Origin of the sequence: Mycobacterium sp. 852002-50816_SCH5313054-b (assembly GCF_001667185.1) — a bacterium.
In the GTDB taxonomy this organism is placed as follows: Bacteria; Actinomycetota; Actinomycetes; order Mycobacteriales; family Mycobacteriaceae; genus Mycobacterium.
Genome location: NZ_LZIC01000119.1, coordinates 1 through 44,282, shown reverse-complemented (window position 1 = coordinate 44,282; position 44,282 = coordinate 1). Strand labels below are relative to the sequence as shown.

Genomic DNA, 44,282 nt, shown 5'->3' with positions numbered 1-44,282 from the left:
GTGATCGAGCGCGGCGCCACAGCTGAGGATCTCCTCCCGGCCGGAAGGGTCGGTGCCCGGGACCGTCCGGTCGCGGTCGACGAACAGTTGCAGAGCCCCGTCCCCGGCCACCCACCGCCACGGCTGGCTGTTGTGCACCGAAGGGGCCCGGCAGGCCAGCTGCACCGCCCTTTGCAGGGTCCGGGTGTCCGGCGTCGCGTTCATACCATCGACGGTAAGCGCCATCGGGGTCGGCGACCAGGGCCGTTCGTCCCGGCCGGCGGAGGCCATTCGGATGCCGAAGGGCCCACGGCGTTCTTTGCTCACTTTCCTCAAAGGTCGGCATGCCGGCGCACCTCGCTGACGGCGTTCAGGAACAACGCGCGCCCTGGACGTCCGGATGGTCGGCCCGGGCCCAATGACCTGCCGCAGGGGACCAAGGACCCTGGCGCGCGGTGCTCACATGCCCGAGGGTCGACGTGGGAAAGGAAGTGAGTGAGCGAATGACCCACACGATGGTGGACATCGGCGTGATCACCGGCGCGGTGGAACTGGCGTGCCGCGCTCCCTCCCTGCACAACATCCAGCCGTGGCGCTGGGTTGCGAGCGACACCAGCGTCGACCTGTTCCTCGACCCGGATCGAACCCTCACCGCGACCGATCGGTCGGGCCGCGAGGCGATGATCAGCTGTGGCGCCGCGCTCGATCACGCTCGGGTCGCCATGCTCGCCGCGGGTTGGGCCGCGGAGACCAAACGATTCCCCGACCCCAACGACCCGAACCAGCTCGCGACAATCGGATTCCATCCGGTCGAGCACGTCACGCGCGCGCAGCGCGACCGGGCCAACGCGATCCTGCACCGCCGGACCGACCGGCTTCCGATGGGAGAGCCGACCTATTGGAGCCTCTTCGAGCCCGTCCTGCGCAGCACGTTCGACGAGAGCGAGGTGACGCTTGACGTGCTCGCCGAGGACGCGCGACCCACGCTGGTGCAGGCCTCCCAGCTCACCGAGGCGCTGCGCCGCGACGACGCGTTCTATCACGCCGAACTTGAATGGTGGACTTCGCCGTTCGCGTCGCACGCGGGCGTGCCGCCCCGCGCGCTGTTGTCCGCTCAGGAAAGCGGCCGGGTGGACGTGGCGCGCGAATTCCCGGTCAGGGGCCGCGCGGATCGGCGTCCCGAGGTCGCGGTGGACTGGTCGAAGATCATGGTGCTCTCCACCCCGGGGGACACCCGGGCCGACGTGTTGCGCTGCGGTGAGGTGTTGTCGAACGTGTTGCTGGAGTGCACGATGGCATTCCTCGCGACCTGCACACTGACCCACCTGATCGAGCTGGACGAAAGCCGCGACATCGTGCGCGGCATGCTCGCTGGCGGCGGCCAGCCGCAGGTGCTGATCCGCGTCGGGATAGCGCCGCCGATGGAAGCCGTCCCCCCGCCCACCCCGCGGCGGGCGGCGGGCAACGTCCTGCAGATCCACTAGCTACACTTGCACGAACCGCCAAGTGGTTGAAGAACTTTGACCCATCGAAGAAGGGTGGCCGATGTCCGGGACCGATGATGTGGTGACCATCCTGCCGGTGCACGAATGCTGGGACCTGATGGGCGGTGTCACGCTGGGACGATTGGTCACCAGCGTGGACGGCCAGCCCGAGATCTTCCCCGTCAACTACGCCGTCCAGAACCGCACCGTGCTGTTTCGCACCGCGGAGGGCACCAAGCTGGTCAGCACCGCGATCAACAACCGCGTGCTGTTCGAGGTCGACGACCACAACGTCGCCGAGGGCTGGAGCGTCATCGTCAAGGGCAGGGCGCGCTCGCTGCGCACCAACGAGCAGATCGAAGAAGCCGAACGCGCGCAGCTGCTGCCGTGGACGTCGACCGAGAAGACCCACTACGTACGGGTGGTTCCCGAGGTGGTCACGGGCCGCCGGTTCCGGTTCGGCCCGCCGCTGCTGGGTAGCCGCGATCGCGCCTGAATCATCGCACCAGCTGTTGGGCGCATGCGTGCCCCGAGCCGAGCATGAGGCGATTGCCGTTTGCGGTATCACCGGCGCCACCACCAATGAAGCTCGCCTATCGGTCCGGCAGGATCTCGGCCAACGCCATGTTGACGACCTCGGCAACCGCGCGCGCGACGGGTGGAGTCAAGCCGGCGCCATGACCAGTGTCGGCGACCTCGACGGTGAGCAGCACCAGCTCACCGGGCACCCGACCGAGCGCGTCGCCCAGCGCGTGGGTGCGCACGAGATCGATGCCATGCGAACTCAAGCGGTCCCCCGCCGTGACGTCGCTCAGGGCGCAGCGCCGCACCCGGCCCGGCGCCGGCGGCCTGCCGACCGCCCCGTCGATCACCACCGCGAGGCCGGCACCCGACCACGCCTCGAGCAGGCTCATCGGTTCCATGATGTCGGTGACGACCCGAACCCCGTTGAGCCCCAGGCGGTCCAGCTGGTCCGCCACCACGATGCCGACACCGTCGTCTCGCCGGTAGCGATTGCCGAGGCCGATGACAACTGCGTCGACGATGCTATCCGTCATTCCCGCTGCACCGTCAGCTTCAGGAAGTGCGCCGAACACGAGATGCACGGGTCGTAGCTGCGAATCAACTGCTCGCACAACGCCGTCAGTGCGGCGTCATCGAGGGAGAGGTTGCCGGAAACCAGGCAGGCCAGGTCGGCCTCGATCGCCGCCTGGTTCTGGGAGGTCGGCGGGATGATCGTCGCCGCGGAAACCAGCCCGTCCTCGCCGATCCGGTACCCGTGATACAGCAGGCCGCGGGGCGCCTCGCTGACGCCGTGGCCGACGCCGGCCCGCGCCGGGACCTCGACGAACGGGCGCGACGGGCGCTGGTATTCGTCGATGATGCGCAGCGCCTCCTCCACCGCGTAGACCACCTCGACGGCGCGGACGACGATGCTGCGGAACGGGTTTCGGCATTCGCCCGACAGCCCGGCCTGGCCGGCGGCCTGCGCCGCGACGGGCGATAACGTCGACGAGTTCAGCGAGAACCGCGCCAGCGGCCCGGTCAGGTAGCGGCCTCCGTCGAGGGTCGCGTGCAGGGCCGTGGAGTAGGGCACCTGCGATTCGACGACGTGCTCGGTGAACTCGGCCACCGGAAACGGCGGGCCCGCGCTGCGCGCGATGGCACCGTCCTCGATCGGGTACCGGCCGGCCGCGGTGAGCGCCAGGAACTCGTGGTCGAGCTCGAGGTCGGGAAACTCGAACCCGGACACCCACTCGACGGTCGCGAGCGCGTTGTCCAGCGCGCGATGCAACTGCGCGGCGATAGGTTTGAAGTCCGAACGCGTTGGCACCGAATAGAATCCGCCCAGGCGCACGTTGACCGGGTGTATCGCGCGCCCGCCGACGAGTTCCATCAGCTGGTTGCCCGCCTTCTTCAGCGCCAGCCCGCGCTCGACGGCCTGCGCGTGGTCGCGCGCCATGCCGATGATGTCCGGGTAGCCGAGAAAGTCCGGCGCGTGCAGCAGGTAGATGTGCAGGACGTGGCTGTGGATCCATTCGCCGCAGTACAGCAGGCGCCGCAACGCGACGAGCTCGTCGTCCACCCGGACGCCGCAGGCGTCCTCGATCGCGTTGCAGGCGCTGACCTGATACGCGACCGGGCAGATGCCGCAGACCCGTGCGGTCAGGTCGGGCGGCTCGGTGTGGGCGCGCCCGCGCAGGAAGGCCTCGAAGAACCGCGGCGGCTCATAGATGTTGAGTTGCACGCTTTCCAGCGCACCGTCTTTCAGCGTGACGTGCAGCGCGCCTTCGCCTTCGACGCGCGTCAGCGTGCCGACGCTCAGGGTGCGGGTGGACTGGTTCACGCGTTGCCCCGCTCCGCGGCGAAGGTCGCGACGTTGAACGTCGAGAACACCCGGTCGACGTCGCCGTCGGACATCCCGTCGCGGCGCAGCAGCGGGATCAGCGTCGCGGTTTGCGGCACCGCCGACGGGCCGAAACAGCCGAAGCAGCCGCGATGGTGCCGGGGGCACAGCGCCCCGCAGCCCGCATGCGTCACCGGTCCGAGGCACGGGATGCCTTCGGAGACAACCACACACGTCACCCCGCGCAGCTTGCACTCGGTGCACACCGTCTTGGCCGGAATGCGGGGTTTGCGCCCGATCAGCAGCGCCGCGAGGGTATCGAGCAGCTGACCGCGGTCGATCGGGCAGCCCGGCAGCTGGTAGTCGACTTTGACATGGTCCGAGGCCGGCGTGGAGGTGGCCAGCGCGTCGACGTACTCGGGTTTGGCGTAGACGACGGACGCGAACTCGGCTACGTCGGCGAAGTTGCGCAGCGCCTGCACTCCGCCGGCCGTGGCGCACGCGCCGATGGTGACCAGAACCTTTGACTGCTCGCGGATTTCGCGGATGCGGTGCTCGTCGTGGCGGGTGGTGATCGAACCCTCGACCAGCGACACGTCGTAGGGTCCGCCGACCATCGCGCTGGAGGCCTCGGCGAACGTGGCGATCTGCACCTGGCCGGCCAGGGTGAGCAGCTCGTCCTCGCAGTCCAGCAGCGTCAGCTGACAGCCGTCGCAGGAGGCGAACTTCCACACGGCCAACGTGGTTGGGCCCATCTAAAGCTCCTTCACTCCCAGCAGCGGGCCGGCGACGTCGTAACCGACGACCGGGCCGTCGCGGCACAGCAGCAGCGGGCCCAGCTGGCAGTGACCGCACCAGCCCACCCCGCACTGCATGTTGCGTTCCAGCGATACCCGGATATCCCGGGCGGCAACGCCTTTCGCCAGCAGGGCCTCGGCGCCGAACCGCAGCATCGGCTCCGGCCCGCACAGGAACGCGGTGGTGCGGCCGGGGCTCAGCGCGAGCCGGCGCAGGGGCTCGGTGACCAGGCCGACCTCGCCGCTCCAGCCCTGGACCGGGACGTCGACCGTGACGTGCAGCGCGATTTGCGGGTCCTGGGCCCACTTTTCGAGCTGGTCGACGAACACGAAATCCGCCCGCGAGCGGGCGCCCACGACGAGGGTCACCTTGCCGTAGCGGGCCCGCCCCGCCAGCGCGCCCAGCACCGCCGGACGCAACGGGCACAGGCCCACGCCGCCGGCGACCAGGACCAGGTCCCGGCCCGCGGCTTCGTCCAGCCCCCAGGTGGTGCCGAACGGGCCGCGGACCCCGACGACGCTGCCCGGTTCGGCGTTGTGCAGCGCGCGGCTCACCGCCCCGACCGCCCGGATGGTGTGCGTGATCGAGCCGTCGGTCACCGACGGGTCGCCGCTGATCGAGATCGCGGCCTCGCCCACGCCGAACGCGTAGAGCATCATGAACTCCCCGGGTTGCGGGCTTCGCAGTGCAGCGCCGACGGGCTCGAGGCACAGGGTCGCCGAATCGGGGCTCTCCACCACGCGACTGCGCACCCGGTACGGGACGGGCGCCATGGCCGACACCGGCTCACTCATCGCCGGCCATCTTGTTCATCTCCGCGGTGATGTCGATGCCGGTGGGGCACCACGCGATGCACCGGCCGCAGCCCACGCAGCCCGACATGCCGAACTGGTCGTGCCAGGTACCCAGCTTGTGGGTCAGCCAATGCCGGTACCGCGAGGCGCCGGACTGGCGCACGCTGCCGCCGCCGTGCACGTAGGTGAAGTCGAATTCGAAGCACGACGACCATTCGCGCCAGCGCTCGGCGTGCTCACCGGTGAGGTCGCTGACGTCCTCGGTGCTGGTGCAAAAGCAGGTCGGGCACACCATCGTGCAGTTGCCGCACGTCAGGCAGCGGCTGGCGACCTCGTCCCACTGCGGCGATTCGCGGTTTCGGATCAACAGGTCCCGCAGATCGGTGTTCGGCATCTGGCGGCCCATCTTATGGGCAGCGGCCTCCACATCGTCACGCGCAGAAGCGATTTCATCGCCGCTGGCGTCCCGATGCGAAACCGCTGCCAGCACGTCGGCGCCCTCGGCGCTGCCGACGTCGACGAGGTATTCCGGCGCGTCACCCGCGAGGCGCTCCGTCAGCGCCAGGTCGTAACCCGGCCCGGCCGCGGGGCCGGTGCCCATCGACGCGCAGAAGCAGAGCCCGCCCGGCTCGGTGCAGTTCACCGCGACGACGAAGGCCCGCCGGCGGCGGCCGACGTAGGAGCCGTCCGGGTAGTCGGTGCGGCCGAGCACGCCGTCGAGCGTGGCGATGGCGGCCAGGTCGCACCCGCGCACACCCAGGAACGCGTAGCGCGGGGCTTCCGTTTCGGGGTCGTCGGTTTCGGGCTCGCCTGTCCCGTCCCGGGTGCCGGCCCACATCCGCTGTCGCGGCGGGTGCAGGAACCGTTTCCACGACTGCGGGCCGGCCGAGTGCCCGAACGCGGCGCCGTCGTCGCGGCGGCGCACGCGGTACTGTCCGGGCGCGACGTCGACACCCCAGCCGCGCGGCAGGTCGTCGGCCGATTCGAGTTCTGCGAGCACGATCGCGTTGTCCCGCAACGTCGGACCCACCACGCGGTAGCCCCGCTCGATCAGCACCTCGACGAGACGGTGCAGGCCAACCGTGTCGAACAACGAGACCTGATGGCCTACGGCGTCTCCGCTCACCGCCACATCATCCGCCTAACTCGCTCGCCTCGCTGCCGTCGTTACTCGGTGACCCATTCGACGAAGTCGGAAAGTTCGCGCCGCGGCGTCGCCGGCAACGGGTCGGCGTTGATCGGCGCCCAGCCCACCCGAAGCAGCATCTGCGGGTAATCGCCGCCGCCGAAGATGTCGGACCGAACCGACTCGCGCGTTTCGGGGATCTCCAGCGGTTCGGTGACGGGGCAACTGACCAGTCCCATCGACGTGGCGGTCAGGAGGACGACGCTGGTGGCCTCGCCGGCACGCAGCTGCGCCAGCCGGTCGTCGGTCCGCGTTCCCAGCGCGAGGACGACGGCACTGTCGTCGGAGGGCGCCGCGTCCGGCGCCATGGGCAGCGTGGGGCCGGCGAAGTATCGGCCCGGTATTTTCGCCGCGGGGTCGGGCGCCGGCGTGCTGTGGGCCGGAACCCCCGCGACCGAGGCGTAGCGCCCGCTCCATGCGGTGAGCTCCGCGAGGTAATCGCGATTCAGGTGCTCCGCGACGGATTCGGCGACGATCTTGTGCAGCTTGTCGAGGTCCTCGACTTGGCACAGCGTCACGCCGTTTCGGGCCGCCCGCGCGGCCATCAGCGCGATGTCGGCGATCGGCACCGGCCAGGAGCTGTAGTGGCGCCGGTCGGTGCGCCGCCGCGGTATCGCGGCGGCAAGCGCGATGTCGACGGCGTCGGCGGGGTACGGGGACAATTCGATCGACGCCAGGTGATTGGGGTCATCCGGGTTCGGCAACCGGGTCACCTTGGCGAGCCACCCAACGGCCGCCAACGCGGCGACGCAGTGATGCAGCGCGGTGCCGCAGCTCAGGATCAGGTCCCGGCCGTCCGGGTCGGTGTTGGGCAATTGCCGTTCGGCGTCGGCGTACAGATGCAGGCTCGCGGCGTCGACGCGCCACCGCCACGGTTGCGTGTTGTGCACCGAGGGTGCCCGAGACGCCAGAGTCAGGACGGTCCGGACTGTGCCGGCGTCCGGAAAGCGTGCGTTCATGGCGGTAGTTCCCTTCGGGTAAAGCAGCGTCACGCCATCCACCATCGCGCAGATACGACCGGTGAGACGAGAGCACGACGGCACTAGGCAAAAGGACTTTGTGCCAATCCCTAGGCCCCGGGTGGGGTGGGCTGCTGCGCCGTTACGCCCGCCTGGCGCCGCGCCGCCAGCGCCCCCGCGATGGATGTGCCGGCGATCGTGAGCAGGGCGCCGAACATCAGCGCCGACGCTTCGCCTTTCACCAGCAGGTGTCCTTGGGTCCCGATGGTGGCCGCGGCCACCGGCACCCCGAGTTGGGCGGCCGACAGCACCGCGAGCGTCAGCGGCTGGCCGAGCAGCCTTCCCGCGCAGTGCGCCAGCACGGCGCCCAGCCCCAGCCCGATGCCCAGCAGGATCAGCACCGGATGCGAACCCAACTCGCGCACTTGCAGCGAGGCGCCCAGCCAGACGAAGAACAGCGGGCTGAAAAACCCCTCGGTGATGCCGAACAACTGACGGGCCAGCCGATGCGGTTCGCCGACCAACGCGATCACCAAACCCAACGCGAACCCCGCCAGCATGATCGACACGTGGGTGTCGGCGGCCAGCGCCGCCAGGGTGAACAGCACGAGCAGGTTCGTCCGCAGTTCCAGCGCGAAGCGGCGGTCCTCGGAGTACTTGTGCAGGCGCCGACGCAGGCCCCTGCGGTCGGCCACGCGCAGCAGCAGGAACAGCCCCACCGCGCAGGCCGCGATCGCTAGCCCACCCAGCGCGGCGATCGGCGCGTGCTTCAGGTCAATCACCAACGGCAGCAACACAATACACGCGGCGTCGGCGATGGCGATCTGCACGGTCACCGACAGCACATCCGGTCCCTGCAGCCGCAGCGAATCGATCACCGGCAGAACCAGCGCCGCCGACGAGGAGGCCATCAGGACCGCGTACAGCGCCGCGTGGCCGGTGTCGAACGCGGCCGCGAGCCCGACGCCCAGGGCCGCCGCGACGGCACCGATCACGACCGCCCGCAGCAGCGCCCGCGGCGCCGCCGAGCGCAGCTTGGGATCGCGAACCGGAACGTGGGTGCCCACCACGAACATCACCAGCGCGAAGCCGATGTTCGCCAACAACTGGAAGGTCGGATTGGCGTCGTCGACGACGCCGAAACCGGTCTTGCCGACGATGAGGCCCACGGCCAGCTCGCCGATGATGACCGGGATTTGCAGGCGCGGAAGCGACGCCAGCAGCGGACCGGCGAAACCCACCGCGGTCAGCAGCGCCAGCGTGTGAAAGCCGAACCCGTGCACGTCAGCGGCCCTTCCGCGCGGTCAGCACCAAGACATTCTGCAGGCAGGTTCGCTATTGGCGTGGATATGGCCCGGAGAGTCTTAGGGACCATTTCCCCTGTTGACGGGCGCCAGAGTCTGCTTAACATGCCCCGGACGGCACCCGTCGTCGGTTGCAGTCAGGTTGATCACCGGACGAAGGAGCCCGCTATGTTCCTCCCACTCTCCTTCCCAAGCCGACTAATTGTCGGCGCTATCGGAGCGGGCGCGGTTGCCGGTGCACTGTCCTGCGCTACCGCGTCGTCGACCGCCGCGGCCGATACGCCGCCGCGGCCGGCCAATTGCACGGCTGGCGACGTGGCCGGTGTCGCGGCGGGCGTCGCGGCGTCGCTGTCGACCTACCTGTTCACGCACCCGGACGTGAACGGGTTCTACACCGGACTGCAGGATCGGCCCAAAGATCAGATCCGCGATGACGTGCAGAACTACTTCAACGCGAACCCGCAGGAGCAAGCCGATCTGGAGAACATCCGTCAGCCGCTGGTCGACGTCAAACAGCGCTGCCAGTGGACCCCGTTGGCCGGGGAGGCCGGCGCCACTCCCTAGGGGCGGTGCCGAGGAAAGGAGATGGCCATGAATCTTTGGGTGCGATCTTGGACTGCCGCGGGGATCACGGTGTTGGCCTTCACCGTGGTTCCCGAAATGTATGCCGTCGTGCGGCCCCCCGGTGTGGCCAACGCCGACGTCTGCGCGAGCGTCGGCCGGCGTGTTTCGGTGAGCGGATGCACCAACGTGGCCGACACAGTCGGCACCTACGCGCCACCGCCGGCCGACTATGCGCCACTGCCGCAGGACTTTCCGCCGCCGCCACCGCCGAACGTGAACGTCTGCGTCAATGCGGGCCGGCGAATCCAGGTGAGCGGCTGCACCTAGAAGCGCCGGCAGTACTAGCCCTCTGATTTGTCAGAGTCTTCAGACTCGTCGGAGTCCTCAGACTCGTCGGAGTCCTCAGACTCGTCGGACTTATCGGAGTCGTCGGAGTCGTCTGACTCGTCGGATTTGTCGGAGTCCTCAGACTCGTCGGACTTACCGGAGTCACCGGACTCGTCGACTTTGTCGGCGAACTTCCTCAAGAGCTCAGCTAGTGCGCGGGCCTCGTCGGGGGATAACGAGTCTTCGAACAACTGCTTGTCGCTGTCAGCAATGCGCTCAAGGCAAACCGCATTGCTCTTGATGCTGACGTCCCACCGGCCCTCCTCGTGACGAACCATGCGATCCCACCTTCCGATCAATGACCTGTTCCACACCTGACGCGCCGGGCTACTTCGTTACTTACCCATTTCTGCTGGAAGCGCAACGGCCAGTCGAATTGGGTTGGCAGTGATTGGCAGCGTGATGCGTCGAATTGGCACGCAGGGATGGCCATCGTTAAAGAGTGGACACGCGCTCCTGCCCTGAAGAGTTCGTCACCAAGTTCGCCGACTTCTGGCGCCACCCGTCACCTCGACGGTTACCCGAACTCCTGCACCACAATGTTGTCCTGGTACAGCCGCTCGCTGCTCCCATGATTGGGATCGCAGCCGCGCAAGCACAGTTCCACCGCATCTGGTCCTGCCTCCCCGACCTACGCGCCGACGTCGACCGATGGTGCGGCGACGGGAACCTGGTGTTCATTGAGTTCCGACTTCACGCTCGTGTCGGAGGCAAGGTCATCGAATGGCCCACCGTGAACCGACTCGTCCTGCAGGACGGCAAGGCGATCGAACGCGTCACCTACTTCGATCCACTAGCGATCCTGCCGACGCTCCTTCGACACCCGGCAATATGGTGGCGATGGTGGTGCGCCCGGTGACGAACGCGGCTAGTGACGTGGCGGCGTTGGTGCTGCGATCATCAGCGACTCGTGCAGCAGCCCATCGGGATCGACCGACCAGTCAGCGTCCGCGCCTCGTTCGCCATCAGTTGGCGCCGGCGTGGCGACCGCGCGGCGCGGCGGAGCGGGGGGGCCGAGAACGCATGTGGTCGCGGGCGCGGCTCATCACCTCACCAAGGGTGCGTACGTCCCGATCGGAGAGCGAGTCGAACAGGAGCTCGCGCACCACCTCGATGTGGCCGGGCAAGACCTTGGCGACGCGGGCGCGGCCCTGCTTGGTGATGCTGACGACCGTGGCGCGCTGGTCGTCGGGCGAGGCAGCGCGCGTGATGAGGCCTTCCTTTTCCAACAGCCCGGCCTGGTGAGTCAGGCCGGAGCGGCTGTACACCACGCCGTCGGCCAGGTCGGTCATGGTGAGCGGGTGCTTCGCGTCGGCAAGTTTGGCCAGAATCTCGAATTGCACGTAACTCAGATTTCCGTCGGCCTGCAGCTGCTGCCGCACCTCGTACTGCAGCAGGCTGACCGCCTCCATCAAGGCGAAGTAGGTCCGCAGCTGGACGGGGTTGAGCGCCTTGGCCATTCCTTGACCCTAGTGCTTCGACATCGAAGTGTTCAGCGGTACCGCGTGGCGGGTTCGGGGCTTTGCGCGCCAAAGGCGGCGAGGTCGGCTTGGAACACGGCGTCCAACAGGCTCGCGTCCTCGACGCCGGGGGCGCAGACCGTCTCGCCCAACTGCAGGCCCCGCAGGCTGGCGGTGACGACGTCGTCGGCGCTCATCCGAGGCACCGCACCGAGGTCCATGTTCTGACGTTCGTGGAACTCGGTCGCCACCACCCCGGGGCACACCACCTGCACGACGACTCCGGTCCCTTCCAGCTCCGCACCGAGGGTCTGCGACATCGCGACGAGGTAGGCCAGGGTCCCCCCGTAGACGGCGCGGCGGGGCGGCTGGGAGTGCGGGGCGGGACCGCTGAAGGCGATCATGCCTGCCATGTTGATGATCGCGCCCGCGCCGCGCTCGAGCATCCCGGGGACCGCGGCGCGGGTAAGCATTGTGGGGGCAAGGACTTTCACGTTCACCAGTTCGACGGCCTTGCCCGCGGGCAGCTCGGCCAACGGCATGTAGTGCGCGACCCCGGCGTTGTTCACCAGCATCGTCAGCGGCTCGGCGGCGCAGATCTCGGCGACCCGGGCGACGTCGTCGCTGTTCGAAAGATCGGCGGCCGCGGTGCGTACGTTCACGTCCGGGTGGGCGCCGGCGAACTCGGCCAACCGCTCGGCTCGCCTGCCCACAATGATCAGGTCGTGGCCGTCGGCGGCGAGCCGTTCGGCGTATGCCCGGCCGATTCCGGAGGTGGCCCCCGTGACGAGTGCGAGTTTGCCCATGATGGGAGTTTCCTTTCGAGTGGGGCCGTCGCGGGCAACGGCCCCACCTCAATCAATGAATGTTGTTGTGGCAGCGCGTTACTGGTCGGCAGGGACGAGGACGGTCTTGCCGTGTAGGCGTCCTTCGTCGGAGGCGGCGTGCACGGCCGCGGCCTGCCCGAGCGGCCGGCGCTCGGCGACCTCGATGCGCAGTTGCCCGTCGTCGACGCGACGGACCAGCCCGGCGAGCTGGGCGGCGTCACTGCGGACGAAGACCCGCTGCGTGCGGACTCCCCGGGGTGGGTTGTCCGGCCCGAAAACCATGGTGCCGACGTGGAAACCGGCGTCGGCGACCACGCCGATGAGGGCCTCGGTCTGCTCGTCGGTGGTGCTGACGAGGTTGAGCACCACGTCGAACGGCGCACCGTCGACGTCGACCGGCGAGCGGGTGTAGTCGATGTAGCCGACGATGCGCTGCGCACCCAAGCCGCGCAGCCGCTCGGCGTCGCGCGCCTTGGCGGTCGCGGTGACGACGGCGCCGGCCTGCTTGGCCAACTGAATGGCGTAACCGCCGACCGCGCCGGAGGCACCGTTGATCAAAAGCGACTGACCGGCGGCCAGCCCGGCGATCTCGAACAGCGCCTGCCACGCCGTCAACGCGGCCTCCGGCAGCGCTGCCGCGTCGGCCAGCGGCACCGAGGTCGGGGCGGCGGCCAGCAATTCGGCCGGCACCAGCGCGTACTGGGCGGCGGCGCCGTCGGCGTCGAGCGCCAGAAACGCCACGACCGCGTCGCCGACGTTCCAGCCCGTCACGCCCTCGCCGAGTTCGGTGATGGTGCCCGCCACGTCGACGCCGGGAATGTGCGGGAAGCTGATCTTGTACACCTCGGCCAGGTAGCCGCCGCGGATGCCCGCATCCACCGGATTGAACGAGGTGGCGGCCACCTTCACCAGCGCCTGCCCGGGGCCCGGCACCGGTCGCGGGGCCTCCTCGTATCGCAGAACGTCGCTACCGCCGTATTCGTGGTACCGCACAGCCTTCATGTGTCCCTCCTCAGTCAATTGCTTCGATTTCGAAGCAGCTACGCGCCGTACAACTCGCTTCGATGTCGAAGCAATTCCTGCGGTGTTATGTGATCGTCGTCATACCGGCGATCTCCCGCTTAGGACACCAGCAGCAACGCGGTCGTGACCAGCATGACGGCGGCGGTCCCGCCGTGGACGCCCCAGGCGACCGACTTGGAGCCGCCGTTGCGCAGCACGATGGCGGCGTCGGCGATCGGGATGATCGTGGCGGCCAACATGACCCAGCCGACCAAGTGGGTCGCGCCGGCGATCATCAGGATGATGACGAACAGCCCCGTGGCGATGTCGCGTATGCCCTTGACGCTCAGGTAGGCACCCGCACCCGGTTGGTCCAGATCGGGCAGCACGCCGTAGCCGGCGGCGGCGACGCGCGGCGCGACCAGGAAGCGTGCGCCGATGAAGATGATGGCCGCGGCGAGGAGTCCGGCGAGAACGTAGCCGATGGCGGTGGTGATGGTCATGTCGAGCCCTCCTGGGTTTCGTTAGTGGATCGGTGAAAACGGCGTCGGGTCGAGCAGTGCGGTCTGAACGTCGACGATGTCGTCGACGTCGAAACCGGCCATGTCGGCGGCGAATTCAGGGCTGGCCATGATGTGCGGCGTGAGCTGGTCGGGGTCGGCGCCGGGCGGGTAGCCGATCAGCGCGACGAGTCGATTCGCGTCGCCGCTGCGCTCGGTCCACACGCCGTGCGTGGTGACCCCGAACGCCGCGAAGGTGGCCAGGTGCCGCGCCCAGTGCACTGTCGCGTACTGCTTTAAGGCTTCCGGCGACCGCAGCGTGTAGGTCCTGAGCTGGAGCATCGAAATCGGTCTCCTTGCAGTGAAATTCGACTGACGGGTAGGTGGGACGTGTCAGATCATTTGCACCGCGCAGAGGGCGGCCACCGCCAGGCCCTGCAGTGTCGCGCGAGCGTCGATGATCGAATCCCACTTCGCTTGCAGCGCACGCCCGTTCGGGAGTGGTTGTCCGGCTTGGGCGGCCGCGGTCAGTTGCCGATTGATGGGCGCGCTGACCCGGGTGTAGAGCACCAGCCAGATCAGCAGCAGGACCAGGGCGGTGCCCGCCGCGATGGCCGGGGCCCAGTGTGCGCCGACCGCGGCCAGCACCGTCGTGACCGCGGCGGAGACGATCCCGAGCACGCCCGGCACCGGCATGCGCCGGTCACCGTATCGGTGCACGTGTCCGGTCACCGCGACCAAGGCATCGTCGTTCACCAACGCCAACGCCGGTCGCAGCACCATCGCGCAGAAGACGTCCGTGCCGTAGACCACCGCAGTGCCCAGTACCGCGATCAGCGCGGTGGCACGGGTGATGTCGTCCAAAGTCATGTCCCAACTCCCCTCACTCGTAAGTGCTAGCAACGCTAACCCCTCGCCACCCCCGCGTCAATAGCGTTGCTAGTTTTTCTAGCTGTGATATCGTCAGGTATGGCCATTGAGGATCGGCGTGAGCGCGAACGCGCCGCCCGCCGGCAGCTGATCGTCGGAACCGCGCGCAAGCTGGCCGAGACCGAGGGCTGGGAGGCCGTCACCACCCGTCGGCTGTCCACCGAGATCGAGTACAGCCAGCCGGTGTTGTACAAGCACTTCGCCGGCATGGAACAAATCGCCGACGCCGTCGCCCTCGATGGGTTCGCCGAACTCGCCGACGTGATCCGGGCCGCCCGGTCCGACACCGACGCGGCGAGTGACACCCTGACCCGGGTGGCCCACGCCTATCTCGATTTCGCCCGCGACAACCCGGCGGTTTACGACGCCATGTTCACCCGCACGACCACCTTGCGCTTCGCGGCCGAGGACACACCGCCCCAGCTCGTCGCGGCCTTCGCCGCGTTGCATCAAGCGGTGGGCATGGCCGCCGACGAGCAGGACACCGACACGCTCACCGAGGTGTTCTGGGCCGCCCTGCACGGTCTGGTCACCCTCGCCCGTACCGGACGCCTGCGCCCCACCCACGACGCGGACCGTCTCCAACTGCTCGTCAACGAGTTCACCGGGAAACGGGGGTAGGCGCAAAAACGGCTCCCGGAGTTTCCTCCGGGAGCCATTTCACCTGGTAGCGGGGACAGGATTCGAACCTGCGACCTCTGAGTTATGAGCTAACCGTTCGCGGTCTTCCACACTACGCTGGGTGTCATAGCCGCAGGCCAGCGACGTTCAGCCGTCCAAGTTGTCTCGCCCCGTACCGCTTGTTCGCATCGGTTGCACCGTGTTCCGTGGCCAAATCCGTGGCCATAACACCGAGCGGCAAGTGTGGGCCCCTCGGCGTCCCCCGCGACACGCCGGCAGTTCGTGGTGCTGCCGACGCGCTTGAATAGCGGCTGGGGAGCTCATATTGCGCAGGGCGCAAGCACAATGTCGAAAAGCACCCGCGTCCATGGGCTCTCACCCAGGTCGCGGCCATCGGGGCCTGGGGTGCCGGGAGCCTGCGCGTGGAACTCCTTGACGAGAGAATCCTTGACACCGAACACGCTGTCGCGGGTCAGCAGGTCGTCGCCGGCCACAAAGATCTGGGTGACCAGGGTCCGCAGGTCCTTGGCGCTGACCATGAAGTGTAAGTGCGCCGCTCGCATCGGTAAGCGCGCCGCAGCCGCGAGCAACACCCCGACCGGGCCGTCGTGTGGAACCGGGTACGGGATGGGAGTGAGCCCCCAGAACCGATAGGATCCGTCGGCGTCGGTGAATAAATGGGCTCGGTCCGCGACTCGCCCGTCGGGGTATTGCACGTCATAGAGTCCGTTCGCGTCGCACTCCCACACTTCGATCCGGGCCTCGGGGACCAAATTGCCAGCACTGTCGGTGACCGTGCCCTCCACCCAACAAGGCTCGCCGACGGCGCCGCCGGCGATGTCGCCGCCGAGCGGGACGTACGGGGAGCCGTCGACAAAGAACGGACCGAACACCGTGGCCTGTGTGGCATTGGCATAGAAGGCGTTATTGACGGCAATGGTCTGCATGGAAACACCGAGAACGTCTGAAAGCATCTCGAATTCCTGGCGATACTCGTCGGTGATGTGCCCGCACGCGGTGAGGAATTCGATGGCGGCTTTCCACTCTTGCTCGCTAAGCCGCACGTCGCGAATAAAGTCGTGCAGATACCGGGTCAGCGACTGCATTACCTGTCGGACTCGCGGGTTAGGGGTGTTGTCGAATGACGCGACGACGCGGGCCTCGAGGTCATCCTCGATCGCCTGCTGGTCAGGCGTGATCAGGGCTGAAGTATCGCCACGCGTGTTCATTCTTAGCTCCCATTCGGTTGTGATCGTGGGATCCACACTCTGGTATGCCGCACGCAGCCGCGGTCGTCGGCCGCGGGGAGCAGCAGCTGCGCACGGCAAACCCGCCATTGGCGCAGCGCGCTTTTTGATTGTCGTTGCAGGTCGCGGTCAGCGGCCGCGGATGCACCTCCGACGCTGTCGCCCAAGATCCCAAGGCCACCACCGCCGCTCGCGTACCGCACGAACTCACCGTAGCCGCGGGAGTCGTGGAAACGTTCATGTCGACTCCGTTGGATATCAGTTGGCACAGATGGTGCCGTTGACGTGTCGACCGTCACCGGTGAGGCACCCGTTGGGGGGGTCACTCGGAAAGCCATTGGGCACGCAGGAATTGGTGTTGCTGTTCCAGTACCAGCCGTCACCGCAGCTGGCCAGGCTCGCCGCCGGCGAAACGGTTGCAAGCGAGGCCAAGCCGATGCTCGCCGCAGCCAACCCGGCGGCTAGGGCAACAGTGAGTTTTTTCATTTCTTTGTTTCTCCTTTTAACGAGCGACGAGCGAGTTGTTCATCGCAGTTCCCTCTACTACTCGTGCGGAGCAGGTATCTCGAACAGGTTGAGCGTTGTGCACACTGCGTGGTAGATGCCGATGAGGATGGCGATGTCGGTCAATCCTTTTTTGCCAAAGCGGTTTTCGGCCTGCCGGTAGAGCGTTTCGTCGACACGGTGACGGGTTGAAAGCTGCCGCGTCAGTTCTGCAGCGATCTTTTCGTCCTCGCTGAGGTCGTCGGGTATTCCACCGGTGGCGAGCACCCGGATGGCGTCATCAGAGATGCCGACTTTGCGGGCCGCGGCCGAATGGGCGTACAGCTCGTAGTCGGACCGCCAGACGGCGCCCACCGCGAGGATCACCACTTCACGGACCCGTGTGCTTAACGACGTGTGTTCCCTCTCGCCCAACAGGAGCGGGGAAGACACTGACGTCATGGCCGGATTGAGCAGCATGGGGTTGAAAGGCCCGATGAGTCGTCCGTCGTCGGTGGTGCTTTGGAAGCCGGTGTCGTCGGCCCACGGGACCACGGCGCTGGTCATGGTGTCGAAGAGTTCTCGTTGCGCCCCAAGGAGAGCGGCGGGATCGGCCAAAGGCAGGCGTCCGCCCAAGGCGGCGGTGTGATCGGACATGAGAAATTGCTCCTGTTCTCGTTAGGATCGGTGGTCGTTTGGTCAGCGGTGCGCTCAACCGTTGCGAAACGGAGGCACTACCCGGCAAAGCGCCTCTGCACTGCGGCCGGCCTGCATCACGGTGCTGTCGGGCCGGATGATCGCCGCGGTGGCACCGCCTTGCCGTAGCCAGCGGTCGAGTTGGCTTCCCGGCACGGTGGTGATGACGGCGGCTCCGCGGCGGTCCAGCTCCGTTCGCTGCTCAGCGTTTAGCCGTGAGGTGGTGATCAGCGCGAATCGGTTGCCGATCACGTCGTCGAGTCGAAGACCGCCACCCACAGCAGGATTGGGGCACTGGTTGCCGGCCAGCTGCCGCGGGCTTGGTGACTTGATCACCAGGGCAGATCTCCGCAGTGCCGGGGTGACGCCGTCGACGACTCTGGTCCCGATGAAGGGCAGGTGCCGTATTTGGGGAAACACTGCCCGGCGGAAGATGTTGCCGACCTCCCCGCCGGCGGTCATCGCCAACCCCATCGAGATCGCGACGCCAATCATGGAGCGGACGTGGGGTTTTCGCTCCAGCTGATAGGTGTCCAGCACCGTGTCGGAGAGGTCGCCGTTGAGCACGCCGGCCAGCTTCCAGGTCAGGTTCAACGCGTCGCGCAGCCCGGCAGCCATGCCTTGGCCGACGAACGGTGGGGTGGTGTGGGCGGCGTCGCCGACGATGAATACATTGCGGTCACGCCACCGGTTGGCCAGCTGGGCCTTGAAAGTGTACTCGGTCACCCGCACCAACCTCAGCTGCTCGGCGGGGGTTTCGCCCAGCCAGGGTGAGAGCAGCGGAACGATCTCGGTGATGCTTTGGTAGTTCGCGGCGGTCTCCCCGTCGAGTAACCGGAATTCCCAGCGGTAGCGGGTGTCGCCGACGCGCATGTAGGTGGCGGCGCGAACGGGGTTGCAGACCTGGTACACCCCGTCCCATTGGTGCAGCTGGGCGCCGGTGTCGATATCGATGACCAGCCAGCGCTGCTCGAAATGCAGATTCTCCATGGCGGCGCCGATCGCGGTGCGGACCGCGCTGTTGGCGCCGTCGCAGCCCAAGACGTAGGCGGCCTCGACACTGTGCTGGTTGCCGCTGACGCGGTCGGTGAAGCTGACCCGCACTCGTCCCGGTTCAGTCTGGGAGATGGCGGTGACTTCGGCGTTGCCCCGCAGCACCACACCGGGGTGCTTTTTGAGGTTGGCGCGCAGCAGTGCTTCCAACTCGGGCTGATCGAACATGTTCATCTGGGGGAAGCCGTGCAGGCTGTCTTGTCGGTCACGGCGAAACTCCTCCAGCACCCGCATCTTCGGGTCCAGCAGCCGAAGACCTCTCCCCGGGCGCGAGGCGGCGGCGAATTCGTCGCCGAGGCCGACTCGGGCCAGGATGCGGTAGATCTCGTCGTCGGCGTGCACCGCCCGCGGTTGGGGATAGACGTCGTTATGCCGCTCCAACACCAGGCATTGGACACCGTATTGGGCCAGCAGCGTGGCCGCGGTGATGCCGGTGGGGCCGGCGCCGATGACGACGACCGGAACCGTTGTGCAAACCGGGGTTTCGGTGTGTTGGTCGGTGTTCATGCGTACCTCACTACGGTGCGTTGGGTGCCGAGCTCGATGGCGCCATCGTCGGTGCCGATGGTCGCTTCCACTACGTCGCCGTCGTGCAGGTAGTTGGTGTTTTTGGCCTGGCTCGAGAAGAACATCTTCCACTTCAGCTCGGCGGGCAGCAGCGAGGCGATGGTCTGCACCGGCTTGGGGGGTGCGCTGATTGCGGTGCCGACCGGGGTGCCGGTGAGCACCAGGTCGCCGGGGTCGACGCGTTGGAAGCGCGCCAGCGCCCGCAGGGCTTGCACTGGGCCGTAGATCATGTCGCCCTCGACGACTGCGTTCTGGCGGAGTTCGCCGTTGACCCGCAGCTGCAGGCGTAGGTCACCGAAACGTTTGAGCTCGTCGGCGTCGACGAGCACCAGCGCGGGTCCGACCGGGGTGAAGGTGGGGTAGGACTTGGACTCGTAGAACTGGGTTTTCGTCAGCTGGACGTCGCGCGCCGACACGTCGTTGGTGACCACCAGCGCGCACACGTAGTCGGCGAGGTTGGCCTCGGTGATCTCGGTGCCGACCGGGATGTCACGCCCGATGAGCAGGCCGATCTCCACCTCGTAGTCCAAAAACCGGACATGGCCGGGTTTGACGATGTCGTCGAACGGACCGCTGATGGAGCCCGAAGCTTTGCGGAAAAAGGTCAGCGGAATGGTTTTCGGGTCCATGCCGGCGTCTTCGACGTGGGAGATGAAGTTGGTCATCTGGGCCACCACCCGACACGGCGCGGTCACCGGCGACACCAGCTTCAGGGTGTTCACCGGCACGGTGTCGTGGCTCGCCGCGGCGGCGTCGATGGCCGCCGGGTCGGCCAGCAACTCGGCGGTGGTGGTGGCGTCGGTGTCGATGCGGGCGGCTCCGGTGGGGGTGTGCACCCACCAGGCGTCGGTGGTGCGCAGGATCGAGATCGTCATGATTGGTTCCTTCTTTGTTTCTTGGTTGGGGGTTGGTGGGTTAGGAAGTCGCAAAGGCCAGCAGCCCGCGCAGGGCGGAAAGGTCGAATTCGCTGTCGTCGCGGATCGCGTGCAGCAGCGTGCCAAGTTGGCGCACCGCATCGGGGCCGGGGCTGAGGCCCAGGAAGTTCTTGCTGGCCGGGGGGCCCCACTGCGCGAGCCCTGAGGTGGTGAACGGTGCCCAGCCCGGCTCGAGGGTGCAGTCGAACATGTCGCCGTCGGTGAAGTGCTCGACCAGGAAGCCGTCCGGGTCGCGCCAGTAGTCGAAGATCTGGCTGCCCTGCTCGTGGCGACCGATGCCCCAAGAGTGCCGATAGCCGCGCTCGGCCAGGTACGCACCGCCGGCGGCCAGCGCGTCGAGGTCGCTGACCTGGTAGGCCGAGTGCTCGTAGCGGTTGGACGGGCCCAGCGCCATCGCCAACGTGTGGTGATCGGTCGGGGTCTGGCCGCGGTCGCAGCGGATGAAACTCATGATCGGCCCGCGTTCGCGCTGATTGGGGTAGAACTGGAAGTCGCTGACGATCATCCCCAGGTGATCCAGATACCAGTCCAGCGCCTGACGGTAGCGGGTGGTCTGCAGTACCACATGTCCGAGCCGCTGCACCGTGGTGGGGACTTGCGGCGGGCGCACGGTGGAGTTCACGCGCACCTGCTGGTGGCCGAAGTTGAACACGCCCGGACTCTGCGCCGGTAGGCCCTCAAGCCGATGGGTGCCGGAGACCACCCGCACCGGCAGGCCGCTGGGATCGACCAGATCGACCGCCACCCCGCCCAGCGCCTCGGGCAGTGCGCGCACGCTAGCCCCGGTGGCATCGGCCAGCCGCAGTACATCGGAGTGCTCGGCGGCGCGAAACGCGATCCCCGCGAATTTCGACCGCGGGCCCCCGCGGATGATCACGCACGGCGACCCGGGGTCGCTGCCCCGCAGTTGCAGCTCGTCGCCGGTGCGCGCCGCGGTGGCAAAGCCGAACGCGTGGGCAAAGACTTCGGCGCGGGCCAGATCGGGCTTCTCGAACTCCAGCCAGGCGAGGTCGGCCACCTTGATGATCGGGTTGGCCGAGCGCCCCGGGTGCTCACCCGTGCGGGCGCCCTGCTCGCTGTGCAGATCGTTGTGGGGGGTTATGAGTTGGTCGGTCATTACTGTTTCTCCTTCATTGCTGACGATGTCGTCATTTGACGTGCGTTTCTCATGGGGTTAGTTGGTGTGGGCGGGCATTAACCCGGGCTACCTTGGATCCCCACGAGATGAGCTCCGGGCTGGCGTCGTCGTTGGGGATCTGGCATTCGATCAGGACCGGGCCGCCGGTGTGGGCTCGGGCAATGCCGATCGCGTCGGCCAGTTCTGCTGCGGTGGTGGCGGTCAGCCCTAGACCATGGCCGTCGTCCGCGTTGAATGCGGTGATTAGTCCCGCGTAGTCCCAGTTCTTGTAGTAGTTATAGGGGCCGTCATGGATTGCCGATTCGATGACGTAGCCGCGGTTGTTGATCAGGTAGATCAGGATTTCTTGGCGGTGGCGGATCATGTTGGACACTTCTTGGGCGGTCAGCTGGAAGGATCCGTCGCCGATGGCTGCCACCAGCCTCCGGTCGGGTTCCAGACCCATGGCATAACCGAAGGCAGCCGGGACCGACCAGCCGATGGAGCCCCACTGCATCTCGATCTCGAACCGGGCACCGCCGGGCAGCCGGGTGTAGATGCCGTTGAGCCAGGAGTCACCGGTTTCCGCCAGCAGTGTGGTCGTGGCGTCGAGGTCTGCCTCGATCTGGCGCCACAGCTCGGCGCGGCTTAGCGGGGCGTCGGCGTCGACTTCCGAGGGTCGCGCCGGGGCGGATGCGCCGCCGCGCAGGCGATGATATTGCCGCAAGGTGGCGTCGTTGGCTTGGACTTTTTTGGCGAGGTCGGACAGGAAGTCGGCCAGCGCGACACCGGTGTATTCGGCGTCGGGGAACCGCACCACTTGGGGTTCAGCGCTGATCAGCTTGTGCCGGGGCGGCTGCGCGCTCCAGCCCACCGTGGTGTAGTCGGAGAACACCGGGCCTGCGGCCACGATCAAGTCGGCCCAGTCGACGATGGCCTGGCACTGCGGGGTGCTGACCTCGCCCCAGTAGATGCCGACGTATTGGGGATGGTCCTCAGGGAAAAAGCCCTTGGCGTTGGGCATGACCGCCACCGCGGCGCCCAATGCCTCGGCCAGTTCCCGGAACGCCGCGATCGCACCGTAGGCGCGCAGGTGAACCCCGGCCAGCAGGACCGGCCTTTTCGCGTTCTCCAGAAGCTCGCCGGCCAGGCTGATGGCTGCAGTCAATGCCTGCGGATTGGTGGGCTGCCAGGACAGCATCGTGGAGGCCAGCATCGTGTCGACCGGGGCCGGCTCGGGGCACGGTGCGGCCGACAGGTTGCAGGCGATCTCGATGTAGGCCGGCTTGCGCTCGCGCAGCGCGGTGCTGATCGCCTCATCGATGAGCGCCGGCGCGTTGTCGGGGTGCAGGATGCGCACCGCTGCACAGGTCACCTGCCGGCATATCTCGTACTGATCGGAGAAGTCGTGGGTGCCCATTGTGTGATGCATGATGTGATTGGCGGCCGGGTCGTTGGTGTTGGGGCCGGATGACACGAAGATCACCGGCAGGCGTTCTGCGTAGGCGCCGGCGACACCGTTGAGCGCTGAGAACGCACCCACGTTGTAGGTGGTCAGCACCGCGCCGCAGCCGTTGACCCGGGCGTAGCCCTCGGCGGCGTAGGCGGCGTTGAGCTCGTTGCAGCAGCCGATCTGGGCCAGGTTCTCGTTGGTTAATAGCTCGTCGAGCAGGACGAGGTTGTAGTCGCCGGGGACCATGAAGTAATGCTTGAGTCCGATCTGCTCGAGCCGGGTCGCCAGGTACTTTCCCACGGTGAAGTCAGCCATGATTACGGTTCCTTTTCTCTGAGTCACGGACTGATCAGGCCGGCGCGTCGATCGGGACGACGTTGATGAGCTTCTTGTTCACGAATTCCTGAATGCCGAGGTTGGAGAGTTCGCGCCCGTAGCCCGAAATCTTGACCCCACCGAAGGGCAGGTCGGCCTTGGTCCAGGTGGGGTGGTTGACGAACACCATGCCGCTGTCGATGCGTTTGGCGACCTCGACGCCGTGCGCGACGTCTTGGGTGTACACCGATCCACCCAGCCCGTAGCGCGAATCATTGGCCAGCCGCACGGCTTCGTCCTCGTCCTTGACCCGGAAGAACAGCGACACCGGTCCGAAGAACTCCTGGTAGTAGGCAGGGTTGTCCGCGGCGATGTCGGTCAGAATGGTCGGTTGCACGAACGCACCCTTGGCGGGCACCGGCGCACCGAGCGGGATCGCCTTCGCGCCGGCCTCCACGGCGGCGGTGATTTGGGCGTTCAGACCGTCGGCGGCACCCTGAGTCGACATCGGGGGCAGCGTGGTCGCCTCATCGAACGGATCACCAGCTTTGAGCTCGGACAGTGCGACCTGGAACTTCTCGAAGAACTCGTCGGCGATCTCGTCGACGACGATGATCCGCTTGGAGGCCACACAGCACTGCCCGCCGTTGTTCATCCGGCCCCACAGCGCCCACTGCACGGTCTTATCCAGATCGGCGTCGGCCAATGCGATCAGCGCGTCCGAACCGCCCAGTTCCATGGTGGACTTCTTCAGGTTCTTGCCGGCGCGGGCGGCGACGACCGCACCGGCGCCCTCGCTGCCGGTCAGCGCCACGCCGCGAACACGCGGGTCGTCGATCAGCATCGAGATCTGATCCTTGGTGGCGTACAGGTTGGTGTAGGCGCCGGGCGGTGCACCGGCTTCCAGTAGCAGTCGCTCGAAGGCGGCCGCGGCCTGCGGCACGTTGGAAGCGTGTTTGACCATCACCACATTGCCGGCCATGAGGTTCGGCGCCGCTACCCGTGCCAGTTGGTAGAACGGGAAGTTCCACGGCTGGATGCCCAGGATGACCCCGAGGGGGGCACTGACCACCATGGCGTCGTCGTCGGGGCTGGCCGTGTCAAGGCGCTCGGGCGCCAGGAAACCCTCCGCGTTCTCGGCGAAGTAGTCGAATATCTGCGCGGTTAGCTCGACCTCGCCCAAACTCTCGGCGTAGAGCTTGCCCATCTCCAGCGTGAGCAGCCGGGCGAACTGATCGGGGCGCTCGCGAAGAATGGCTGCACCACGCCTGGACACCGCGGCGCGCTCGCCGAACGGCGCCTGGCTCCATGACTCAAATGTCTTCTGCGCCTGCGCGATAAGCTTGGCGACCTGCTCGTCGGTCAGGTCCTCAAAGCGAGCCACTACCTGGTTGTCGTACGGGTTGACCGTCTGGTATGCCATCGTGTTCCTTCTTTGTTCGCGGCGGCTCTTAGCCACCGTCTTGGACTTCGCGCTTGTCAGCCAACGACGCTCTTGGCGATATCGTCACTTATGAGCGCTTCAACTGATTATGATGAAAACCTCATAACTGAGGATGTCTGGTGCCGAGGACTGATGTCGACGCGGTTAGCACCCAATCCGACCCCCTGCTAGCCGTAATAGCTCCCCCGCTAACCGCCTCACGGGGCGCCAATTCAGCTGCGATGTCTTTGGGAGTGCCGGTCCGAGCGTGGGTGCTAGCGGACACCGACGGATTGGGAACGCTGATAGTCCTTGTCTGCACCATCCACGCACACAGTGCGAGACCTCGGGGAGGGCGCGCGTGGTCATGAGCGGTCTTCTCATCACAGCGGGATGATGATGTGCAGAGTCGTCCCGACTGCAGGCGGACTCACGACTTTCATGTGGCCACCGAGGGCCTCGACCCGGTCGATCAAGCCGATTAGTCCCGACCCGTTGCGGGGATCTGCTCCGCCCACTCCGTCATCACGGATCAGCACAGTGAGGGCCGCGTCGTCGGTCTCCGCGCACACATGCACCTGCGACGCTCGGGCGTGCTTGGCGGCGTTGGTCAGTGCTTCAGCTGCCACGTAATACGCGCCGACTTCAACGGATTCGGGCAGCCGTCGGTCAATAGCGAGATCGAGCGTGACGGGCACAGAACAGCGGCGCGCCAGCATCTTCAGCGCAGGCCCAACCCCGCCCTCGGACAGGATCGCGGGATGGATCCCACGGGAGATCTCTTGCAATTCAGTCAATACGCCGGTCAATCCGCGCACGGCGTCGGACAGGTGGTCCCGAACGAAAGCGCATTCGGTCGGCACCACAGCTTCGGCGAGTCGTAGCTGCAGTCCCAACGAGACGAGGCGCTGCTGGGCTCCGTCGTGCAGATCACGTTCCAGACGACGCCTGGCGTCATCGGCAGCGGCTACGATCCGGGCGCGCGACGCGATCAACTCGGCGCGCGTAGCGGCGTTGGCGATCGCCGTCCCAACGAGATCTGCAAAATCACCGATGCGCTCCTCAGAGTCCGGTGGCATCGGCGCGGTGCCAGTCGTGGCGGCGATAGCCAGTCCCCAGATGCGCCCATCCACGATGATGGGTGCTCCCACGCCCTCACGAATGCTCAACTCGCGCATGCGCGCAACGGCCGAGCCGCGGGCGTTCTCGACCTTGTCGTGCCGGGCAGCGCGGCCGGTGCGTAGCACCATCGCTCCGAGATTGTCGCCCTCAATCGTCAGACGCTCGCCCACTGGCAGATATTGCGAACCGACCCTGCTGCTTCCGGCGACAAGGGTGATCGCATCATCAGATTCGTAACGCCACACCCCGCTGGTGTCCACATTTAGGCAGCGGACGATTTCGTCTGCGACCGCTGAGTACACCTCCGACGGTCTCGCTCCGCGGGCCACCAGTGTGGCGACGCGCCGCAATGCAGCCTGCTGCTCGGCGAGCACGCCGACGTTGTCGCGGCTCGCCTGCAATTCGGCCCGGGTCGCGGCATTCGCGATAGCGGTGGCGACCAGATCGGCGAAGTCGCTTATGCGCTTTTCGATGTTGAGGGGCAGTTCGGGGCCCCTCGTGCCGACAAGCGCGGCACCCCAGACACGGCCACCCACGATGACTGGGGCTGCGGCCACCGAACGGATGCCCAGTTCTCGGACGCGGGCGGCCAAGGAACCGGTCGCTGGCTCGTAGTTATCCATGCGGGCGCTGCCTGCCGTGTTCAACACCATCGCCGCGACGTTGTCGCCCTCCAGTGTTAGGCGCTCGCCCACCTCCAGCTTCCGCCGACCCAGCTCGTTGTGGGAGGCGAGGATGACGGCCGCGTCGCCGCCGTCATAGCGGATCACTTCTGTCCCAATGACATCGAGACACCGGGCCATTTCTTTGGCTACAGCCGCAAAAACCTCGGACGGGTCGACCCCGCGGGCGACCAGTGTGGCGACCTGTCGCAGTGCGGCCTGCTGCTTGGCGAGCTCGCTCGTCTCGCGGCGGCGCTGATGAATCTCGGCGGCGCGCGATCGGGCCAGTTCGGCGAGGGCGCTGATCGCCAGTGCGATCGCCAGAAAGACGACTAGTACCACCCAGTCCTGGCGCTCCACAGGAGTGAAGTCGAATGGGGGCGGGATATGAAAGTAGTCGAATGCCAGGGCGCTGGCCAAAGATGTCGCCGCCGCCAGCCTGAACCCCCACCGAATCGCAACCACCACGACGCCGAGCAGATAGATCACGCCCAAGCTGTCCGCGGGCGCGGCACCCTTGAGCGGATACACGACAAGGGTTTCGCCGACAATCAGCGACGTCGCAACCACAACTCCGACAGCCACAGGCGGTGGCGTGGGGCGCAAGATCAGCGAGCGCAGCTGCACCAGCAGCATCTGCCGGCACCGCTTCTCGCTAGATGTGACGTGGGCGGCAAGGCGTCGCAACGACCACGTCGTGGCCCCTGACCATTCTTGTTGACGCGTCATCCCTGGGCTCACAACGGGAGAGAGCCTTGGACCTTGATGACCGGGTTGGCTGACCGCATTCGGTGTTCTCCGGTACGGGCGCCCTGGTCGCTGTGCAGATCGTTGCAGGCGCCGACGATGTGCTCGCTCATCGCTGGATCCTTTCGTGCGATTTGACGATATCGTCACTCACGATGGTTTCCTCAGTCAAGGGTTTTGTGACGAATCCTTCATATTTGATTGATACCGTCATAATTGATGGAACCTTCAGTAATGTGGGTGAGGTGAGCGACGTAAAAGAGGAAGCCCGCGCGGTCCCAACCCGCGCCGAACGACGCAGGCAACGCACCCGAGCGGCGTTGATCAAGTCCGCGCAGGCGTTTATCGCCGCAGGCAAGCTCAACGCGCCGGTGCAGGACATCACCCGGGCCGCCGATGTCGGGATTGGCTCGTTCTACAACCATTTCCACAGCAAGGAACAGCTGTTCAAGGCGGCGCTCAATGAGATCTTCGACGTCCACGGTGCCCTGCTGGACAACCTGCCTGAAGTCGATGATCCCGCAGAAACGTTTGCGCGAAGCTTCCGGTTGACCTGCCGGTTGTTTCGGCGTCGCCCCGAAGAGAGCCGTGTGCTGCTCAACAGTGGCATGGGACCACTGCTGTCTGAACGCGGGATGGCGCCCCGGGCTCTGCGCGACATCAAAGCAGCCAACCGGGCTGGCCGGTTCCATGTCGCTGATCCCGAAATGGCGCTGGCACTGGCCGCCGCGGCACTGCTCGCGCTGGGCCAACTGCTGCATGACCAGCTCGGGCGCGACGACGCGGATGCCACCGACAGGATGACCGAAGACCTGCTGCGTATCTATGGGGTACCGGCTGACGAAGCCCACGAAATCTGCCGCCGGCCCCTTCCAGACCTTGGCGATATGGGCGAGCCCGATTCGGCGGCATGAACTCATGAAGCTAGGGTCGCGAGTCGCTAATTCGGGTGCAGTGTCTCCAAGCCATCGTTGTCGCCCGGAGGTGGGCAAGTGACCGATCCCGAAACTCCGCGGGCGTAGGCGCTTCCGGACTGCGCCCGCATTCAGCAGCATGCTCCGGCTTGAGTGGCAGCTACCCAGAAGAGATGATGGGTGTCAGCTGTGGCGACGTCTATTGCCGCTAGCGCAATCGTTGAGCCATGGATGGCATCCGCAGTTGTTCCAAAGATATTGCACTGCAGCGCACGAAAGCTGAACCGAAGACCGAAATGGACGCTCGGTTCGAACGTGAGGTCGTGCCGCTACGCGAGCCGGTGTACCGCCACGCGTTGCGCATGTGCCGCAACCACTCCGACGCGAAGGACCTGGTGCAAGACGCTATGGTCAAGGCGTACAGCAGTTTTCATTCGTTCACGCCACACACCAACCTCAATGCATGGCTGCACCGGATACAGACGAACACCTACATCAACGGATACCGCAGAAAGCAGCGGCGGCCAATACAGTATTCAACTGAGGAGTTCACCGAGCAGCAGCTGGCGGCCCACACGTGGATGGGACTTCGTTCGGCCGAGGATGAAGTGCTCGCGGCCTTACCTGACTGCGAAATCAAGGCGGCGATGCGGGCCCTGCCCATACAACTACGGTCGGTGGTGTATTACGCCGATGTCGAGGGTTTTCGATACAAGCAGATTGCCGAGATCATGGGCACCCCGAACGGAACTGTGATGTCACGGCTTTATCGCGGACGTCGACATCTCCGCAGACTGCTTGTCGAGCAGGTGGTGAGGTAACCGCGATGTTTCAACCGCTCTTGGATGAACGTAGTACTGCAATCGGTCATGAGCAGGCGCTCCAAAGCCGTTGGCTGGCAGGCCCCAGCGTTTACCACCGCCTGTTGGGCCACGTCATTTTCACGATGCTGCGTGCAACCCTGGCGGTACCGGAAACTTGGTACTAAGCGATTCCGGCTAGCTGACATTCCCTATGGGGGCCAGCAGTGGCGACAATGCGTCGCAGGAGCCGGATCGTAGGGGTTGGGCGCCTTCCCAACTGGCAGCGTATCCCACAGGCACGGCCTAGCCTGGCCCGCAATGAGAGAGGACGACCTTGAAGACAACAACATTGGGGAAGACGGGACTGCACGTCTCGCGCATCGCCTTCGGCACATGGCAGCTGGGTGGAGAATGGGGCCAGTTCGACGCGGACACGGCCGTCAAAGCCATCCGACGTGCCCGTGAGCTCGGCGTCAACTTCTTCGATACCGCACAAGCATATGGATTCGGCGCGTCCGAGCGGATCCTGGGTGCGGCGCTTCACGACGAATTCGCCAGCGCCCGAGACGAACTCGTCATCGCCACCAAGGGTGGACTGCGCAAGACTGACACCGGCCTCGTCCGCGACGCCAGCCCGGAATGGCTACGCCGAGGCGTGGACTCGAGCCTTGCCGCGCTGGGCCTCGACCACATTGACCTCTATCAGGTGCACTGGCCCGACCCCACCGTGCCCGTCGCGCAGACGGCAGATGCGTTGGGCGAACTCATCGCCGAAGGCAAGGTCCGCCACGTCGGGGTGTCGAACTACACCGCTGACCAAATTCAGGAGTTCTCCGCGACACTTCCCGTGGAGACCGTGCAGCCGCCCTATCACCTCTTCCGCCGGGATGTCGAGGATGAGCTCTTGCCCTACTGTCGCGAAGAAGACATCGGGGTGCTCGTGTATGGGCCGCTGGCACATGGTCTGCTGACAGGCACGCTGGCCGAGGACAGCTCCTTCGCCCCCGATGATTGGCGAAGCGGCAGCGACGTTTTCACCGGTGACGCCTATCGACGCAACCTGGCGACGGTGCGAGCCCTTTCGATGTTCGCCGCCGATCTCGGCATATCAGTCAGCCAGCTGGCCATCGCCTGGACCCTGACCAACCCTGCCGTGCATGTTGCCATCGTCGGTGCCCGCCGGACCAGCCACGTCGAGGACAGTCTGGCGGCCGCGGATGTATCACTGAGCGAGGCCGACCTGGAAGAGATCGACAAGATCATGGTGTCGGCGGCGCCGGTCTCGGGCCCCTCCCCGGAGAGTGTGTGATGACCGCGCAGACGATCACTGTCGCCGTGTTGGGCACCGGGACCATGGGCGCACCGATGGTCCGCGACCTGCTCCGAGCAGGATTCGATGTGCGGGTGTGGAACCGGACACCGGACAAGGCCGCGCCGCTGGTCGCCGACGGCGCGTACCTGTCAAGAAGTCCGGCAGACGCGGCGGCGGGCGCGGATGTCCTGATCACCATGCTCACCGACGGCGCGGGCGTGGAGTCCGTGATGTCCGGGCCGGCCGGCGCCTTGCTTGCCGCGGGTCGCGACGCCGTCTGGGTCCAGATGAGCACCGTCGGGGTCCAGTGGTGCACCCATCTTGCCGAGCTGGCGGGTTGGTACGGCGTGGCGTTCGTCGACGCACCGGTGTCGGGTAGTTCCGGACCGGCCGCGGAAGGCCAGCTGCTCATACTTGCGGCCGGCGCCGATGCGGTGAGGTCCCGAGTGGAACCGATCTTCGACGTTCTCGGCCGGCACACGGTGTGGCTCGACCGTGTCGGAGACGGCAGCCGGCTCAAGTTGGCGATCAACAACTGGATGAGCGTGCTCGTCGAGGGCATGGCCGAGACCCTCGCGCTGACAGAAGCTCTCGGCCTCGACCCAGAACTGTTCCTGAAGACGATCGCCGGCGGTCCGATGGCTCCCAATTATGTGATGGTCAAGGCGAACGCAATGGTAGGCGGGAATTTCGCCCCCGGTTTTCCGTTGCGGCACGCGGCGAAGGACGCTGAACTCGCCGCATACGCCGCGCAGCTGCAAGGACTGCATCTGCCGCTAACCAACGCCCTGCTACCGAAATGGCGCGAAGCGATCTCCCGTGGCCACGCAGACGACGACATCGCGTCGGTCATCACCGCCGCGAGGGCACTCCCCCGCAGCCGTCTGATCGCCTGAACCGGAAGAGAACTGAGTGCAATGAATTCGATCCACACCACACCGTTACTGCCGGAAGCCGTCGCGGTGTCGGCAGCTGCTCAACCATGCATACGCGAGGTCGACATAAATGTCCTGGGCCTTCGCGTCCAACTACGCAGCGGAAGCAGAAACGCGCGCTGGCTTTGGCCGCGTAACAACCGCCAGGTGGCGGTGCCCGGCCACGAAATGTGATTCGAAGCAGGGGAACTCAACAGACGCTCACTGCTGATCGCGTCCTCGTTACTTGCGGCGGCCGGGATCACCGGTTGCGAGAACGGCACGTCTCCTTCAAATCTGGCTAGTACGTCGCATGCCGACGGGCATCTCCCCGATCCGAACGAGACCTTCGTACTAGCTTACGACAAGATATCTTTCCAGCCGTGGGCAGAGCTGCCACCGACTAGCGGCCAAATGGCCACGCTCTATGGTGATCTCAACAGCCCAGAACCGTACCTGGTCATGATGAAATGGAATTCCGGTTGGTTCAGTGCACCGCACTCTTATGCCACGGATCGGATCTGTGTGGTCGTGTTCGGAACCTGGTGGGTCAACAGTGGAAACGAATTCTCACCGCAGGACGCCGTTCCGGTCGGTCCCGGCGGATATGTCAAGCGCACTGCCCGCACCCCCCATTACGACGGGGTACCGGCCGCCGCACACGAGCCAGCTGTGATCGCCATCTTCGGTCTCGGGCCCGTTGACATCCAGCTGGTTGAACCCGCTAAGCCTTCGTGGCGCCAGGTTTGACCGCCCTCCCTTGCCGGCGCGCAAGCGTTGCGTATCTGACAACCGGCCGGCAGTCGCACTAGCCTCGGCTCGGATCCTGGTCAGCGGCGCGGACCGATGAATTGCGGCTAGCAGCAATGGTCAATGGGCGTCAGCAGTAACGACTTTCACCGTCGGCGGCGCAATTCTGGAAACCATGGCAACCGATACATCGCAACCGCCGCTTCGGGCGCTCAACGGCTACGTCGACGACACCTCCGCCGCGCGTCGGGCCGCAGTCAAGTACGCGGTCGAGGCAATCGGCACATTCTTCTTGGTATTCACCGTGGGCACCGCGGTCGGCAGCCGCAGCTCGTTGGCGCCGATGGCGATCGGTGCGGCCCTGATGGTGATGATCTACGCCGGTGGGCACCTATCGGGTGGTCATTACAACCCCGCGGTGACCCTTGCTGTGTTGGCGCGACGCCGGATCGGGCTGCGCGATGCCGTCGCCTACTGGATGGTGCAGTTCGGTGCTGGTGTGCTGGCCGCGGTAGTGGTGCGAACGGTCATCGATCCCGCGCAGTTCGCCGCGATCGCGACAGTGACGCTGAGCGGACGCACGTTGTTGGCCGCGTTCGTGGTTGAGCTGCTCTTCACCTTTGCCCTGTGTTACGTCGTGCTCAACGTCGCCACCAGCAAGGACCACCCGGACAACTCGTTCTATGGGCTGGCGATCGGCTTCACCGTCGTCGCCGGCGCCGTCGCCGTCGGCGGTATCTCCGGCGGTGCATTCAACCCGGCCGTCACCATCGGCGCCGCGGTGATGCACATGTTCGCGTGGCCGACGCTGTGGGTGTACCTGGTCGCTCAGGTCATCGCCGGCGCGGCCGCCGGCGTCGCTTTCCTCGCACTCAACCCCGATGACAAATAGCGCCTGCAGCCGCGGGTTCACGCACAACGAATGGAAACAGAATGACTGACACGCAACCCAATCCGACGACCACCGACGCAGGAATCCCGGTGCCCAGCGACGAGCATTCGCTTACCGTCGGTCCCGACGGCCCGATCCTGCTACAGGATCACTACCTGATCGAGCAGATGGCCAACTTCAACCGGGAGCGCATCCCGGAACGACAACCGCACGCCAAAGGCGGGGGCGCGTTCGGCCACTTCGAGGTCACCCACGATGTCAGCGGCTACACGCGGGCCGCGGTGTTTCAACCTGGCACCAAGACCGAGACGCTCATCCGGTTCTCCACGGTCGCGGGTGAGCGCGGCACCCCAGACACCTGGCGGGATCCACGGGGGTTCTCACTGAGGTTCTACACGTCGGAGGGCAACTTCGACATGGTCGGCAACAACACCCCGATCTTTTTCATCCGCGACCCGTTGAAGTTCCAGCACTTCATCCGTTCCCAGAAGCGCCGTGCGGCAAACAATCTGCGTGACAACGACATGCAGTGGGACTTCTGGACCCTGTCCCCGGAATCGGCGCACATGCTGTCCTGGCTGATGGGTGATCGCGGTATCCCCAGGACCTGGCGGCACATGAACGGTTACTCCAGCCACACCTACAGCTGGATCAACGCGGCCGGCGAGATCTTCTGGGTGAAGTACCACTTCATCAGCGACCAGGGTGTCGAGTTCCTCACCCAGGCCGAAGCCGACCGGATCGCCGGCGCCGACCCCGATTATCACCAGCGGGATCTGTACAGCGCGCTCGAGCGCGGCGACTTTCCGAGTTGGACATTGAAGATGCAAATCATGACGTTCGAGGACGCCAAGACCTACCGGTACAACCCGTTCGATCTGACCAAGGTGTGGCCGCACGCCGACTACCCGCTCATCGACGTCGGCACGCTGACGCTGGATCGCAACGTCACCGACTACCACGCCGAGATCGAGCAGGCCGCGTTCGAGCCCAACAACATCGTGCCCGGCACCGGTCTGAGTCCGGACAAGATGCTGTTGGGGCGTGGCTTCTCCTACGCCGATGCGCACCGCGCCCGGCTTGGGGTGAACTACAAGCAGATCCCGGTTAACGCGCCCAAGGTCGAGGTGCACAGCTACTCCAAGGACGGCGTGATGCGGATCAAGAATTTGTCCGACCCGGTCTACGCGCCGAACTCCTACGGTGGTCCGCAGGCCGACCCGCAACGCGCCGCCGAGGTGCACTGGTACACCGACGGTGAGATGGTCCGCGCCGCGAACACGTTGCGCGAGGCGGACGACGACTACGGCCAGGCCAACATCATGGTCCGCGACGTGCTCGACGACGCGGCCCGGGATCGGCTGGTGTCCAACGTCGCTGGGCACCTGCTTAACGGCGTGTCCGAGAAGGTCCTGCTGCGCGCCTTCGAGTACTGGAAGAACATCGACAAGGAAACCGGCGAGAAGATTGAGGCCGCCGTGCGCAACGGTGCGGCGTAAATGTCTGTCCGTCGAGACACCGGGCAAGCTCGTCGGTTCCACGAGCTGTTGGCGTCCGAACGGCGCAGCGCGGCTCTGTATTCCGGCCTTGCGGCAACCGCGCACGGCGACCAGCGAAAGGTTCTGACTGAGCTGGCCGCGGTGGAACGCAAGCACGCCGCCCATTGGGCGGACAAGCTCACCGAGATCGGTGAGCCGGTGCCCGACCAAATTCGGTCCGGCATACGCGGCCGGATGCTGGCCTGGCTGGGGCGCCGGTTCTCCGTTGACACCGTGCTCCCCTACCTGGAACGCGCCGAGCACGGCGACGCCGGGCTCTACCAAGACGACCCGGAAGCCACCGCGGCGATGGCTGTGGACGAGCGCTCGCATGCTCTCGTCCTCAGCCGTCTCCGGGATTCACGCGACGGGAGTGATTCACGGGGCATTCAACGACGCGAATCCTGGCACCGTGGCGACCGCTCAGGGGCCTTGCGAGCGGGGGTCTTTGGCGTCAACGACGGCCTGGTGTCCAACACATCACTGGTGATGGGATTCGCCGGTTCTGGGGCGTCGAGTTCGGCAATCCTGTTCGCCGGCCTCGCTGGCCTTCTCGCGGGGGCATTTTCGATGGCCGCCGGTGAATACATCTCAATGCGCAGCCAGCGGGAGGCTTACCAACGTGAAATCAGCGTCGAATCTGAGGAGTTGCGCGACGACCCCGAGGCGGAGGCTGAGGAACTGGCCCTGATCTATCGGGCCAAAGGCCTGGGCGCAGACGAGGCTGAGCAAGTCGCGGCCACGATCATGAAAGATCGTGACACGGCGTTGAATACCATGGTCCGCGAGGAACTCGGTCTCGACCCCGACGAGCTCGGCTCGCCGTGGTCGGCGGCTATCTCAAGCCTGCTCACGTTCGCGATCGGCGCGGTCGTGGTGGTGCTGCCCTACCTATTCGGTTCCGGTGTGGCCGCTCTGACCATGGCAATCGCGTCGGCAGGCGCGGCCCTCTTCGCGGTCGGCGCGGCGATAGGCCTGCTCAACCGTAAAGGCGCTGTGCGCTCCGGCACGCGTCAACTCCTCGTCGGCGGCGGTGCCGCGCTACTCGTTTTTGTGGTCGGACACCTGGCCGGCGCGCATACCGCGGCATAGCCAGGGTGGTCGCCGCATTTGCAGGTACCTGGAATGCCACCCGGGGGCCGCTCGGTCAGACTGGTGTCATGGAGTCTGGGGCTCAGCCGCTGCGCTGCGTCATCGTCGATGACAACCCAACCTTCCTTGACGCGGCTGCGAAGTTTCTTGGCCGCGAGGGGATTACGGTGGTCGGGGTGGCATCCACCAGCGCCGAGGCACTGGACTGTCTGGCACAACTGAAGCCCGACGTCACGATCGTCGACGTCGATCTCGGCGGCGAAAGCGGGTTCGAACTGGCTGGGCGGCTCACCGGCGGGGCTGTCTCCTCGGCAGTGATATTGACTTCTACCCATTCCGAGCAGGAGTTCGACGACATGATCCTGGCCAGCCCGGCTCTTGGGTTCGTGCCGAAGGTCGCGTTGTCTCCCGACGCGATACGGGGGCTTCTCGATGGCCGTGGCCAGCCATCGCGCGAGCCCTGATCAGCGAGCATCCAGGTATGCGATCACCGCGCGGACGCGTCGGTGATCATCGGGCTCCTCGGGCAGGTCCAGCTTGGTCAAGATGCTGCGCACGTGTTTTTCCACTGTGCCCTCGCTGACCCACAGTCGTCGGGCGATTCCGGCGTTGGATCGACCCTCGGCCATCAACGCCAACACTTCTTTTTCCCGCGCGCTCAGCACGGCCAGCGGGTCATCACGCCGACGCGCGTTGACGAGGTCAGCCACCAAGGTCGGATCCACCACCGAGCCCCCTTTTGCGATGCGTTCAAGGGAGCCGAGGAAATCTGAAACGTCGGTGACCCGGCTCTTGAGAAGATAGCCAACCTTGTGACCGCTGGCCAAAAGCTCCATCGCATGCTCGACATCGACGTGGGCCGACAGCACAAGTATTGCGGTGTCGGGCAATTCTTCGCGGATCAGCCGGGCCGCATCCAGACCTTCCGTCGTATGCGTCGGCGGCATCCGGATATCGACGATCACCAGGTCGGGCTTTTTAGCGCGAGCCTGCGATACCAAGTCGGCGCCATCTCCTGCATCGCCCACCACGTCGAAGCCGGATCCTGTCAGCAGGCTGGCCAGGCCCTCACGAAGCAATACTTCGTCGTCGGCCACGATCACCCGCAACGGAGCCGCGTGACCTTCCATTTCGAAAACGTGTCCTCTCTAGAGCAACGCCTACCGCGCTGCAATCATCTTGATACCAGAAAAGAAAATCCTCACACCGGCACCATCCAGTCTGGTCAGCACTGCCTGTGCGATTCATACGTGGCGGCAGCCGGGAACTACAGCGAACGGCAGCTGCCACGTGAGACTCTGGTCAGGTCGATTAGCTGGTAAGCGCGGTAATGAACGCATAGCGGCTCGGCGTCATGACTTGTGACCGCACGGCCTTTTCAGGTTCGCCAAGACCTGCAATGGTTCTGGCATGCCGCCCCTTTCCCGACGTGAATTTGCGTGACACGTGTCCGGCGTCGCCCGGGACCACGGCACAATGCGAGCCTCCTATGAACCGACTTTCGGCTATCTCGCACTGAGCTCCCTGCCCACGCTGGCCTTCGACCGGCGCGACAGGCCGGGAATCATCACAGCTTTTGCGCGAATTCGATAATGTTGCCGTCCGGGTCGGCGATGTGGAGCGGCCTTTCATGCCATGGCCGATCCACCGGTCCGCTGAGGATCTCGACACCGAGCCCTCTCAACCGCCGCGCTTCCAAATCTACGTCTTCGATCAGGAAGCCGATCTCGCCGCACGGCGGGTTGCCGCCTTCGCGACCGATGAGCCCCGGCAGCTTCGACCGTTCGAAAAGCGAGAACTTGGTGTTTTCCATCTCGAATTCGACGTAGCCGTCGCCCTCGATCCGCAGGTGGAGCCCGATCACGTCGCGGTAGAACGTCACCGACCGTTTAAGCGACTCGACGTAGTGGATTACGTAGTCCACGCGGCGCATGAATACACCGTATCGGCTCCCGCTGTGACGGGTCTGTCCTGGCGGTCAGCTGAGAATCCGCACTAGCGTGCGACGCGCTGCTCAACGGCTCATGCGGAAGCGCTTGAGCCGCGAGGTCGTTCCGGATACCAATTCGACTCGGCTTCTTGGCAATTGAAGGTGGGCTGCCAGTAACCGGGTGACCGCGTCATTCGCCTTGCCGTCAACCGCTCGCGGCCGGACGTAGATCGTCAGCTCACCGTCAGGACCGACCTCGACAAGGGGTCCCTTGCGACTGCCGGGCTTGACCTTGACGACGACGGAGTCGTTCATGCGGCGTAAGGCTACCGTCCGGACTCGTGCGCTGGGCAAGTGCGATCTCGAGTTCGGGCCATAAGCACTGACTAGCCGGGCGGCGGTAGCAGTGGCGGACGGCATACGTTGGCGGCCGGATCCCACCACCAGCCGTTTGTCGCATGCCAGCGGTCGCGGCCCGACACCCAGCGGCCGGCGTACATTAGCGGCCGGGTCCCACCACTCGCCGTCCGCGCATTCGGCCGAGCTCACTGCCGGCGTAGCGATCGTCACGGCGGCCATCGACGCCAACGCCACCATGATGATGGGAACCCAGATGACGAACGACCGTCCTAATTGCAGGTCTCCCCGAGTGTGCTCGACCTTGGCCAGCAGTCCAGCTTCTGTGTCTGGCTGGCGTATTCATCATCGAACTCGGGATTGCATGATGCCAGCTGAAGCCTCCACCGGGTCTGTGCGGCGGCTACCGTGAATTCCGTGACGACAGCTATCTAGCACTGAGCTTCTGAGTAAATCGCGCCGTGGCAAACGATGACCGAAGCGCCGCCGGAGCAAGGGAACGCCATCATGCTCGGCAAAAGGCTGGAATCCAGCAACGAAGGTGCAGGTCAGTTAACTAGTAAACCGAGCTAATGTGGCCAACTACGTGGCCATCGGGCGTGAAAACGGCCCCCGGAGAAGTCTCCGAGGGCCGTTTTACCTGGTAGCGGGGACAGGATTCGAACCTGCGACCTCTGGGTTATGAGCCCAGCGAGCTACCGAGCTGCTCCACCCCGCGTTGGTAAATGACAGGTTACCGAACGCGCGTCGCGGCGACCAAATCGCCGCCTGGCCAGTGCCTTTTCGCGCGGCGGACGCGCGCGGTCACGCTGACGCGGCGCCCGGCGCCGAGCACCGCCTGGCGCGCGACAGTCAAACCGCCACCCCGGCCTGGCGCCGGGCCCATCGCTTGGCCCACCGGCCCAGGGGCTCGTAGGCCTGCAACAAACTGCGGCCCTCTTCGGTGAGCCGATAGCCGTCGGTCCCTCTGCCGAGGATGCCCGCCTCACGCAGCTCGCGCAGCCTGCTGTTGAGTGCGCTGGCCGACACGCCGCTACAGCGTTGCTGCAGTTGGCGAAACGTCAGTTCGTCGGCGCGCAATTCCCAGATGACCCGCATCGCCCACCGGCGCCCGAGCAGGTCCAGCAGGGCCATGATCGGTTCTTTCGAGCTTTCGGACACAGCAGCAGCGTAGCTGCCCGGGTCCTCTTGCGCTCCGATTTTCAGAGCGCTATGGTGGTGCTTCGATAATCAGAGCACGGAGGTGCGTCGTGTCACGTCGAGTCCGGATCGCTCCGCTGGAGCCGCCCTACGAACCCGATATCGAGCGGCTGCTCGCGAAGTGGATGCCGCCCGGTTCGGACGTGGCGCCGTTGGCGTTGTTCCGCACCTTGGCGGTCCACGACGAGCTCGCGGCGCGCATGCGTCCGCTGGGCGCCGGCATCCTTGGCAGCCGCATTGTGCCGCCGCCGACGCGCGAGGTGCTGATTGCCCGGACGTGTGCGCTCTGCGGCGCCGAGTACGAATGGGGCGTCCACGCCGTCGCCTTCGGTAAGCCGCTCGGCCTGACCGACGAGCAGCTGCTTTGCACCGTGCACGGCGGAGCCGACGACGCGTGCTGGAATACCCAGCAGCGCAACATCATCCGACTCGCCGACGAGCTGCACCACACCAGCACCATCTCCGATGAGCTGTTCGACGACCTGCGCGCCGACTTCGACGACCGACAGATCCTCGAACTGACCGCCACGGCCGGCTGGTATCACACCATCGCCTACCTCATCGGCGTCGCCGGCGTCGCCGCCGAACCGTGGGCGGCGCAGTTCCCCTCAGTGTGAAGGCGGGTTCAGTCCGTATCGCCGCGCGATGTCGTCCATCCACTCCGGTGACCCGTAGGTCAGCCCGTATTTGTCCGCCAGCTCGCCGAATTCGGGCAGCTCGTGCAGGACCTTGCCGACCGGGTCACCCGCGTGCTCCACGAGCAGCTCCCCGAGCTCGCGGAAGTAATTCTCGAATCCGCCGGGGGTGATGATCTCGACGATGCGGCCGGGCTCGGTGCCGGCGTTCCACATCGCGTGCATTTGGCCGCGCGGCTTGGTGATGTAGCCGCCCGGCCCGAGGACCACTTCGCTGTCGTCGGAGCGGAAACCGATCTCGCCCGCCAACACGATCGAGTGCTCGTCTTCCCGGGTGTGCCGGTGCGCCGCGGTCAGCAGGCCGACCTCGAACGGATGCTCGACGATGGAGACCTCGCCCCCGTTGGTCTTGCCGGACAGCTTGAACACCGCCCCGAAACCGGGCAGGGCGACGTAATCCCCTTCACCCGGCGCCACGACCGTGACCCCGATTTGCTTGGCGCCATCGTCCATGTGAGCTGCCTCCTCACGGTCCCCGCTATTCGGGCCAGGTGTTCTTCATGATGACGTCGACGAAATCGGCACGGACGAACGTCGGGTCGAAGTGTTGCAGCACATCGGCATTCATCGTGCCGAAGGTGCTGTCCGGACGGTGCTTCATCCCGTCGTTGAACGCCGCCAGGATCCGCCGCTTGAAATCCGGTCTCGGGTGCGCGGCGGTGACCGCGGCGAGCGCGTCGGGGGGAAGGTCGTCGCGGCCGATGCCCAGCACGTCGGTCTCCACACCCGCGGTGACACAGGCGATCTCGGGCGCGAGGAACTCGGGCACTCCGGGTGTGGTGTGCAAGGCGATGCTCAGCCACACCTTGTCGGCGTCGGCCTCATCGACGCCGTGCTGCAGCAGGAAGTCTCGCGCCGCATTGGCGCCGTCGACCTCGAAGCGCAGGGCGGAGGTGCGGTAGCGCCGGGTAAGACCCACGTCGTGGAACATCGCCCCGGCGTAGAGCAGCTCCAGGTCCGGCTGCAGTCCGCGGCGGCGACCCTGCAGCGCGCCGAACAAAAAGACCCGGCGCGAATGGTCGAACAGCAGGTCCTCTTCGGCGTCGCGGATGTGTTCGGTGATCGCGCGCACCAGATCGGTGTCGGGTATCGCGATGTCGGCGATGGTTTCCGGTGACTGGATGGCCATGATCTGTCTCCTGTTATCCCACGGCGGCCAGGCCGGGCGCCGTCTCGTCCCGCGGCGACCACAGCGGCTGCGGCACCTCGACACCGAATGGCCCGTCCCAGCTGTTTCGGGACGAAACCTCATGCACCGGGCGACGATTGGCTGCCACGCCCCACTTTCCCCGCGGGTAGCCCAGGGTCAGCATGGCCGACATCTTCCAGCCTTCCTCGACAGGCACACCGAGCAACTCGTTGACCCTATCCCGGAAGTTGTTGAGCACCATCGTCATGACCCCGCCGACGCCCTCGGCACGGGCGGCGAGCAACACGCTCCAGATCGCCGGGTAGATGTTGGCGCCCCCGAGGTCGTCGATGGCGAAGACGAAGAGCAACAGGGGAACCTCTTCGAAGTGGTCGGCCAGGTAATCCCCCGAGCCCTTGATCCGGCGCATCGTCTCGGCGTGAGCGGCCGCGTCCGCGCCGGGCCCCGGCACGACCATCGGTCCCTGCCCCGTCCTGAACTTGTCGTATTCGAGAGCGCGGCCCTGCCGGAACAGTTCACCGAACTCGTGGATGAGTTGCGGATCGTCGACTGCCACAAAGTGCCAGCGCTGGGTGTTGCCCCCGTTGGGTGCCCGGACGGCCGCATCGAGGATGCGGGCCTGCACGTCCAGCGGAACCGGGTCCGCGCGCAGCCGCCGCATCATCCTGGTGGTGTACAGCGCCTCATGGATTTCCATTGACCTGCTCCTTTCCGTTACTCGGGCCACGTGCTGTTGAGCACGAAGTCGACCATGTTCCCCCGCTGGAACGTGGGGTCGAAGTGCGCCAGCACGTCGTCGTTCATCGTGCTGAAGGTGCTCTGCGGGCGGTGTTTCATGCCGTCGTAGAAGGCCGACAGGATGCCGTTTTTGAAGTCGGGGCGCGGGTGGGCGGCGATCACCGCGTCAATGTCCGCTGGGGCCAGGGCCTCCCGGCCGACGCCGACCACGTCCGTCTTGACCCCGTCCGCCAACAGGGCGATCTCCGGGTCCAGGCGCCCCGGAACCTCGGGGGTCGAGTGCAGCGCGATGCCGAGCCACACCTTGTCGGCCTCGGATTGCCCGACGCCGTGTTCGAGCAGGAAGTCGCGCGCCGCGTCGGCGCCGTCCAGCTCAAAGCGCTGGGTCGATGTGCCATAGCGCGGGGCAAGGCCGAGGTCGTGGAACATCGCCCCCACGTAGAGCAGTTCCGGGTCTGCAGCCACGCCGAGGCGGCGCCCATGCAGCGCGCCGAACAGGAACACGCGCCGGGAATGGTGAAAGAGCACGTCGTCCTCGGCGCTGCGAATGAAGTCGGTGGCATCCCGGACAAGGGCGGTGTCGGGGACGGCGATGCCGGCAATGGTTTCGATGGACTGAATCGCCATGACCGCTTCTCCTTCGGGGACTGGCTACATCTTCCGGCGCCATGCGCCCAGCCACCGGTGCCGTTCCGGCCGTCTTTCCCATGGATTGCGACACAATGTGTGCGTGGCTGAAGCCGGAGGGCAGTCGCGCGTGATGGTGATCGTCGTCTTCGACGACGTGACGATGTTGGACGTCGCGGGAGCCGGCGAGGTCTTCGCCGAAGCCAACCGGTTCGGCGCCGACTACCGGCTCAAGATCGCGTCGCTGGACGGGCGCGACGTCACCACCTCGATCGGGACCCGGTTGGGCGTCACCGACGCCCTGTCGTCGATCGAGTCCGCCGACACCATCATGGTCGCCGGCAGCGACAACCTGCCGCGGCAGGCGATCGATCCCGAGCTCGTCGACGCGGTCAAGTCGGCCGCCGCCCGCACCCGGCGGCTGGCCTCGATCTGCACGGGATCGTTCATCCTGGCGCAGGCCGGGCTGCTCAACGGCCGGCGCGCCACCACCCACTGGCACGACGCCCGGTTGTTCGCCCGGGCCTTCCCCGGCATCACCGTCGAGCCGGATGCGCTTTTCGTGCGCGACGGCGACGTCTTCACCTCGGCCGGGGTGTCGTCGGGCATCGACCTCGCGCTGGCGCTGGTCGAGATGGATTACGGCACCGAGCTGGTCCGCGACGTGGCCCGGTGGTTGGTCGTCTACCTCAAGCGCGCGGGCGGCCAATCGCAATTCTCGGTGCTGGTAGAGGCCGACCCCCCGCCGCAGTCCCCGCTGCGCAAGGTCACCGAGGCGATCTCGGCCGACCCGGCGGCCAACCACAGCGTGCAAGCGCTAGCGGCGCGGGCGTCGTTGAGCACGCGGCAGCTGACGCGCCTGTTCCAATCCGAACTCGGCACGACGCCGGCCCGCTACGTCGAGATGGTGCGCATCGACGCCGCCCGTGCCGCGCTCGACGCCGGCCGCAGCGTCGCCGACACCGCGCGCCTGGCGGGGTTCGGTAGCACGGAAAGCCTCCGGCGAGTGTTCGTCGACCACCTCGGCGTCTCACCGAAGGCCTACCGCGAGAGATTCCGCACGGCATCGCGCGGCTGAAGCCTTCCGGCATACTGTTCCGCCATGCACATCGACGTGATGGCGGTCCCCCAGCCGCTGGACCGGATCGGCGATCTGGCCCGGCGAACCCAGGCCGCCGGGTTCTCCGGGCTGCTGTTGACCGAGACCGGACGCACGCCGTACCTCAACGCCGCCGTCGCCTCGCAAGCCGCGCCCGGCCTCGAGCTGTCCACCGGGGTCGCGGTGGCCTTCCCACGCAGCCCCTTCGTCACGGCGGCTACCGCCTGGGAACTCCAGGAGTCGACCGGCGGGAAGTTCCGGCTCGGCCTCGGCACACAGGTGCGCACGCACGTGGTGCGGCGCTACGGGATGGCCTTCGAGCGGCCCGGTCCCCGGCTGCGCGACTACGTGCGCGCCGTCAAGTCCTGTTTCACCGCGTTCCGAACGGGCAAGCTCGAGCACCACGGTGAGTTCTACGACCTGGACTTCATCACCCCGCAGTGGAGCGCCGGACCGATCGATGCGCCCGACCCGAAAGTCGATGTGGCGGCGGTGAATCCGTGGATGCTGCGGATGGCCGGCGAAGTCGCCGACGGCGTGCACGTCCATCCGCTCGGCGAGCCCGGCTACCTGGCCCGTCACGTGGTACCCAACGTCGCCGACGGAGCCGCCAAGGCCGGGCGCTCCCCGTCGGACATCGCCATGATCGTGCCGGTGATGACGATCGTCGGCGACGGCGACGAAGAACGCGACAGCGAACGGGAGTCGGTGCGGGCCAGCATGTCTTTCTACGGCAGCACACCCAATTACGCGTTCATCTGGGACGAGGCGGGATTCGAGGGCACGACGGCCCGCATCCGCGAGAAGCAGAAGGCCGGGGACTTCGCCGGCATGGCGGCCCAGATCACCGACGAGCACATCGCCGCGTTTGCCACCGAGTCGACGTGGGACGGGTTGGCCGACGCGCTGAGGAAGAAGTACGCGGGGGTCGCGACTCGGCTGGTGCTGTACAACGCGCTCGGCAGCCACGAGCGCTTCGAGCGCTACGGGGAGGTCGCCCGCCGGCTGCAGGGGTGAGCCGTCACTGGGCGAGCGCCCCTGGAATGCCGCGCATTACGGCGTGTCGCCGTACAAACACGCGCGCTCGCGGCAGCTAACGGAGCGCCGCTACTTGGCGGCGTTGTACTTGTTGATCGCGTCGTCGAGGCGCTGCAGCGCCGCGCCGTAGGCGGCGAAATCGCCCTTCTTCTGGGCGTCCTTCGCCGCGCCGATCGCGGCCTGAATGTCCTGCAGGGCGGCGGCCTTGGCCGCCGACAGCGTCACCGACCCATCCGGGGCAGGGGGCACCGCGGTCGGCGGCGGTCCCGGG

51 protein-coding genes, 1 tRNA gene and 2 pseudogenes are annotated in these 44,282 nt (G+C 66.2%); 18 read left to right on the top strand and 36 right to left on the bottom strand.

Translation table 11 applies throughout. The features are described 5' to 3' along the window. Nucleotides 1–204, bottom strand: a pseudogene (locus A5787_RS21925) (NAD(P)H nitroreductase); the annotation flags it as partial. Nucleotides 205–482: 278 nt separating this feature from the next. Here A5787_RS21925 and A5787_RS21920 point away from each other — a divergent pair. Both A5787_RS21920 and A5787_RS21915 read left to right on the top strand, forming a co-directional pair. Beyond that, nucleotides 483–1,463, top strand: coding sequence for an NAD(P)H nitroreductase (locus A5787_RS21920; RefSeq protein WP_197507342.1), 981 nt, complete (start codon nucleotides 483–485; stop codon nucleotides 1,461–1,463). Between the two features lie 61 nt (nucleotides 1,464–1,524). Further along, nucleotides 1,525–1,959 (top strand): pyridoxamine 5'-phosphate oxidase family protein, encoded by a 435-nt coding sequence (locus A5787_RS21915; RefSeq protein WP_066970915.1) that lies wholly within the window; start codon nucleotides 1,525–1,527, stop codon nucleotides 1,957–1,959. Nucleotides 1,960–2,056: 97 nt separating this feature from the next. On the opposite strand, the gene A5787_RS21910 is transcribed toward A5787_RS21915, so the two are convergent. The 7 genes from A5787_RS21910 to A5787_RS21880 form a co-directional block, all read right to left on the bottom strand. After that, on the bottom strand, nucleotides 2,057–2,521 hold the full coding sequence (locus A5787_RS21910) for a hydrogenase maturation protease (protein ID WP_066970913.1): 465 nt from the start codon (nucleotides 2,519–2,521) through the stop codon (nucleotides 2,057–2,059). Beyond that, nucleotides 2,518–3,810: a Ni/Fe hydrogenase subunit alpha gene (locus A5787_RS21905; RefSeq protein ID WP_066970911.1), complete on the bottom strand. Its 1,293-nt coding sequence runs from the start codon at nucleotides 3,808–3,810 to the stop codon at nucleotides 2,518–2,520. Before A5787_RS21905 ends, A5787_RS21910 begins: the two co-directional genes overlap by 4 nt. Next, nucleotides 3,807–4,565 carry an oxidoreductase gene (locus A5787_RS21900; RefSeq protein ID WP_066970909.1) on the bottom strand — a complete coding sequence of 253 codons (759 nt, stop codon included), beginning with the start codon at nucleotides 4,563–4,565 and terminating at the stop codon, nucleotides 3,807–3,809. Before A5787_RS21900 ends, A5787_RS21905 begins: the two co-directional genes overlap by 4 nt. Next, on the bottom strand, nucleotides 4,566–5,402 hold the full coding sequence (locus tag A5787_RS21895; RefSeq protein WP_066970907.1) for an FAD/NAD(P)-binding protein: 837 nt from the start codon (nucleotides 5,400–5,402) through the stop codon (nucleotides 4,566–4,568). It lies immediately after the preceding gene. Further along, a complete protein-coding gene (locus A5787_RS21890) occupies nucleotides 5,395–6,528 on the bottom strand; it encodes a 4Fe-4S dicluster domain-containing protein (RefSeq protein WP_231994111.1) in 1,134 nt (377 codons plus the stop codon). The genes A5787_RS21895 and A5787_RS21890 overlap by 8 nt, the downstream gene beginning before the upstream one ends. A 41-nt stretch (nucleotides 6,529–6,569) precedes the next feature. Continuing rightward, the gene (locus tag A5787_RS21885) at nucleotides 6,570–7,547 is read right to left on the bottom strand and encodes an NAD(P)H nitroreductase (protein ID WP_066970932.1); all 978 of its coding nucleotides are present in this window, start codon (nucleotides 7,545–7,547) and stop codon (nucleotides 6,570–6,572) included. A 110-nt stretch (nucleotides 7,548–7,657) separates the two neighbouring features. After that, nucleotides 7,658–8,830: a cation:proton antiporter gene (locus tag A5787_RS21880; protein WP_066970905.1), complete on the bottom strand. Its 1,173-nt coding sequence runs from the start codon at nucleotides 8,828–8,830 to the stop codon at nucleotides 7,658–7,660. A gap of 66 nt (nucleotides 8,831–8,896) precedes the next feature. Between A5787_RS21880 and A5787_RS21875 the strand changes: the two genes are divergently transcribed. Further along, nucleotides 8,897–9,415, top strand: coding sequence for a hemophore-related protein (locus A5787_RS21875; protein ID WP_369829152.1), 519 nt, complete (start codon nucleotides 8,897–8,899; stop codon nucleotides 9,413–9,415). Between the two features lie 27 nt (nucleotides 9,416–9,442). Next, nucleotides 9,443–9,742 carry a hypothetical protein gene (locus A5787_RS21870; protein ID WP_082977378.1) on the top strand — a complete coding sequence of 100 codons (300 nt, stop codon included), beginning with the start codon at nucleotides 9,443–9,445 and terminating at the stop codon, nucleotides 9,740–9,742. A gap of 14 nt (nucleotides 9,743–9,756) precedes the next feature. Here the strand turns inward: A5787_RS21870 and A5787_RS21865 are convergent, their stop codons facing one another. Beyond that, a complete protein-coding gene (locus A5787_RS21865) occupies nucleotides 9,757–10,080 on the bottom strand; it encodes a hypothetical protein (protein ID WP_066970899.1) in 324 nt (107 codons plus the stop codon). 164 nt (nucleotides 10,081–10,244) lie between these two features. Here A5787_RS21865 and A5787_RS21860 point away from each other — a divergent pair, with 164 nt between their 5' ends. Next, nucleotides 10,245–10,661, top strand: a complete 417-nt coding sequence (locus A5787_RS21860) for a nuclear transport factor 2 family protein (RefSeq protein ID WP_066970897.1) — start codon at nucleotides 10,245–10,247, stop codon at nucleotides 10,659–10,661. A 106-nt stretch (nucleotides 10,662–10,767) separates the two neighbouring features. On the opposite strand, the gene A5787_RS21855 is transcribed toward A5787_RS21860, so the two are convergent. The 6 genes from A5787_RS21855 to A5787_RS21830 form a co-directional block, all read right to left on the bottom strand. Next, the gene (locus tag A5787_RS21855; protein ID WP_066970895.1) at nucleotides 10,768–11,262 is read right to left on the bottom strand and encodes a MarR family winged helix-turn-helix transcriptional regulator; all 495 of its coding nucleotides are present in this window, start codon (nucleotides 11,260–11,262) and stop codon (nucleotides 10,768–10,770) included. 32 nt (nucleotides 11,263–11,294) lie between these two features. Continuing rightward, the gene (locus A5787_RS21850; RefSeq protein WP_066970893.1) at nucleotides 11,295–12,068 is read right to left on the bottom strand and encodes an SDR family oxidoreductase; all 774 of its coding nucleotides are present in this window, start codon (nucleotides 12,066–12,068) and stop codon (nucleotides 11,295–11,297) included. A 78-nt stretch (nucleotides 12,069–12,146) separates the two neighbouring features. Next, a complete protein-coding gene (locus tag A5787_RS21845; protein WP_066970892.1) occupies nucleotides 12,147–13,091 on the bottom strand; it encodes an NADP-dependent oxidoreductase in 945 nt (314 codons plus the stop codon). A gap of 119 nt (nucleotides 13,092–13,210) precedes the next feature. Then, entirely contained in the window at nucleotides 13,211–13,594 is a 384-nt protein-coding gene (locus tag A5787_RS21840; protein WP_066970890.1) for a DUF4267 domain-containing protein, read from the bottom strand. A 21-nt stretch (nucleotides 13,595–13,615) separates the two neighbouring features. Then, a complete protein-coding gene (locus tag A5787_RS21835; protein ID WP_066970888.1) occupies nucleotides 13,616–13,933 on the bottom strand; it encodes an NIPSNAP family protein in 318 nt (105 codons plus the stop codon). 51 nt (nucleotides 13,934–13,984) lie between these two features. Next, nucleotides 13,985–14,461, bottom strand: a complete 477-nt coding sequence (locus A5787_RS21830; protein WP_066970886.1) for a DUF1772 domain-containing protein — start codon at nucleotides 14,459–14,461, stop codon at nucleotides 13,985–13,987. 99 nt (nucleotides 14,462–14,560) lie between these two features. Here A5787_RS21830 and A5787_RS21825 point away from each other — a divergent pair, with 99 nt between their 5' ends. Next, nucleotides 14,561–15,142, top strand: coding sequence for a TetR/AcrR family transcriptional regulator (locus A5787_RS21825; protein ID WP_066970884.1), 582 nt, complete (start codon nucleotides 14,561–14,563; stop codon nucleotides 15,140–15,142). Nucleotides 15,143–15,462: 320 nt separating this feature from the next. Here A5787_RS21825 and A5787_RS21815 read toward each other — a convergent pair whose 3' ends face one another. The 10 genes from A5787_RS21815 to A5787_RS28550 all read right to left on the bottom strand — a co-directional run bounded on the left by A5787_RS21815 (nucleotide 15,463) and on the right by A5787_RS28550 (nucleotide 27,075). Beyond that, nucleotides 15,463–16,371 carry a dioxygenase gene (locus A5787_RS21815; RefSeq protein WP_066970882.1) on the bottom strand — a complete coding sequence of 303 codons (909 nt, stop codon included), beginning with the start codon at nucleotides 16,369–16,371 and terminating at the stop codon, nucleotides 15,463–15,465. Between the two features lie 276 nt (nucleotides 16,372–16,647). Then, on the bottom strand, nucleotides 16,648–16,875 hold the full coding sequence (locus A5787_RS27475) for a hypothetical protein (RefSeq protein WP_156764070.1): 228 nt from the start codon (nucleotides 16,873–16,875) through the stop codon (nucleotides 16,648–16,650). A gap of 57 nt (nucleotides 16,876–16,932) precedes the next feature. Continuing rightward, nucleotides 16,933–17,529, bottom strand: a complete 597-nt coding sequence (locus tag A5787_RS21810; RefSeq protein ID WP_066970880.1) for a carboxymuconolactone decarboxylase family protein — start codon at nucleotides 17,527–17,529, stop codon at nucleotides 16,933–16,935. A gap of 54 nt (nucleotides 17,530–17,583) precedes the next feature. Next, nucleotides 17,584–19,128, bottom strand: coding sequence for a bifunctional 3-(3-hydroxy-phenyl)propionate/3-hydroxycinnamic acid hydroxylase (locus A5787_RS21805; RefSeq protein ID WP_066970878.1), 1,545 nt, complete (start codon nucleotides 19,126–19,128; stop codon nucleotides 17,584–17,586). Then, entirely contained in the window at nucleotides 19,125–20,063 is a 939-nt protein-coding gene (locus tag A5787_RS21800) for a fumarylacetoacetate hydrolase family protein (protein ID WP_066970876.1), read from the bottom strand. The genes A5787_RS21805 and A5787_RS21800 overlap by 4 nt, the downstream gene beginning before the upstream one ends. Nucleotides 20,064–20,103: 40 nt before the next feature. Further along, a complete protein-coding gene (locus tag A5787_RS21795; protein ID WP_066970874.1) occupies nucleotides 20,104–21,240 on the bottom strand; it encodes a VOC family protein in 1,137 nt (378 codons plus the stop codon). Nucleotides 21,241–21,289: 49 nt separating this feature from the next. Beyond that, on the bottom strand, nucleotides 21,290–23,008 hold the full coding sequence (locus A5787_RS21790) for an alpha-keto acid decarboxylase family protein (protein ID WP_066970872.1): 1,719 nt from the start codon (nucleotides 23,006–23,008) through the stop codon (nucleotides 21,290–21,292). Nucleotides 23,009–23,042: 34 nt separating this feature from the next. After that, nucleotides 23,043–24,431, bottom strand: a complete 1,389-nt coding sequence (locus A5787_RS21785; protein ID WP_066970870.1) for an NAD-dependent succinate-semialdehyde dehydrogenase — start codon at nucleotides 24,429–24,431, stop codon at nucleotides 23,043–23,045. Nucleotides 24,432–24,814: 383 nt separating this feature from the next. Then, nucleotides 24,815–26,851 carry a DUF4118 domain-containing protein gene (locus A5787_RS21780; RefSeq protein ID WP_197507340.1) on the bottom strand — a complete coding sequence of 679 codons (2,037 nt, stop codon included), beginning with the start codon at nucleotides 26,849–26,851 and terminating at the stop codon, nucleotides 24,815–24,817. A gap of 101 nt (nucleotides 26,852–26,952) precedes the next feature. After that, nucleotides 26,953–27,075 (bottom strand): hypothetical protein, encoded by a 123-nt coding sequence (locus A5787_RS28550; protein ID WP_255361738.1) that lies wholly within the window; start codon nucleotides 27,073–27,075, stop codon nucleotides 26,953–26,955. A 42-nt stretch (nucleotides 27,076–27,117) separates the two neighbouring features. Between A5787_RS28550 and A5787_RS21775 the strand changes: the two genes are divergently transcribed. The 9 genes from A5787_RS21775 to A5787_RS21735 all read left to right on the top strand — a co-directional run bounded on the left by A5787_RS21775 (nucleotide 27,118) and on the right by A5787_RS21735 (nucleotide 35,641). Further along, nucleotides 27,118–27,876: a TetR/AcrR family transcriptional regulator gene (locus tag A5787_RS21775; RefSeq protein ID WP_082977376.1), complete on the top strand. Its 759-nt coding sequence runs from the start codon at nucleotides 27,118–27,120 to the stop codon at nucleotides 27,874–27,876. A 296-nt stretch (nucleotides 27,877–28,172) separates the two neighbouring features. Continuing rightward, nucleotides 28,173–28,697: a sigma-70 family RNA polymerase sigma factor gene (locus A5787_RS21770; protein WP_066970868.1), complete on the top strand. Its 525-nt coding sequence runs from the start codon at nucleotides 28,173–28,175 to the stop codon at nucleotides 28,695–28,697. 316 nt (nucleotides 28,698–29,013) lie between these two features. Beyond that, nucleotides 29,014–29,988, top strand: a complete 975-nt coding sequence (locus A5787_RS21765; RefSeq protein WP_066970866.1) for an aldo/keto reductase — start codon at nucleotides 29,014–29,016, stop codon at nucleotides 29,986–29,988. Further along, complete coding sequence (locus A5787_RS21760; RefSeq protein WP_066970926.1) at nucleotides 29,988–30,887, top strand: NAD(P)-dependent oxidoreductase; 900 nt, start codon at nucleotides 29,988–29,990, stop codon at nucleotides 30,885–30,887. The genes A5787_RS21765 and A5787_RS21760 overlap by 1 nt, the downstream gene beginning before the upstream one ends. Before the next feature lie 432 nt (nucleotides 30,888–31,319). After that, nucleotides 31,320–31,655, top strand: a complete 336-nt coding sequence (locus A5787_RS27865) for a hypothetical protein (protein ID WP_197507336.1) — start codon at nucleotides 31,320–31,322, stop codon at nucleotides 31,653–31,655. 175 nt (nucleotides 31,656–31,830) lie between these two features. Further along, nucleotides 31,831–32,547, top strand: a complete 717-nt coding sequence (locus A5787_RS21750) for an MIP/aquaporin family protein (RefSeq protein ID WP_082977374.1) — start codon at nucleotides 31,831–31,833, stop codon at nucleotides 32,545–32,547. Nucleotides 32,548–32,588: 41 nt separating this feature from the next. Beyond that, nucleotides 32,589–34,046: a catalase gene (locus tag A5787_RS21745; RefSeq protein WP_066970862.1), complete on the top strand. Its 1,458-nt coding sequence runs from the start codon at nucleotides 32,589–32,591 to the stop codon at nucleotides 34,044–34,046. A gap of 48 nt (nucleotides 34,047–34,094) precedes the next feature. Beyond that, nucleotides 34,095–35,177 (top strand): VIT1/CCC1 transporter family protein, encoded by a 1,083-nt coding sequence (locus A5787_RS21740; RefSeq protein ID WP_231994109.1) that lies wholly within the window; start codon nucleotides 34,095–34,097, stop codon nucleotides 35,175–35,177. A gap of 68 nt (nucleotides 35,178–35,245) precedes the next feature. Further along, nucleotides 35,246–35,641 carry a LytTR family DNA-binding domain-containing protein gene (locus tag A5787_RS21735; RefSeq protein ID WP_066970860.1) on the top strand — a complete coding sequence of 132 codons (396 nt, stop codon included), beginning with the start codon at nucleotides 35,246–35,248 and terminating at the stop codon, nucleotides 35,639–35,641. Here the strand turns inward: A5787_RS21735 and A5787_RS21730 are convergent, their stop codons facing one another. The 6 genes and pseudogenes from A5787_RS21730 to A5787_RS21715 all read right to left on the bottom strand — a co-directional run bounded on the left by A5787_RS21730 (nucleotide 35,642) and on the right by A5787_RS21715 (nucleotide 38,625). After that, nucleotides 35,642–36,307 (bottom strand): response regulator transcription factor, encoded by a 666-nt coding sequence (locus tag A5787_RS21730; protein WP_066970858.1) that lies wholly within the window; start codon nucleotides 36,305–36,307, stop codon nucleotides 35,642–35,644. A 437-nt stretch (nucleotides 36,308–36,744) separates the two neighbouring features. Next, nucleotides 36,745–37,110, bottom strand: a complete 366-nt coding sequence (locus tag A5787_RS21725; protein WP_066970856.1) for a VOC family protein — start codon at nucleotides 37,108–37,110, stop codon at nucleotides 36,745–36,747. 81 nt (nucleotides 37,111–37,191) lie between these two features. After that, nucleotides 37,192–37,422 (bottom strand): DUF167 family protein, encoded by a 231-nt coding sequence (locus tag A5787_RS27015; protein ID WP_082977372.1) that lies wholly within the window; start codon nucleotides 37,420–37,422, stop codon nucleotides 37,192–37,194. A 71-nt stretch (nucleotides 37,423–37,493) separates the two neighbouring features. Next, a pseudogene (locus tag A5787_RS28820) lies at nucleotides 37,494–37,741 on the bottom strand (hypothetical protein). A 364-nt stretch (nucleotides 37,742–38,105) separates the two neighbouring features. Continuing rightward, a tRNA-Met gene (locus tag A5787_RS21720) sits at nucleotides 38,106–38,182 on the bottom strand. A gap of 134 nt (nucleotides 38,183–38,316) precedes the next feature. Next, entirely contained in the window at nucleotides 38,317–38,625 is a 309-nt protein-coding gene (locus A5787_RS21715; protein WP_231994108.1) for a helix-turn-helix domain-containing protein, read from the bottom strand. Nucleotides 38,626–38,714: 89 nt separating this feature from the next. Between A5787_RS21715 and A5787_RS21710 the strand changes: the two genes are divergently transcribed. Next, the gene (locus A5787_RS21710) at nucleotides 38,715–39,281 is read left to right on the top strand and encodes a carboxymuconolactone decarboxylase family protein (RefSeq protein WP_082977371.1); all 567 of its coding nucleotides are present in this window, start codon (nucleotides 38,715–38,717) and stop codon (nucleotides 39,279–39,281) included. Here A5787_RS21710 and A5787_RS21705 read toward each other — a convergent pair. Genes A5787_RS21705 through A5787_RS21690 form a run of 4 tightly spaced genes read right to left on the bottom strand, consistent with a single transcriptional unit; the run spans nucleotide 39,273 to nucleotide 41,874 of the window. After that, the gene (locus A5787_RS21705) at nucleotides 39,273–39,812 is read right to left on the bottom strand and encodes a cupin domain-containing protein (RefSeq protein ID WP_066970854.1); all 540 of its coding nucleotides are present in this window, start codon (nucleotides 39,810–39,812) and stop codon (nucleotides 39,273–39,275) included. The genes A5787_RS21710 and A5787_RS21705 overlap by 9 nt on opposite strands. Nucleotides 39,813–39,837: 25 nt before the next feature. Further along, nucleotides 39,838–40,488 carry an HD domain-containing protein gene (locus A5787_RS21700; protein ID WP_066970852.1) on the bottom strand — a complete coding sequence of 217 codons (651 nt, stop codon included), beginning with the start codon at nucleotides 40,486–40,488 and terminating at the stop codon, nucleotides 39,838–39,840. A 13-nt stretch (nucleotides 40,489–40,501) separates the two neighbouring features. Further along, complete coding sequence (locus A5787_RS21695; protein ID WP_066970850.1) at nucleotides 40,502–41,206, bottom strand: nitroreductase family protein; 705 nt, start codon at nucleotides 41,204–41,206, stop codon at nucleotides 40,502–40,504. A gap of 17 nt (nucleotides 41,207–41,223) precedes the next feature. Beyond that, nucleotides 41,224–41,874: an HD domain-containing protein gene (locus A5787_RS21690; RefSeq protein ID WP_066970849.1), complete on the bottom strand. Its 651-nt coding sequence runs from the start codon at nucleotides 41,872–41,874 to the stop codon at nucleotides 41,224–41,226. 133 nt (nucleotides 41,875–42,007) lie between these two features. Between A5787_RS21690 and A5787_RS21685 the strand changes: the two genes are divergently transcribed. Both A5787_RS21685 and A5787_RS21680 read left to right on the top strand, forming a co-directional pair. Next, on the top strand, nucleotides 42,008–42,952 hold the full coding sequence (locus A5787_RS21685) for a GlxA family transcriptional regulator (RefSeq protein ID WP_197507344.1): 945 nt from the start codon (nucleotides 42,008–42,010) through the stop codon (nucleotides 42,950–42,952). A gap of 24 nt (nucleotides 42,953–42,976) precedes the next feature. Then, nucleotides 42,977–43,990, top strand: coding sequence for a TIGR03617 family F420-dependent LLM class oxidoreductase (locus tag A5787_RS21680; RefSeq protein ID WP_066970846.1), 1,014 nt, complete (start codon nucleotides 42,977–42,979; stop codon nucleotides 43,988–43,990). Nucleotides 43,991–44,080: 90 nt separating this feature from the next. On the opposite strand, the gene A5787_RS21675 is transcribed toward A5787_RS21680, so the two are convergent. Beyond that, the coding region (locus tag A5787_RS21675; RefSeq protein WP_156764069.1) for a hypothetical protein at nucleotides 44,081–44,282 on the bottom strand (202 nt) is incomplete at its 5' end.

Bases quoted from the DNA above. Each gene is read 5' to 3' on its own strand.
- A5787_RS27865 (WP_197507336.1), top strand. From the start codon at position 31,320: ATGGCCACGCTCTATGGTGATCTCAACAGCCCAGAACCGTACCTGGTC.
- A5787_RS21730 (WP_066970858.1), bottom strand. From the start codon at position 36,307: ATGGAAGGTCACGCGGCTCCGTTGCGGGTGATCGTGGCCGACGACGAA.
- A5787_RS21705 (WP_066970854.1), bottom strand. From the start codon at position 39,812: ATGGACGATGGCGCCAAGCAAATCGGGGTCACGGTCGTGGCGCCGGGT.
- A5787_RS21750 (WP_082977374.1), top strand. From the start codon at position 31,831: ATGGCAACCGATACATCGCAACCGCCGCTTCGGGCGCTCAACGGCTAC.
- A5787_RS21875 (WP_369829152.1), top strand. From the start codon at position 8,897: ATGGCCCGGAGAGTCTTAGGGACCATTTCCCCTGTTGACGGGCGCCAG.
- A5787_RS21810 (WP_066970880.1), bottom strand. From the start codon at position 17,529: ATGTCCGATCACACCGCCGCCTTGGGCGGACGCCTGCCTTTGGCCGAT.
- A5787_RS27015 (WP_082977372.1), bottom strand. From the start codon at position 37,422: ATGAACGACTCCGTCGTCGTCAAGGTCAAGCCCGGCAGTCGCAAGGGA.
- A5787_RS21790 (WP_066970872.1), bottom strand. From the start codon at position 23,008: ATGGCTGACTTCACCGTGGGAAAGTACCTGGCGACCCGGCTCGAGCAG.
- A5787_RS21865 (WP_066970899.1), bottom strand. From the start codon at position 10,080: ATGGTTCGTCACGAGGAGGGCCGGTGGGACGTCAGCATCAAGAGCAAT.
- A5787_RS21805 (WP_066970878.1), bottom strand. From the start codon at position 19,128: ATGAACACCGACCAACACACCGAAACCCCGGTTTGCACAACGGTTCCG.
- A5787_RS21775 (WP_082977376.1), top strand. From the start codon at position 27,118: ATGGTTTCCTCAGTCAAGGGTTTTGTGACGAATCCTTCATATTTGATT.
- A5787_RS21845 (WP_066970892.1), bottom strand. From the start codon at position 13,091: ATGAAGGCTGTGCGGTACCACGAATACGGCGGTAGCGACGTTCTGCGA.
- A5787_RS21735 (WP_066970860.1), top strand. From the start codon at position 35,246: ATGGAGTCTGGGGCTCAGCCGCTGCGCTGCGTCATCGTCGATGACAAC.
- A5787_RS21760 (WP_066970926.1), top strand. From the start codon at position 29,988: ATGACCGCGCAGACGATCACTGTCGCCGTGTTGGGCACCGGGACCATG.
- A5787_RS21830 (WP_066970886.1), bottom strand. From the start codon at position 14,461: ATGACTTTGGACGACATCACCCGTGCCACCGCGCTGATCGCGGTACTG.
- A5787_RS21700 (WP_066970852.1), bottom strand. From the start codon at position 40,488: ATGGCCATCCAGTCACCGGAAACCATCGCCGACATCGCGATACCCGAC.
- A5787_RS21910 (WP_066970913.1), bottom strand. From the start codon at position 2,521: ATGACGGATAGCATCGTCGACGCAGTTGTCATCGGCCTCGGCAATCGC.
- A5787_RS21915 (WP_066970915.1), top strand. From the start codon at position 1,525: ATGTCCGGGACCGATGATGTGGTGACCATCCTGCCGGTGCACGAATGC.
- A5787_RS21840 (WP_066970890.1), bottom strand. From the start codon at position 13,594: ATGACCATCACCACCGCCATCGGCTACGTTCTCGCCGGACTCCTCGCC.
- A5787_RS21920 (WP_197507342.1), top strand. From the start codon at position 483: ATGACCCACACGATGGTGGACATCGGCGTGATCACCGGCGCGGTGGAA.
- A5787_RS21870 (WP_082977378.1), top strand. From the start codon at position 9,443: ATGAATCTTTGGGTGCGATCTTGGACTGCCGCGGGGATCACGGTGTTG.
- A5787_RS21680 (WP_066970846.1), top strand. From the start codon at position 42,977: ATGCACATCGACGTGATGGCGGTCCCCCAGCCGCTGGACCGGATCGGC.
- A5787_RS21800 (WP_066970876.1), bottom strand. From the start codon at position 20,063: ATGACGATCTCGATCCTGCGCACCACCGACGCCTGGTGGGTGCACACC.
- A5787_RS21795 (WP_066970874.1), bottom strand. From the start codon at position 21,240: ATGACCGACCAACTCATAACCCCCCACAACGATCTGCACAGCGAGCAG.
- A5787_RS21855 (WP_066970895.1), bottom strand. From the start codon at position 11,262: ATGGCCAAGGCGCTCAACCCCGTCCAGCTGCGGACCTACTTCGCCTTG.
- A5787_RS21850 (WP_066970893.1), bottom strand. From the start codon at position 12,068: ATGGGCAAACTCGCACTCGTCACGGGGGCCACCTCCGGAATCGGCCGG.
- A5787_RS21785 (WP_066970870.1), bottom strand. From the start codon at position 24,431: ATGGCATACCAGACGGTCAACCCGTACGACAACCAGGTAGTGGCTCGC.
- A5787_RS27475 (WP_156764070.1), bottom strand. From the start codon at position 16,875: ATGAAAAAACTCACTGTTGCCCTAGCCGCCGGGTTGGCTGCGGCGAGC.
- A5787_RS21825 (WP_066970884.1), top strand. From the start codon at position 14,561: ATGGCCATTGAGGATCGGCGTGAGCGCGAACGCGCCGCCCGCCGGCAG.
- A5787_RS21900 (WP_066970909.1), bottom strand. From the start codon at position 4,565: ATGGGCCCAACCACGTTGGCCGTGTGGAAGTTCGCCTCCTGCGACGGC.
- A5787_RS21895 (WP_066970907.1), bottom strand. From the start codon at position 5,402: ATGAGTGAGCCGGTGTCGGCCATGGCGCCCGTCCCGTACCGGGTGCGC.
- A5787_RS21815 (WP_066970882.1), bottom strand. From the start codon at position 16,371: ATGAACACGCGTGGCGATACTTCAGCCCTGATCACGCCTGACCAGCAG.
- A5787_RS28550 (WP_255361738.1), bottom strand. From the start codon at position 27,075: ATGAGCGAGCACATCGTCGGCGCCTGCAACGATCTGCACAGCGACCAG.
- A5787_RS21770 (WP_066970868.1), top strand. From the start codon at position 28,173: ATGGACGCTCGGTTCGAACGTGAGGTCGTGCCGCTACGCGAGCCGGTG.
- A5787_RS21690 (WP_066970849.1), bottom strand. From the start codon at position 41,874: ATGGCGATTCAGTCCATCGAAACCATTGCCGGCATCGCCGTCCCCGAC.
- A5787_RS21745 (WP_066970862.1), top strand. From the start codon at position 32,589: ATGACTGACACGCAACCCAATCCGACGACCACCGACGCAGGAATCCCG.
- A5787_RS21685 (WP_197507344.1), top strand. From the start codon at position 42,008: ATGGTGATCGTCGTCTTCGACGACGTGACGATGTTGGACGTCGCGGGA.
- A5787_RS21780 (WP_197507340.1), bottom strand. From the start codon at position 26,851: ATGCTGCTGGTGCAGCTGCGCTCGCTGATCTTGCGCCCCACGCCACCG.
- A5787_RS21695 (WP_066970850.1), bottom strand. From the start codon at position 41,206: ATGGAAATCCATGAGGCGCTGTACACCACCAGGATGATGCGGCGGCTG.
- A5787_RS21725 (WP_066970856.1), bottom strand. From the start codon at position 37,110: ATGCGCCGCGTGGACTACGTAATCCACTACGTCGAGTCGCTTAAACGG.
- A5787_RS21835 (WP_066970888.1), bottom strand. From the start codon at position 13,933: ATGCTCCAGCTCAGGACCTACACGCTGCGGTCGCCGGAAGCCTTAAAG.
- A5787_RS21885 (WP_066970932.1), bottom strand. From the start codon at position 7,547: ATGAACGCACGCTTTCCGGACGCCGGCACAGTCCGGACCGTCCTGACT.